General features: G+C 42.0%; 51 protein-coding genes and 1 tRNA gene (2 of these 52 only partly in view). 36 read left to right on the top strand and 16 right to left on the bottom strand.

Annotation, left to right across the window (positions count from 1 at the left end; all coding sequences use genetic code 11):
- The 4 genes in view from BF9343_RS10930 to BF9343_RS10915 are tightly spaced (at most 3 nt apart) and all read left to right on the top strand, a layout consistent with a single transcriptional unit that may run on beyond the window.
- On the top strand, window positions 1–93 hold the final stretch of the coding sequence (locus BF9343_RS10930; protein ID WP_224223157.1) for a phospholipase D-like domain-containing protein. It extends 399 nt beyond the left edge of the window; 93 of the gene's 492 nt are visible here — the last part of the coding sequence; its start codon lies beyond the left edge, outside the window; it ends in the stop codon at window positions 91–93.
- A 2-nt stretch (window positions 94–95) separates the two neighbouring features.
- On the top strand, window positions 96–383 hold the full coding sequence (locus tag BF9343_RS10925; protein ID WP_008768776.1) for a hypothetical protein: 288 nt from the start codon (window positions 96–98) through the stop codon (window positions 381–383).
- A gap of 3 nt (window positions 384–386) precedes the next feature.
- Window positions 387–992 (top strand): hypothetical protein, encoded by a 606-nt coding sequence (locus BF9343_RS10920; protein WP_010992964.1) that lies wholly within the window; start codon window positions 387–389, stop codon window positions 990–992.
- Entirely contained in the window at window positions 989–2710 is a 1722-nt protein-coding gene (locus BF9343_RS10915; RefSeq protein WP_010992963.1) for a hypothetical protein, read from the top strand. Before BF9343_RS10920 ends, BF9343_RS10915 begins: the two co-directional genes overlap by 4 nt.
- A 157-nt stretch (window positions 2711–2867) precedes the next feature.
- On the opposite strand, the gene BF9343_RS10910 is transcribed toward BF9343_RS10915, so the two are convergent.
- The 4 genes from BF9343_RS10910 to BF9343_RS10895 all read right to left on the bottom strand — a co-directional run bounded on the left by BF9343_RS10910 (window position 2868) and on the right by BF9343_RS10895 (window position 4735).
- On the bottom strand, window positions 2868–3074 hold the full coding sequence (locus tag BF9343_RS10910; protein WP_041926225.1) for a SymE family type I addiction module toxin: 207 nt from the start codon (window positions 3072–3074) through the stop codon (window positions 2868–2870).
- A gap of 4 nt (window positions 3075–3078) precedes the next feature.
- On the bottom strand, window positions 3079–3825 hold the full coding sequence (locus BF9343_RS10905; RefSeq protein ID WP_010992962.1) for an N-6 DNA methylase: 747 nt from the start codon (window positions 3823–3825) through the stop codon (window positions 3079–3081).
- Complete coding sequence (locus BF9343_RS10900) at window positions 3812–4162, bottom strand: hypothetical protein (protein WP_005795436.1); 351 nt, start codon at window positions 4160–4162, stop codon at window positions 3812–3814. Before BF9343_RS10900 ends, BF9343_RS10905 begins: the two co-directional genes overlap by 14 nt.
- 81 nt (window positions 4163–4243) lie before the next feature.
- On the bottom strand, window positions 4244–4735 hold the full coding sequence (locus BF9343_RS10895) for a hypothetical protein (RefSeq protein ID WP_010992961.1): 492 nt from the start codon (window positions 4733–4735) through the stop codon (window positions 4244–4246).
- A gap of 568 nt (window positions 4736–5303) precedes the next feature.
- Between BF9343_RS10895 and BF9343_RS10890 the strand changes: the two genes are divergently transcribed.
- The 9 genes from BF9343_RS10890 to BF9343_RS23690 all read left to right on the top strand — a co-directional run bounded on the left by BF9343_RS10890 (window position 5304) and on the right by BF9343_RS23690 (window position 10618).
- Complete coding sequence (locus tag BF9343_RS10890; RefSeq protein ID WP_005795440.1) at window positions 5304–5648, top strand: hypothetical protein; 345 nt, start codon at window positions 5304–5306, stop codon at window positions 5646–5648.
- Window positions 5645–6178: a hypothetical protein gene (locus BF9343_RS10885; protein ID WP_010992959.1), complete on the top strand. Its 534-nt coding sequence runs from the start codon at window positions 5645–5647 to the stop codon at window positions 6176–6178. The genes BF9343_RS10890 and BF9343_RS10885 overlap by 4 nt, the downstream gene beginning before the upstream one ends.
- A gap of 13 nt (window positions 6179–6191) precedes the next feature.
- Window positions 6192–6404, top strand: a complete 213-nt coding sequence (locus BF9343_RS10880; RefSeq protein WP_005795444.1) for a hypothetical protein — start codon at window positions 6192–6194, stop codon at window positions 6402–6404.
- Window positions 6404–7828 carry a hypothetical protein gene (locus tag BF9343_RS10875; protein WP_010992958.1) on the top strand — a complete coding sequence of 475 codons (1425 nt, stop codon included), beginning with the start codon at window positions 6404–6406 and terminating at the stop codon, window positions 7826–7828. Before BF9343_RS10880 ends, BF9343_RS10875 begins: the two co-directional genes overlap by 1 nt.
- On the top strand, window positions 7825–8763 hold the full coding sequence (locus BF9343_RS10870) for a DUF6712 family protein (RefSeq protein WP_010992957.1): 939 nt from the start codon (window positions 7825–7827) through the stop codon (window positions 8761–8763). The genes BF9343_RS10875 and BF9343_RS10870 overlap by 4 nt, the downstream gene beginning before the upstream one ends.
- 4 nt (window positions 8764–8767) lie before the next feature.
- Window positions 8768–9619: a hypothetical protein gene (locus tag BF9343_RS10865; protein WP_010992956.1), complete on the top strand. Its 852-nt coding sequence runs from the start codon at window positions 8768–8770 to the stop codon at window positions 9617–9619.
- 128 nt (window positions 9620–9747) lie between these two features.
- The gene (locus tag BF9343_RS23695) at window positions 9748–9885 is read left to right on the top strand and encodes a hypothetical protein (RefSeq protein ID WP_155726294.1); all 138 of its coding nucleotides are present in this window, start codon (window positions 9748–9750) and stop codon (window positions 9883–9885) included.
- Between the two features lie 84 nt (window positions 9886–9969).
- A complete protein-coding gene (locus BF9343_RS10860) occupies window positions 9970–10392 on the top strand; it encodes a DUF5053 domain-containing protein (RefSeq protein ID WP_010992954.1) in 423 nt (140 codons plus the stop codon).
- A 67-nt stretch (window positions 10393–10459) separates the two neighbouring features.
- The gene (locus BF9343_RS23690; RefSeq protein WP_155726293.1) at window positions 10460–10618 is read left to right on the top strand and encodes a hypothetical protein; all 159 of its coding nucleotides are present in this window, start codon (window positions 10460–10462) and stop codon (window positions 10616–10618) included.
- Between the two features lie 249 nt (window positions 10619–10867).
- Here BF9343_RS23690 and BF9343_RS10855 read toward each other — a convergent pair whose 3' ends face one another.
- Window positions 10868–11458: a hypothetical protein gene (locus BF9343_RS10855; RefSeq protein ID WP_010992953.1), complete on the bottom strand. Its 591-nt coding sequence runs from the start codon at window positions 11456–11458 to the stop codon at window positions 10868–10870.
- A gap of 129 nt (window positions 11459–11587) precedes the next feature.
- Between BF9343_RS10855 and BF9343_RS10850 the strand changes: the two genes are divergently transcribed.
- The 17 genes from BF9343_RS10850 (at window position 11588) to BF9343_RS10770 (ending at window position 31833) form a co-directional block, all read left to right on the top strand.
- On the top strand, window positions 11588–12088 hold the full coding sequence (locus BF9343_RS10850) for a hypothetical protein (protein WP_010992952.1): 501 nt from the start codon (window positions 11588–11590) through the stop codon (window positions 12086–12088).
- A gap of 203 nt (window positions 12089–12291) precedes the next feature.
- The gene (locus BF9343_RS10845; RefSeq protein WP_010992951.1) at window positions 12292–12858 is read left to right on the top strand and encodes a hypothetical protein; all 567 of its coding nucleotides are present in this window, start codon (window positions 12292–12294) and stop codon (window positions 12856–12858) included.
- A 263-nt stretch (window positions 12859–13121) separates the two neighbouring features.
- Entirely contained in the window at window positions 13122–13472 is a 351-nt protein-coding gene (locus BF9343_RS10840) for a hypothetical protein (RefSeq protein ID WP_010992950.1), read from the top strand.
- A 333-nt stretch (window positions 13473–13805) separates the two neighbouring features.
- Entirely contained in the window at window positions 13806–14060 is a 255-nt protein-coding gene (locus BF9343_RS10835) for a hypothetical protein (protein WP_041926223.1), read from the top strand.
- Between the two features lie 147 nt (window positions 14061–14207).
- Window positions 14208–14357, top strand: coding sequence for a hypothetical protein (locus tag BF9343_RS23685; RefSeq protein WP_155270126.1), 150 nt, complete (start codon window positions 14208–14210; stop codon window positions 14355–14357).
- Between the two features lie 206 nt (window positions 14358–14563).
- Window positions 14564–15049, top strand: a complete 486-nt coding sequence (locus BF9343_RS10825; RefSeq protein WP_010992948.1) for a hypothetical protein — start codon at window positions 14564–14566, stop codon at window positions 15047–15049.
- Between the two features lie 2 nt (window positions 15050–15051).
- Window positions 15052–15672, top strand: coding sequence for a hypothetical protein (locus BF9343_RS10820; RefSeq protein ID WP_010992947.1), 621 nt, complete (start codon window positions 15052–15054; stop codon window positions 15670–15672).
- A gap of 1 nt (window position 15673) precedes the next feature.
- Window positions 15674–19396: a phage tail tape measure protein gene (locus tag BF9343_RS10815; protein WP_010992946.1), complete on the top strand. Its 3723-nt coding sequence runs from the start codon at window positions 15674–15676 to the stop codon at window positions 19394–19396.
- A 3-nt stretch (window positions 19397–19399) separates the two neighbouring features.
- Entirely contained in the window at window positions 19400–21598 is a 2199-nt protein-coding gene (locus BF9343_RS10810; RefSeq protein ID WP_010992945.1) for a hypothetical protein, read from the top strand.
- 41 nt (window positions 21599–21639) lie between these two features.
- Window positions 21640–21864: a hypothetical protein gene (locus BF9343_RS10805; RefSeq protein WP_005795476.1), complete on the top strand. Its 225-nt coding sequence runs from the start codon at window positions 21640–21642 to the stop codon at window positions 21862–21864.
- Complete coding sequence (locus BF9343_RS10800) at window positions 21861–22991, top strand: hypothetical protein (protein ID WP_010992944.1); 1131 nt, start codon at window positions 21861–21863, stop codon at window positions 22989–22991. The genes BF9343_RS10805 and BF9343_RS10800 overlap by 4 nt, the downstream gene beginning before the upstream one ends.
- Before the next feature lies 1 nt (window position 22992).
- Window positions 22993–27996 (top strand): tail fiber domain-containing protein, encoded by a 5004-nt coding sequence (locus BF9343_RS23950; protein WP_010992943.1) that lies wholly within the window; start codon window positions 22993–22995, stop codon window positions 27994–27996.
- The gene (locus BF9343_RS10790; protein ID WP_010992942.1) at window positions 27996–29081 is read left to right on the top strand and encodes a hypothetical protein; all 1086 of its coding nucleotides are present in this window, start codon (window positions 27996–27998) and stop codon (window positions 29079–29081) included. The genes BF9343_RS23950 and BF9343_RS10790 overlap by 1 nt, the downstream gene beginning before the upstream one ends.
- A 133-nt stretch (window positions 29082–29214) precedes the next feature.
- A complete protein-coding gene (locus BF9343_RS10785; protein WP_224223219.1) occupies window positions 29215–30354 on the top strand; it encodes a hypothetical protein in 1140 nt (379 codons plus the stop codon).
- A gap of 9 nt (window positions 30355–30363) precedes the next feature.
- Entirely contained in the window at window positions 30364–30693 is a 330-nt protein-coding gene (locus tag BF9343_RS10780) for a hypothetical protein (RefSeq protein WP_010992940.1), read from the top strand.
- 16 nt (window positions 30694–30709) lie between these two features.
- Window positions 30710–31315 (top strand): hypothetical protein, encoded by a 606-nt coding sequence (locus tag BF9343_RS10775; RefSeq protein ID WP_010992939.1) that lies wholly within the window; start codon window positions 30710–30712, stop codon window positions 31313–31315.
- 116 nt (window positions 31316–31431) lie between these two features.
- On the top strand, window positions 31432–31833 hold the full coding sequence (locus BF9343_RS10770; RefSeq protein ID WP_010992938.1) for a hypothetical protein: 402 nt from the start codon (window positions 31432–31434) through the stop codon (window positions 31831–31833).
- A gap of 95 nt (window positions 31834–31928) precedes the next feature.
- Here the strand turns inward: BF9343_RS10770 and BF9343_RS10765 are convergent, their stop codons facing one another.
- From BF9343_RS10765 to BF9343_RS10745, 5 genes are all read right to left on the bottom strand, one after another.
- Window positions 31929–33092: a site-specific integrase gene (locus BF9343_RS10765; protein ID WP_010992937.1), complete on the bottom strand. Its 1164-nt coding sequence runs from the start codon at window positions 33090–33092 to the stop codon at window positions 31929–31931.
- 179 nt (window positions 33093–33271) lie between these two features.
- Window positions 33272–33345: transfer RNA gene (locus tag BF9343_RS10760), tRNA-Arg, on the bottom strand.
- Window positions 33346–33435: 90 nt separating this feature from the next.
- The gene (locus BF9343_RS10755) at window positions 33436–34890 is read right to left on the bottom strand and encodes an AbgT family transporter (RefSeq protein ID WP_077687758.1); all 1455 of its coding nucleotides are present in this window, start codon (window positions 34888–34890) and stop codon (window positions 33436–33438) included.
- Complete coding sequence (locus BF9343_RS10750; RefSeq protein ID WP_005787590.1) at window positions 34880–35608, bottom strand: DUF5932 domain-containing protein; 729 nt, start codon at window positions 35606–35608, stop codon at window positions 34880–34882. The genes BF9343_RS10755 and BF9343_RS10750 overlap by 11 nt, the downstream gene beginning before the upstream one ends.
- Before the next feature lie 28 nt (window positions 35609–35636).
- Window positions 35637–40112 carry a DUF5113 domain-containing protein gene (locus tag BF9343_RS10745; RefSeq protein WP_041926325.1) on the bottom strand — a complete coding sequence of 1492 codons (4476 nt, stop codon included), beginning with the start codon at window positions 40110–40112 and terminating at the stop codon, window positions 35637–35639.
- Window positions 40113–40242: 130 nt separating this feature from the next.
- Here BF9343_RS10745 and BF9343_RS10740 point away from each other — a divergent pair, with 130 nt between their 5' ends.
- Window positions 40243–41181, top strand: a complete 939-nt coding sequence (locus BF9343_RS10740) for a ribose-phosphate pyrophosphokinase (RefSeq protein WP_032561331.1) — start codon at window positions 40243–40245, stop codon at window positions 41179–41181.
- Between the two features lie 81 nt (window positions 41182–41262).
- On the opposite strand, the gene BF9343_RS10735 is transcribed toward BF9343_RS10740, so the two are convergent.
- From BF9343_RS10735 to BF9343_RS10715, 5 genes are all read right to left on the bottom strand, one after another.
- Entirely contained in the window at window positions 41263–42423 is a 1161-nt protein-coding gene (locus BF9343_RS10735) for an MORN repeat-containing protein (RefSeq protein WP_005787585.1), read from the bottom strand.
- 50 nt (window positions 42424–42473) lie between these two features.
- Window positions 42474–43760, bottom strand: coding sequence for a M16 family metallopeptidase (locus BF9343_RS10730; RefSeq protein WP_005794143.1), 1287 nt, complete (start codon window positions 43758–43760; stop codon window positions 42474–42476).
- A 62-nt stretch (window positions 43761–43822) separates the two neighbouring features.
- Window positions 43823–44191 carry a 2-amino-4-hydroxy-6-hydroxymethyldihydropteridine diphosphokinase gene (locus BF9343_RS10725; RefSeq protein WP_005787582.1) on the bottom strand — a complete coding sequence of 123 codons (369 nt, stop codon included), beginning with the start codon at window positions 44189–44191 and terminating at the stop codon, window positions 43823–43825.
- A gap of 13 nt (window positions 44192–44204) precedes the next feature.
- A complete protein-coding gene (locus BF9343_RS10720) occupies window positions 44205–46538 on the bottom strand; it encodes a transglycosylase domain-containing protein (protein ID WP_008660187.1) in 2334 nt (777 codons plus the stop codon).
- A 210-nt stretch (window positions 46539–46748) separates the two neighbouring features.
- A complete protein-coding gene (locus BF9343_RS10715) occupies window positions 46749–47216 on the bottom strand; it encodes an HU family DNA-binding protein (RefSeq protein WP_005787578.1) in 468 nt (155 codons plus the stop codon).
- 856 nt (window positions 47217–48072) lie between these two features.
- Here BF9343_RS10715 and kdsB point away from each other — a divergent pair.
- The 3 genes from kdsB to BF9343_RS10700 are packed head-to-tail and all read left to right on the top strand — an operon-like array spanning window position 48073 to window position 51444.
- On the top strand, window positions 48073–48903 hold the full coding sequence (gene kdsB / locus BF9343_RS10710; protein ID WP_005787574.1) for a 3-deoxy-manno-octulosonate cytidylyltransferase: 831 nt from the start codon (window positions 48073–48075) through the stop codon (window positions 48901–48903).
- Window positions 48900–50201, top strand: coding sequence for a histidine phosphatase family protein (locus tag BF9343_RS22600; protein WP_010992932.1), 1302 nt, complete (start codon window positions 48900–48902; stop codon window positions 50199–50201). The genes kdsB and BF9343_RS22600 overlap by 4 nt, the downstream gene beginning before the upstream one ends.
- On the top strand, window positions 50173–51444 hold the full coding sequence (locus tag BF9343_RS10700) for a sialidase family protein (protein WP_032529426.1): 1272 nt from the start codon (window positions 50173–50175) through the stop codon (window positions 51442–51444). Before BF9343_RS22600 ends, BF9343_RS10700 begins: the two co-directional genes overlap by 29 nt.
- Window positions 51445–51531: 87 nt before the next feature.
- Here BF9343_RS10700 and BF9343_RS10695 read toward each other — a convergent pair whose 3' ends face one another.
- Window positions 51532–52020, bottom strand: coding sequence for a PepSY-like domain-containing protein (locus tag BF9343_RS10695; RefSeq protein WP_005787568.1), 489 nt, complete (start codon window positions 52018–52020; stop codon window positions 51532–51534).
- Window positions 52021–52356: 336 nt separating this feature from the next.
- Here BF9343_RS10695 and BF9343_RS10690 point away from each other — a divergent pair, with 336 nt between their 5' ends.
- Window positions 52357–55626, top strand: coding sequence for a SusC/RagA family TonB-linked outer membrane protein (locus BF9343_RS10690; RefSeq protein WP_010992929.1), 3270 nt, complete (start codon window positions 52357–52359; stop codon window positions 55624–55626).
- Between the two features lie 16 nt (window positions 55627–55642).
- Window positions 55643–57671: the 5' portion of a RagB/SusD family nutrient uptake outer membrane protein gene (locus BF9343_RS10685; protein WP_010992928.1), read on the top strand. The gene runs 56 nt beyond the window's last position; 2029 of the gene's 2085 nt are visible here — the first part of the coding sequence; its start codon is at window positions 55643–55645; its stop codon lies beyond the right edge, outside the window.

Genomic DNA, 57671 nt, shown 5'->3' with positions numbered 1-57671 from the left:
TTCTATTTCACTTCCGGAAAGCATTTCAATTACTTCTCGGAAATGTTCGAGCAGGCATATAATCAAGCAATCAGTTACGAAATATTAGAATAGAAATGGAGTTATCAGATGAAACCTTGCAACAAATCAGAGAGATGGCCGCAGCTCTGCTGCCTCCGGCAGAAATCGCCATTCTAATTTCGCTGCCTGCCGGTGAACGCAGCTACTTCTGTGATATTTGCAAAAATCATCATCATTCTCCTATCTACGAAGCATACCATCAGGGACGCCTGCAAACAAAATTCGAACTCCGAAAAACTGTGATCAAGTTAGCCAAGGCCGGAAGTCCGGCGGCCGAGCCACTTGCTGATAAATACATGAAAGAACAAATCATCAACGACTAAATTATGCCGAAAAAAGACACAACCTACGACCGCATCGAACGCTCCCTGTTCAAAGATCGGGGTGAATCCGCTCTCCAGTTATCACCAAAGGAGATGGAAATTAAGAATCGGATGATGCTTTGTGTTAGTAAGAAAATGGAAAGCCCATTAATTGAAGACCAGGAGCTCGTTACTTTTCTCATGCACGGATGTGGAGGGCAAGCGGAACCTGTTTCCCAATCACAGGCCTATCGCGATATCGGTATGATCAACCGGCTGGTCGGTAACATCCAGTTAGCGGCCAAATCTTGGTATCGCTACATGATTGTAGAAGGAGGAAAGAAGGCATTTCAACTCGCTATCGACAACGGAGATGCTAAAGGAGCTGCCGCCGCTCTCGACAAGATAGGTAAATACACCCGTTCCGACAAAGACGATGACGCATTCGACTTCGGTCAGCTTATTCCCCCATCTTTTGAACCTTCTGACGATGTGACGACACTTGAGGGTATTGAAGTGATAGACAATCTGGAGCAACGCCGCCAGGAACTCCGCAGCTTATGCAAAGATATGTTGACCAAACAGGCGACAGATATTCAAACCATTGAAGAGGAGGATATTGAAGAATGACAGCCCAAGCCTCTCCCATACCATCGGCGTACGAACTCCGGATGAAACAGGCCAATGTGATACGGAAGTTCTTCAACAAAATGCAACGCCAGGCAATGGCTATTGCCGCACATGACGAATACATCGTTGCATCGCGTGGTACCGGTAAGTCAGAAGGTATCGACGCCCGCTTCATTCTCAGAAACGTCTGGGAAATGCCCGGTTCATTGGGTGGAATGATCTCTCCCAGCTATGCCAAGGCATGGGGAAATACCCTTCCGGCTATCTGTAAAGCACTCGCCGAATGGGGATACATTCAAAATATCCATTATGTCGTTGGCCATAAAGCACCACCTTCCATGGGCTTTGCCAAGCCTGTCCGTCCGGTACTCGGAGACGGATGGAGTAATGCTTTCCATTTCTGGAATGGCACGGTTATGGTTATTCTTTCCTTTAATCAAGGGATGTCCGCAAACTCCATGTCGCTTGACTGGGTGATAGGGCCGGAGGCAAAGTTCCTTTCCTATGACAAGATAAAGAACGAGGTCAATCCGGCCAACAGGGGAAACCGGCAATATTTCGGGCACTGTCCTCACCATCACAGCGTATGTTACTCAACGGACATGCCCGGATCATCCATGGGACGTTGGATTCTCGACAAACAGGAAGAGATGCAGCCCCCACATATCCAACTCATTCGCAACCTGTATAAAGAACTTCAGGATTACAAACGTAAACCGCTGACCGAACACACCATGCGGATGATCCGGGAACTTCAACGTGATCTTGACATAGCCCGGAAGTTTCAGCCTGCACTCAAACCGAATGATAAGAAAAAACGGGAATACACTGTATTTTATGGTGAATATGATGTCTTTGATAACCTTGAGGTCCTGGGAGAAGACTTCATTTGGCAGATGCAACGTGATTCTCCCCCGTTGGTATGGCGTACCGCCTTCCTGAACGAACGGCTGATGAAAGTTCCCAATGGCTTTTATAGTGCCCTGGACGACCGCATACATTTCTATCAGCCGGCTGATAACGGAAGGCTGAAGAATCTTGGAAGTAATTGGAAGCAACTGAGTTCCTGCGGCTGCCTGGGAGACGGTGACCTTGATTTTGACAAAGAACTGCATATTGCATTCGACTCCAATGCGTCAATCTCGACAGCGGTAGTGGCACAACTGGACGAGAATACGATGAAAATCATCAAATCGTTCTATGTCAAAACCCCATCCAAACTCGGAGACCTGGTACAACAGATAGCTGACTATTACCGTCCCAAGCTCAATCACGATGTAGTCGTCTACTATGATCATACTTTTACCTGGGAGTCGGGCTCCACAACAGAAACCTATGCGGATATCATTGAACGTGTATTCAAAGAGAACCGGTACACTCCTGCAATGGTATATGTCGGACAGGCACCCAAACATGAATGGAAACACCTCAATATCGATCTCGCATTGAAAGGTGATCCGCAATTCCTGTGGATTCGTTTCAATCTCTATCAAAACGAGTTCCTCAAGATCGCCATGGAGCAAACCGGTATTAAGCAGGGTAAAAACGGTTTTGAGAAGGACAAAGCTCCGGAAGGTACTGACGATACTCCGGACAATCCGGATCAATACAAAACCCATGTTACGGATGCCTTCGACACATTATGGCTCGGTATGAATTTCTACTTCACACGTCCGGGAACCGGCACCGGAGGAATATTTTTCCTCAATCGGAAATAAAATACCGCTTTTCGTAATTGCTAAAATTACGTCAAACAACCGCCATTTCAGGCGTTTAAAATCCCGCCCCCTCTGCCAAAAGAGTAATCGGCGGACTCCGCTTCACCCCGGCGCAGCCGGGCGACGCAAAAGCATTCTCCCCCTCTCTCAAGGTCTGTCAGAGTGCTTTTGCTGCCCGCTGTGCCACTTTTTCAATCATTCCAGCACATTTCTTAAATAAAACAATCTTATTTTTGCTGATTTCTACCTTTACTTTATCTCCTAACTGGAAACCGTATTTTTTTAAATACTCTCCTTTCAAATTAAACCCGATTGTGCCTTTACCATTTTGCGGAAGTCTGACACATTGCAAAACTTTCTCCATATTGCTAACATTTAGGGGTATAACGTACAAAATTGGCGGGAATCATGTTTTTTACCGGCTGTATGATCCCTGTCACCGGTAAAGGCTTTAAATCATCCGCACATGCAGGCGGTTGGTTTATTATTCCGGCTTCCACTTCATAAACGGTCGGTATCTTGGTTACACTATCAACGATAATCAACCAACGATGCCAATATTGATCCGTCAAGGCATTCATGTGCAATACTTCCCCGTTTAAGCTGTTCAGACACAAATTAATGATAGTCATGAGACAGCAGGTATATGAGATATCAATCCCGACAAAAGTCAATGCTCTATCCTTTTGGGCTGCTGATAAAAGGAGTCTTCCGCTACCGCATGCAGGGTCCAATACCCTCCGATCTCCCTGTTTAGGCTGATCACTTACTTTAGGAGCTGTTATCAATTGGTTCATTAATTCACATACCCCAAACGGTGTAAAAAACTGCCCGTTTTGGGCGTTGCTTAAAAACTCTTGAAAATAGTCTCCGAACGGGTCTACCAGTGGTTGCCTGTCCATCTGCATAACAAGTGCGGCAAAAGCCTGTGAAAACAAATCCAGTTCTGTTTTGTCATAGGGCTTTATCGTTTTGAAATAAAGTTCTTCCTTACGTCCCATTGAGAGACAACAAACGACTATTTGCAGAAAGTCATTAAATACCTTTTCCCGTCCGTGTTTTGGGGATAGCTTTTCCAAATACTCCCCATAAGTAGTTAAATCATTGTTTTTCATATACCTGCAAATTTGAGAATACAAAACAAATCGGATAGAAATTCATTGGGTCATTATCTTCTCCCTGTGCTTCTTCTACTTGGGTCGTCTCTACTTTCTTAGGTGCACCCCAAAGGCATAAGGCATGGGAACCTTTTTTAATACTCCTGCCCTCCTTATTCCACTGTTTCAGCGTTTTAAGTTCGGTATGACCAGACTGTGCGTATATCGCTTTCAGTCCATCGTTTACCGTAGGAATAGCAGCCTCTTTCACCAAAATTTGAAGCGGCTTTGATAAACCTTTTAATATTGTGCGTTTTTCTTGAATTGTTTTTGCAGAATCAAAAATATTTTCCATCTTTGCAGTACGTTAAAAATTAAACTTCGGTTTGATTTTGTTCCCCCTTCATCGGTGCAACGATGTAGGGGGGATTTTGTTTTAATTTAGCCGTTCCAATTCTGAACGAATTTCTTCTTCGGTTTTCGCCAAGTGATTATTTAAATCTAACATCCAATCAGATAGCAACTTACCAATTGCAACGGGATTACTTGTAGAAATGGAAAGCCCTTTTGCGTCTACCAAAGTAAGTTGGGCATTATTTTTATCATGTGAGATAGTAAAGCTTTCAAGCTGTTTCCGCTTTTCTCTCACTTCTTGATATTTCTGACGGAGCAGATAAACACGCTCCGCCTTATCGGTCAGTTCATCAATACTTAGACGCTTATTGGGTGCGGCTACTACGGAAGAACTCTCTTTCTTGGAAGTTTGAACGGGAGTTTCAACTTTGGCCGAAACCTGTTCTTTCGTTTCTTCTTCGGTTGGAAGGGATGGCAGCACAATTAGAGGGGCTGTTTCATTCTTCTTATTAGCTACATTACTTAACACTACGGCTTTAGCCTCTGCGCTTTTTGCGCTCGATACATTTTTCATTTTGTTTTACGTTAAAAATTAAACATTTAAGTGATAGGAGTGCAACCCTATCCCCTTTTGATTACATTACAAATATAACACTTTTTTTTCATACACGAAAACATAAATCCTTGTAAAACAGTGCATTAAATACATGCCACAAATAAATATCACACATCACATACAGACGTTTGCTCTCTTGTCTCAAAATTATTTTTCCGACATCCGAATCATTTTTTCAAAAATCAACCCGCATTGGGTTAACAAAGAGATACTTTTGGGAAGAAAAAGCGTAAACCTATAATTTATGTTAACGCAATTTTAAATCTCAGAAGATTCCCACGGCAAAAAAAATAAAATACTGATTCACAAAGAAAAAAGGGTCTTAAAGGGGAAAAATTTCCCCTTTATCCGTCGGAAGACCACGCACCGCCCTCGGAAAAAGTTTCGCCTCAAACTTTTTTTTCTCTCTTATATGCTGCCCCCTCCTCAAAAATCATCGCACATGCGATACCGCTCCGGCACATTGTGCCGTTTTTCTGTCCTTTACGTAAGCGCTTGTACACAATACATTTGCAATAAAAAAGCGATGAATGAGATTCTAAATTATATCATGGTCTTTCTCTTCGGTGGCGGTTTAGTCGGAACCGCCACAGCATTTGTCACTATCAAATACACCAAGAAACGTGCAGAAGCTGATGCAATGAAAGCGATGCAGGATGTCTACCAGGAAATGATCACCGATCAAAGAAGTTACATCAACTCACTCAAACAGGATAAAGAAGATAGTGAGGCACGCTGGGAAAATAAAGTTGAAACATTATCCAAACGTATTGAGACTATGGATTTGAAAATCAACGAAAACAATCGTTTGATAACAGAGCTAAAAACCATGAAATGTACCGATTTAATTTGCCAAAACCGTAAACAATGAAACATCATGTACACCTTATCATTTATTTTGCTTGCATTTCAGTTGGTATACTGCTGTGTGCTTGTCGTTCTTCTTCTCTACATTCTAATCAATTCAAAGAGAATGGAACTTTTCAGCATAATTACAATGAACTCAATACCGGTACCGAAACCATTGCCTCACAAGTCAAAACCACTAAAGACGAACACGGTTCATCCTGGAAGATCACGTACCATTTTGACACGGCACAAACACCCGATCCCACAACAGGCCTACCCCCGCTATCGGGTATCGAGATTGAAGGGAGCGAAAAACAGAGTAAAACCGCGCAGGAAAGTAATGACACTGTACACTCTTCGAACAGCTCTTCAAAGAGAGAGGTATCCGGTCAAACCATACAAAGGGAATCCGGGACAGAGACCAGGAAAGATAGCAAAGTAGCAACCGGTACGGATGATGGCATAAGAAACGGCCTCAGTATCGGGATACCTTTGCTTTTTATCATCATAGCACTATCGTATTATGCCAAGCGACAGAATATATCAAAGTAAAGTCTGGGAACTTATGGAGCAACGGAAAGAGGGTAAACCCATTGAGTTCTCCATTGAATTCTGCAAAAAAAGTACCGGTGAACTCATTACTTACGAGCGTGCGGTACTTAGTTCATTTCATAGTAGCGGAAGCACTGTCAACATACTTCAAATAGGTGAGTATGCTCCCAGGAAAATCCGGAGATGTCTGATTACACGATTTAATAACATCAAAGTTTATTTCTAATGAAGAAGAAACAACCTGAGCCCCAATTATTTCAAAAAGGATATGAAACTTATGCAGTCACCAAAGGCGGAAAAGGAATCATAAAGTTCAGTGATAATAGCGATATCACAACTGACCGGGAGACCTCTACCGTTGAAGTAGTCCCCAAAGGGAAAGCGGCTCCAATTAAGTTTGTTCCCAGAGGGCGGAACAACAACATGATGTATGACATTATGAAGAAGATCGGGGCAAACGTAACTGTCGGCAGCAATGTGGAATTTAAAAACAAGGTAGTATATGGAGATAGTGTCCTCGTATATCGTAAATACCGGGATAAGGAAACCCGAAAAATCATCAAAGAAGAAGTCTTGCCCGAAGAATATCCGGATATATTCGATTTTATAGAAAACAATGACATACCATTTATCCGGATGGAGATAGCGAATGATTTAGTGATCTTCTACGATGCATACGTCGAATATATTTTTAATCAGGACACTCAGCCCAGACTGGTACAAGTAAAGGCAAAGGAAGCAACCTGTTCACGTATTAGCGTAATCGATGAGAGGACCGGCAAGAGTGAATATCATGGTTACTCAGCCAAATGGCATGAAGGTATGCCGGATGATGTAATTGCGACGCCACTACTGGACCGCCAGGCACCTTTGCGGGATTTAAAGACACGAATGGGTTTGCTTCCCAATGAAAAGGGAACAAAAGAGATCGTCAAAGACCGCCGCTTCATCCATAACATTCGCATAGCGACTCCCGGACGATTCTATTACAGTAAACCATATTGGTGGAGTGTATTCGTTTCCGGATGGTACGACTTTGGGAATGCCATTCCTATCTTTAAGAAGGCTTTGATCAAGAATCAAATGGCATTGCGCTACATCGTCTACATCAAAGAGGATTTCTGGGGAAAATTATACGCGGATGAAAAGATTACGAACGAAGCAGACCAGGCTGTACGGCGGGAGACCTTCCTTCAGGACATGAATGACTTTCTTGCCGGAGAAGAGAATGCAGGTAAAGGCTTCGTGTCCCATTTTCGTTATGACCGAGTAAAAGGATTTGAGGATAAGGATATCATCATAAATACTTTAGATTCCTTCTTCAAGGGTGGCGAATACATTGAAGACAGCGAGGAAGTAAGCAACACCATCTGCTATGGCATGAATGTACATCCCTCCATCATTGGTGCCGCTCCCGGCAAAGGTAAGAGTATTAACGGTACTGAAGCCCGTGAGCTGTTCATCATCGAACAAGCCTTAATGAAAATGTTTCAGGAAGCCACGCTCACTCCCCTTTATTTTGCCAAAGCCGTAAACGGATGGCCGAAAGATATCTACTTTTCCGTCACCAACTGTCAGCTTACCACACTTGACAAAGGGACAGGAGCTACTAAAAATACAGGTTTAACCCCAGAAACAGAAGAAAAATGAATGCTATCATCCCTGACATCGACACACTCAAGAAAGTAGTCAAAATCAATGCTACACTGCCTGACGAAGCTATCAATCCGTATATTGATGATGCTATGGATATCTATCTGACGCCATACATCGGTATCAAAACCGTAGAAAAGGCACTGACCGGAACTGATAAAAGGCTGAATGATAAAATTCTCCGCACCCTGGGGCCTCTCACCCTGATGCTTGCCACTCCGGAACTTGGCATACGTATCGGAGACAGTGGAATTACGGTCGAAAACAAACAAGGTACCTACTCACCGGCCAATGAAGCAAAAATTGCCGCCGCTAAAGAAAGCTTCTACTTTCGTGGCATGCAGGCCCTTGATCGGCTACTCACTTTTCTGACCGATCATCCGGAAACTTACCCCGAATACGTCGAGCACTGCAAACAAGTCACAGATTCTTCTCCATGCTTCATCCGTGATGCCAGAGAATTTCAAGATACCGGTTTAGTCAATATCGAGTATTCTACCGTATCGTTCCGTATGATGCTACCTACTGTCCGGCAGTTGCAAGAACGCAATGTGCGTGAAATACTCAAAGAAGACCTATACCAACGTCTGCTTGATGCCCACACCGCAGGGAAAGAACTGACACCTAAAGAAAAGGTACTGCTGGGGCACATACTCCGTTACCTCGCTAACAAAACCGCTGAACTCTATACATCACAGACCTCACGTGAACAGCGTACCATCAACGACACACCGGAGTTTACTCCCATTATCCGGCCCATCTACCAGGATCAGGCAGCAACCGGTAATTTCTTCGCCGATCAAGCGACCTACTACGCCGGAAAGATACAAAATTTCATTTCCGAAAATGCTGAGGAGTTAGGAGTCACACCAACCGTTACCGCTATAAACTTTAACTCCAAAGAAAAGCGAATATTCACCTCTATATCATAACAATATGCACACCATTCAGATAAATGATGATTGTTACCGAGTTCCGGAAAGCTGGGATGAACTCACCGAAAAGCAACTGAGCTACCTGGTTAATCTTACACAAAGCGATATTCCCATTGAAGAACTGAAGGTACACATGATGCTATATTGTCTCAATGCACATGTTTACCGGTATCGGGATATCTATCGCCATCAAGTAAAGATCAGCATTGGGACTTCCGGCAATAAAGTGCCTTTCCGCACACACAAGAAGAAATATTTGCTTTTTCCTGAAGAAGTCAATCGGTTGGCCGAACTCTTCGACTTCCTGTTGATGTGCGAAAAGGATACCGAAATGAAATACCATGTACACCCGGAACTAACTGTCAATCCCTATCGGGCATTCTTTTGCCGGTTCCGTAAATTCCGTGGTCCGGAAGATGGGCTGCTCGATATTCGCTTCGAACAGTTCATGCACCTGCAACACTATCTTGACGCCATGAATCAGGACCCGGAACAAATTAACCATGCTCTGGCCTGTTTATGGCACACAAGCAAAACATTCAATATCAATCGTCTGGAGAAAGATGCTTCCATTCTCAGCCATCTTCCCCACAGAGTGAAAATGATTATGTACTGGTACATTATAGGGAGCCTGGCCTATCTTGCCAATGGCTTTCCCCGTATCTTTTCCGGAAACGGAAAGAGTAATGGTCGCGTCTTTGATTCGCAAATGCGTCTTTTAGACTCCCTCGCACAGTCAGACATGACCAAAAAGCCCGAAATAAAAAAAGGATTCCTGATCGATGCCCTGTATACGATGGATGAATCTCTGAGAAAACAACAAGAACTGAATGAAAATATGCAGAACAAATAAAAAAACACTCTCGCATAAAAAATAACGGTTTGTTTATTTGCACAATAAACAAATCGTTATTATATTTGCAGTGTGTTAATGACACAGAGATGTTTGATAAGGTTGAAGGTCTAAATGACCGTGAGGAAATGCTTGATCATTTGAGGTTCCTCATCCGATACGAAGAAGAAATTCTTGAAGATGGAATTCTTTATTCCGAATCGGAATTCTACGATGAACTCTACAGCACCATTACAATGATTGCCGAGAGCTTCAACGAAGAATGAAAAAGGTAGGGATTCATTATGAATCCCTACCATCAACCTTATCAACATCTTCTTTATTACAGATTACATTAATAATATTACATTATGGATAAGCAGACGGAAAATAAGATTAGAGGCCTTGTAGATCAATTCCACCTCTTACGTACCAAAGAAGGTGCTATCAAATTTGATAACATATGGAAAGAGCTGACTGCATCCATCCCACTTGAAGAACGTAGTGAAGCAGGAAGAATCCTCCGTGAAGAGATGAAAAGCCGGAGAGAGCGAATTAGACGTACTGATATTGATGTACGTAATCAGATCGGAGATTTAGGAGACGTTATTTCCTTATCATATATTGCTCAACACTATTTCCAAAAAGATAGGAGCTGGTTAGCTCAACGCATTAACGGAAACATCGTCAACGGAAAACCCAGTGCTTTTACCGATGATGAATTAGAACTATTCAAGTTTGCACTTAATGATATAAAAAATAAGCTATCGGAAACCATATTAAACATCAAATGACATTAACACAACCGAGAGAGGGAAGCCGATACTCCCTCTCTTTTTGTATTTCCAATACCGATAACGGATGGAACGGCTTGGATTAAAGAATAAACATTTGAGCAACTACACCGGAATTGACAAATGTACCGTTTCTTCCATCCTTTCCGGAGACAAGGAATTGACCAAATGGCACAAAGTGGCTCTATACTACTTTTTCAAGTATTATGAAGTAGCCGGCTTTTAATAAACAAGTAGGGGTATCAGCATTGATACCCCTACTCTCTTACATATTATTTAAAATATTTTTTCCGTTTAGCCCATATGTCGTATATGAACGGCAAAGCTACACACAATAACAAAAAGAAATCATCGTATTTCTGCACAATGCCTAATTTGAACAACCCCCTGATTACAAAGTAGACGATTGGTATTAAGCATATTTTGAGAATTAATATTTTTCTATCTTTCGTCATATCAAATTCCTTCTTAGACCTTAACTAACGTCCCATCTGTTGCTATCGTTCAAGCATATAACGGCAGCAGCTCCAGCGACATAACCAAACGCATACTTACGGAACATACTTGCAAGACCTGATCCCATTGCTACGTCTTCATTAAGAGTCAGGCGTTTCACACATGAAAACCATGATATATGCCTATATGTAACTCTGGTTTGTGGAGCGTTTAACGTATACGTTGTGTAGCGTTCGCTGTCTTCTTGCCCAACAACCACCGTCTCAGACTCGTTATTTTTCGAAGTAGCGGTAATTTCATTACCTTTCACAGTTACCGTCACATCAACGGTTCCGTCTTTGTCGATATCTATTCCATACGTATTGTCAGAATAGACCAGAAAATTAAAGTCATAGGATTTTCCAGATATAAAATCCTCAAAACTTACATTCTGTACCTCATTACAATTATAAGTACTGCGTGTATTTGCTGCATTTGTGACATTCATCTTTGTGATGTACGCTTGAGAATCAGGTAAACTCATACTTTCTTCATTCTCATTATTGCAAGATGATAACATAAAACAGGATAAGATTCCCCAAAGCGAAACGAGTAATAAATTCTTTTTCATAATCTAAAAGGTTTAATTAAAAAATAAAATAAAAAATCACTGTTTCGCAAAACTATTGCTTTCCCATAAAAAAAGAACATATTTCATTATTTTTTTTAAGATTCACATTAAAAATACCATAAACATGGTATGTATTCCATAGATTTCTCTTTCATATTTCAGATTATTTTGTACTTTAGCCCCTGCCAAAATAAACCAAAAGCTGTCAATTCCTTATGTCGTGCATCCGTAAAACCGGATGGCCGGGTGGTTCCGGTTGGCACACGACATAAGGAATTGATTATTTATAATATGACCATATCGCAAAAAGAGATAACTCAATCTTTACTATCCTACTTAAAATCAAAAAAATCTGTTAGTACTTTCACCGATGATTATTACTATCACCTCCAAAGTCTGGGGTATTCAGAGATCGAAATAGAACAAATAATCCCTATCCTAATTCAAGCAGGTTATATCTGTTATTTAGGAAATGATCAATATTGGATACAAATGACAGATAAAGGAGAGAAATTTTATACTACTAAAGGCCATTTAAAAAGATACACTACAAAAGAAAAATTAGAGATAGCAGGAGCCATTGCCGGCATTATAGGTACTTTAATCGCATTAGTATCAATCCTATGCTAATCAGTAATATAGAAATAATTAACAGCCACCACCTTATCTCAAGTGATTTTAAACGTCGTTGTATATCTTTTATTTCCTGTTCCTGATTCATATTCTTTCATTTTCATGCTAATATACAAAATTATTATTTTCTTTTGCCGCCTTTAAATTATTTTGTAATTTAGCAGAAACTAAATTAATTATAAATATGAATCTCTTTTCATATGATAGATAATAATATTTTCTCTTGTGGTCCTTTACCATCAAATGATGGATATACATGGACAATTGTTTCTCGTTTAGGCGATATGCTTAACGAAGCTGAAGCCCTATTTGGTGAACGAGATAAAAGATATACAATACTTGGTATTGAGTTAGCTAATATAAAACAACCACAAATATGGTATCCAAACGATTGTAATCATGTCATAATACAGGTCACCGAAGATTGCAGCAACAATATGGAAAGGGCAATATTTCAGGTAGCTCATGAAGCGATACATTGCTTATGTCCCAATCCAAAGAAAAAGACTACTATTTTAGAAGAAGGACTGGCTACCTATTTTTCTATGTATTATACACGTAAACGTAAAATTTATTACAATATTGATAATCTTCAGTATCAAAAGCCTTATGAATTTTGTTCTAAATTACTAAACTATGATTCTGAGTTGATTAAAAAAGCAAGAATAATAGAACCTGACATTTCTTTTATCAGCAAAGAGATATTACTAAATATATGTCCTAAGATAGACCATACTTTATTAGATGAACTAACTAAAAAATTTTAACGTAACTAAAAAATTTATACGTTCTTTACACTCATAATAGGTATCTTTAAATAGTCCATATCTTAAGGCTTGTTGGTATATATCCTGTTCAAGTGAAATCTATCATTATAAACTTACTGCAAAACGCTATTGAAATACTAAGAACAAACAATGAAATAGAATTTATTTCTATTTCATAACACCCAGTTGCTTATATGCAAAAAAAGCTTATCTTTGTTATCGTAACAAATTAAAATCATTTTAATACTTTAAATTATTTAATTATGGGCTTAGATATAGCAATTGCTTCAGCTGTAGTTGAGATTATTACACTGATTTTTTTCTTCGTTTTATGTCGAAATGTTTCCAGAATCAAAAAAGAGATTGTTACCAATGACAATTTACCTGGTATGTTTGCCATGTATATATCCTTGGGAGAAACGGACAAGGCAAAAAAAATATTGTATAAGGCGATTAGTAAAGAACCTGAATTTATCGCAGCATTCTGCTACAATGGGAATAATTCAGCACAGCAATCTACATTGAAAAGAAAATATAAACCATACTTGGAAACCCTTGGACTTGAGTTAGATTTTGAATTGGTAAATAAGTTCATCCAAGAAAGAGAAAAGTGAATAAATGCCGGACTGATAAGATAATATTTATATCATATTTTTGCACTTTCAAATATTATTCCCATCTTTGCAAAAGCTAAAAACCTATCGTGAGGTATCACGAACGAAGAGCAACGGATAATGCTCATAAATAGATGGGCTTTTTTTATGCCCATATTCATCATTTTATTGGTATCAGTAAAATGTCGTTTAAATATTGGCGGCTGCCTTTCCCATTACTTTAGTCTCTTCGGAGTGAACTACGGTAGGTTTTTAGCGAAACGGGAAAGTGCAGCCGTTTTTGCACTTCCGTTGGTTGGGCGGTTCTCAACTAAAATGCTAAAAACCTATCGTATGAAACAAAAAGATTCTGGCACCCTTTTCGTGCCTCAGTTCCGCACACCGGAACACACCACAATCCCCCATCAGTCCAACTCCGCAATTGATGATTTTATCCCATCCGATTGCAAAGTTAAAACCTCCTCTGACGCTTACTATGTCAGTGCCATTGCTTGCCTTTGTGCTACGTTCATCTTTCCTCCCTGCATTCTTGCAGCCATTTATTGTGTTATCAAAGCTAAGAAAGGAGGTACGAAATGGGACGAGTAAAGGAAGAAGCCTGGATCGAAAAGTGCACTGTACTTCATGAAGGAAAGAGTACACCAAATATCTATTATAACGTTTTTGCCGATGGTGAGCAGCTCTGCGAAATCTCCTATGACAGATTAATCGCTATACGTAATCTTATTAACCAAATTGAGAAAGAAAAGAAAGGAGAATGCCATGAATAAGGAGAAAGCATTAGCCCTCGTCGATATCCTATTATCCGAAGGCACATCACCGATAGAAAAAGAACGTGCAGCAATGCAGCTTCGTGAGTTAATTCGGATTTTATTACCCGAATAAGAGAAGAACTATGATAGACTTTTGTATTATTATAGGTTTTGTCACTGTCGAGACCGCTATTGTAAGAAGAAGTAGGAATGCAACTGGTAAAAGTATATCCATTATCGCCGGTATCATCCTCTTAACGCTCTGGTTCTCCTGACCTGTCCTTTATAGCCCGCTCTCCGCGGGCTATTTTTGTCTCCATAACCTAACCCCTGACTTTTATGGAGATATACAACCACTTTGAATATGGCAAAACACTTGCCATCCGCTTAAAGCCTATTGCCCACACACCCGAAAAGCCCAGATTCTTCACCGCTTTCGGACTTGAGGACTTATATAATTTTAATGATAAACTATCATCCGTATCCGGCATGATCCTGATTGCAGTTGATGGCTGTGAGTCTGAATCAAAACGAAACGAATCCGATGCGCTTAATAACAATGACATGTTCTCTTTCATTGTGGCACAGAACACTGTTTCTGATCGTCCGGAAACAATCAACCAGGCAGCAAAAGAATGCAAAACTGTTGCAAAACAAATTCGGAACTGTATCCTGCAAGACCCCGACATTTCAGAATTCATTGACGATACCATTCAATTTAATGGTATTGGACCGATTGGTGATAATTTCTATGGTGTAGTACTGACATTCTCTTTGGCTCAACCTGAAACCTATTTCATTGACCAAACATACTGGGAGGATTAACAATGGGACTCTATAAAAGATTAAGTACCTCCAGCGCTGAGATCAAACGTTATAATGCCTCCCAGCGTAGATCCGAACAGTTATCTGACAGCCCGACACCCAAACTCATCCGCCTTGAAACCGTCTCAGAAACCGAACGCTTTTCAATGGCTCAGGATGCTGATAGACTGACTGCATATAACAAGGCCGTCGAAAAGTGGCAAGATAGTGTGTTCCGACAATTACGAGCCGGAATAGCCGGCCGCAGTATGCGAATAGCCCGCGAACTTGAGCCACGGGCCTACACCGACAAATACGGTATTATCAACCGTCTTGGTTTCTCCTTCCCTCGACATGGAATCTACATTCACAAGGGTGCCGGTGAAGGTCAGGGAGGTTTCATCGGTTCTAAATGGAATTACCTCAAAAAAATTAATGGGGTCGAGATCGATACCGGTATTGTCCGTCATACAAATCTCAAATCACTCGGACGACAGAATGAAGGCAACCGCCGGGCCTACGAATGGTTTGATCCTGTAATTCGTAACCGGATCAATGAATTAGCCGATATCGTCACCGGTTATTTCGACACCATGCTGATTGATGCTACCCGAATATACATAGATAAACGAAACAGTCTCTAATATGGCAAACGACCTAAACCGCAGTATCAAACTTTATATTGATGGCTCAGAAGCCACTAATAAGATAGACCTGGTAAAAGAAAGTATTTCTCGTCTTGAAGACAAACTCAAGTCACTTACCGGAAGAGAAGCAGACTATGCAAAGCGTTCCCAAGACCTCAAGAAAGAACTGGATGCAAAAAACCGAACTCTTCAGAATTACGAAAAACAGTTAGCCGAAACAGAACGAGTTCTCAAAAACCTCTCCGGAGCAACTTATAACGAACTCCTTGCTGTCCAATCCCGTGTCCGAAAAGAGCTTCGTAATGCAGTGCCCGGAACGAAACAATATACTGCTGCTCTTGAGCAGAATCGGCGTGTCACTGAAGCCCTTTCCAGAGCACAAGCCGCCATGCGTGTCGAGGTAGGTGCACAAGGTAATGTCTGGTCACGTGCCTCCGGATTCATTAACAAATATATTGGTCTGATCGGTACTGTCATAGCAGCTATCACCGGAGTTTCTATGAAGCTCAACCAACTCCGAGAACAGCGAAACAAACGTGAAGAAGCAAAAGCCGATGTTGAAGCTCTTACCGGACTTTCCAAAGACGATATAAACTGGTTGGAACAGCAAGCTGTCCAGTTGTCAACGACAATGACCGAATCCGGCATTCGCATTCGACAGTCCGCAACGGAAATTCTTGATGCCTACAAATTGGTAGGCTCTGCCAAGCCCGAACTTCTTGATAACAAAGAAGCTTTGGCCGAGGTGACAAAACAGACCCTTATATTAGCTTCTGCATCAGGTATGACCCTGAAGGATGCAGTCGATGCCGTCACCCTTTCTCTTAACCAATATGGTGATGGTGCCGAACAAGCTTCACGCTATGCAAACGTCATGGCCGCCGGCTCTAAATATGGAGCAGCAGCCGTAGAGTCCGTCACCACAGCCGTTACCAAATCCGGGGTAGCTGCTGCCTCTGCCGAAATTCCTATCGAACAGCTTGTAGGTACTATTGAAACACTGGCCGAAAAAGGTATCAAAGACGAAATAGCCGGTACCGGCTTAAAGAAATTCTTCCTTACCCTACAAACCGGAGCAGATGATACAAATCCCAAAATCGTCGGTTTAGAGAAGGCTTTGGATAACCTTCAGAAAAAACAACTCTCAGCAGCCCAGATTAAGAAGCAATTTGGAGAAGAAGGATACAATGTGGCCTCCGTACTTATCAATGAAGCCGATAAGGTAAAATACTACACTCAAGTAGTTACGGGTACATCTGTAGCCATGGAACAGGCTGCCACAAAATCAGAAACAGCGGCAGCTAAACTATCGCAAGCTAAAAACCGCATGCAGGAACTTGGTATTGAATTATTAGAAAAACTCAATCCCGCCCTCATATCAGCAGCAAATGGTGCTGTCAGTTGGACTGGAAAACTCATTAAACTATTAAACTTCATCAATGAAAACAAAAGGGCCATTACATTATTGACCATTGCCCTTATAGCTTACACAGCTGCTAAGAACTCTGATGTAATAATCAGTAAAGTCGTTACATTTTGGAATAATAATATTGCAAAGTCTTTAAAAGCCATTAAGAAAGAGCTGATGACAAACCCCTATGGTATAATAGCCGTAGTCGCGGCCACAGCTATAGCCTACCTCATAAACTTAAAAAAGAAAAACGATGAATTAAAAGATTCTGTATCAGGAATAAAAAAAGTAAATGAAGAGACCAATAAATCATTTATTCAACAAGAATCGAAGATACGTGCTTTGACTGCTGTCATCAATGATAATGGAATTGCGCTTGATGTTCGTCGAAAGGCTTTAAATGATCTAAAAGAAATCATTCCAGACTACAATGCCCAACTAACCGATGAAGGAACATTAACGAAAAACAATACAGACGCAATCAAAGATTATTTGGTACAACTTGAAAAGCAAATCAAGTTAAAAGCAGCACAGCAAGAACTTGAAAATCTTTATGCCCAGAAACGTACACTGGAAAAAGATGAAGAAACCCAAAGTGATCAATATTGGAAGATTCGCCAAACCAATACCTTACAAGGATATAATCGGAATAGCCTTACAGCTAAAATTTCCAGACTTTTTGGCACAGAAAAAGAAGGAAAAGCTTTAGAAACTCTTAATGAAACGCGAAAAAATTTATCCTCAATTTCTGAGAAAATAGATGAAATAACCAAAGAGATAGGCGAATCAGCTTTAGCCATAGAGGAGGTCAACAAAGCGAATGAAGAAACTACAAATAACAAAATAACAACTCCCATAATTGATGAAGAGAAAGCCAAAGCCCTTCTTAAAAAGAGACTTGAAGAAGAAGCCAAGCTCTACTCCCAACACCAGTCGGAACTCAAAGAAGCCTATCTCAAACGCCAGGACGAAACTTTGCAAACCGAACAGCAGTTCAATAAGCGGATGGAAACCCTCGAATTAGAACATCAGCAACGTATCATTAATATAGCCGGTGCAAAAAGTAAAGAAGGTATTGATGCTCAAAATCGAATCAACGATATCAAAATTAAACAGCAAAAAGAGCAGATGAACCGACAGCTCGCTGAAGAAAAGACACTTTATGAAAACCAACAAAAGGACCTAAAACGTCTCTATGTTTCCGGTAAGGATGAAAATCTGAAAACAGAGAAAGAGTACAATGAAGCCATGGAGCATCTCACCATCATGCACCTGGAACGTGTTCTCAAAATTGCTAATCTCGACGCTGATCAACGGCGCACTATTGAACAACAACTACTCGACTTTAAAGTAAAATGTCTTCAAGATGAAGAGAAAGAGCGGAAGAAACTTGAAGATGCAGCTCAAAAGAAAAAAGACGAACTGGCCAGGAAGGAGAAACAAAGGCTCACCGAACAGGCACAACAGTACCGGCAATACGGTGAACAGATCGGCGATACCCTCGGACAAATGATATCAGGTCAAGAAAATACCCTGCAGAACTTTGCTGATACCATGCTCGATATCCTATTCGATGTACTGAGCCAGATGATTGATATTGAAATAGCCAAGGCCACGGGTGTAGCCGTCGGAGCTGTAGCCCGTTCCGCTGCCGAAGCCTATGCCATGCCTGACTCTGTTGCAACCTTTGGAGCAACCGGTGCAGCCCGTGCCGCAGTTCTCTCCGGACTGATCATGGGAGCATTGGCCGCTGCAAAATCAACGCTCAAAGGACTGATTAAAGGGGGGAGTTCTTCCGCAACCGATAACAATACCGACAGTACCAAAACTGCCCAGGTACAAGTCAAGCAATGGGCATCCGGCAGATACGATGTCATTGGTGAAGATGATGGCCGGACCTATCGGGGTGTTCCCTACATAGGTGATTCACCGACAGGAATCGTCCGCCGTACCTCATTGATATCCGAATCCGGAGCAGAGTTGATCATCAATGCCGAAGATCTTTCCCGTCTTCAGCACCACATTAATTACCCCATTGTCGTACAGGCCATTCAGGATGCCCGCAGTGGCCGACTTCCCCAGCGTGCTGAAGGCAATTACGATCCGATCCGTAACAGTACTTCCCGTATCTCTCAGACAACTTCTTCACCGACTGATAAGGAAGCAAACTTGGCTCAACTGATCAAAGAGTTACATGCACTGATTGAGAAACTTAAATACCTCAAAGCATACGTCGTGCTTCGCGAGCTCAACGAAGCACAAGAATTAGCAGATAAATCAAAGGAACCATTCACCCGCAAAAAACAATAACACATGTCACTCAAGATAAAAAATCAATTAGGAATATTCGATCTTCAAAACGATTTCAGCATCGAGATCGAAGACACCTCCCCTATTTACAACGAACGTGGTTCACAATCCGTACCTGCCACGCTTCCTGCCTCCCGAAACAACCTTTCACTGATCACCCATGTCCATCGTCCGGATAGTACCTACTCCCCTGCCCCGGATGCCCGTGTCACCGTCTCCGATGGTGTCTACAACCGAATAGGTAAGATGAACATCACACAGGCCTCCAAATCCGGAGGAATCGTATCCAATATAGGTTTTGACGAGTCTGAACTCTACTCGGAATGGAATGCTGTTTCACTCCGTTCCCTCTCTGCTCCGGTTATTCGTCCCGAAGGGGGAACGGCCGGAGTCATCAGCCTGCTCAATTCTATTATGAATGAAACAACCGTAGACGATGCTCTTTCCGTCTTTCCCATTTGTGTAGCCATGCCATCACATACAACAACCGTGAACGGTACGGAAACCAGCACTTACTACCCCGAATACATCAATAAAATAGCTAAATCAGAGACCGGTACCTACTCCCTTCAGGGAGCTGCCAGGCAAGAAACATTCCTTATCAATAATGAACCCGTCCTTACTTCCGTTCCCGAAGGTTATGCCATCAGCCCATTTTTAAAAGTATCTTGGATACTCAATTTTATATTCGTCCGGTACGGTTATACGGTCCTTGAAAGTCCATTCTCAACCCACCGTCAACTCTCCCGTCTGGTAGTTCTGAACAACATGGCCGACAGCATAGTCAAGGGCTTCATTGATTACTCTGACCTTCTACCCGATTGCACGATTAACGAGTTCCTGCAAGCCCTCTACTGTCGCTTTGGTATGGTGTATTTTGTTGATGGAAAAAATAAAACCGTTAATCTCAAATTTATCAAAGATATCATCTCAGCTACGGACTCACTGAATTGGTCCCTGCTCAAGTCGGCCCGTCCTGTTATCAACTATGCCGCTGCACAGCAACTCAAACTTTCCGCATCGACCAATATCTCCGGTCCTTATACCAATTTAGTAGCTGCTCCTACCAGAGACTCACTCGACAAATTTCTCAAACCCTTTGGCCATGTCTTGTCAAGTAACACAGCAAAAGGATATCTCACCTATTCTTTATGGGATGGTTTTTACTATGTCCGTAACAATCTGACCGGAGTTCGTGAAGCCCGCAGCTCCGACTTCTTCCCCTGGGATAAAGGAGCGAACATCAGTTATATGGAGATATCCTCTATTGATGAATGCCTGCCGATGAAAGGTTCTTACCCTGATGACCAACCGGTTTGTCCCGCCTATCTCCTGGGAAAAGTACACAAATATACCAATATTTCCAGCGCCAGCGTAGAACTGTCAGAGGAGCAAAACACCCAAACTCCTCTATGCTTTTGCTTTTCCATGCCCCGTGCATCCACTCCCTACCCCTATGGATCGCCAAGATGTTACACACCCGGCGGTGAAGCTATTGTCATCAACGGTCACACGTTCGATATCTCCATGACCTTTATTGGTGATAATGGCCTGTTCTCCCGTTTTTGGAAGGGATTTGACGCTATTCTCCGACATTCCAATCATACAGTTGAAGTGCCCGTACACTTGAATCCAATTCAATTACTCAATATTGATTTCAGTCAAACGATCAATATAGATGGCCAACGATTACTGCTTGATACAGTGCGCTATACATTACCTAAACTGCTTTCACGTCCGGCTACTGTCCGTTTTCGTACCCTTCGTCTCCTGATTCCTGTCGGGAAAACCGATTTAGATTTGGATGCAGAACAAGGAATACAAACGATTGAGCAACTCTACAAATGGGCGTTTCACAATAATCGTGAAAACATAGTAGAACTCAAGATACGGGCACAAGTCGAGGAGTGGAAGAAGGCTATTACCCCACCGGCGCAATGGCTCGGAGTGCTACGTAAAAACGAGGTAAGTGATCAGGTTTCGGATATTGAGATACCATTTACTGTACCGACTCAAGAAGATTATGAAGCCGGCAAAGAGTTCTTCATCAAAGAAATCAATTACAGTTTCGACCTTTACTATAAGGTCCGGGTTCCCAATGGTCAGACATCTCAAGGTGATATCATCTGGAAAGATAAAGAATACGGAGGCGTACACTATGCCATTACTTACGGGCTTTCCGTTAAAGCAGAACTGCTTTAGTTGTCCTTTGCCGCACATGATCAAAACATCATATTTGCAACATGAATGACGATAAGACCATCACAGCAGCAATTGAGACAAGCAATGTAACTGCATTGCTTGCCGCTTACCGGAAATTTACAAGTTCCTCCGGGGCTACAACCGATGAATTTTTCCGTTTCATCACCACCCCCACTCCGGAACGGGAAGAGTTCCTGGCATTGTATTGCTCTGCGACCTCTTCTGTGTCCGGTACCATTATACAAACTAATTACAATGCACTATGAGTTTAACAGCAAACATATATCCGTCTACAATCGCTTTAGCCGGAAATCCCATTAAGCTGACCATAAACTCCAGTTCAGTAGTCAGCTACACTATTCGTCAGGCCGACCGCACCATCTTTTCCGGAAGTGGTGAAGGTGAGTTCTCTGTTTTTCTTCAGGATATCCTTTCAGGTATTCTCAGTCCCAAACATCTGCTTAACGAATCCACTGATATATTACTGGCCGATTCTACTTCAGCTACAGATATTGCCATTAGTGTCCAAAACACCCAGGGAGAAACTAAAACTCTTTCTCTGAAAGCAGTTATCGGAGGTATCAGCAAGCGGCTATTACGCCGTCTGTTAGATGAAAATAGCAATATATTCACTTGGAAGCTGCTCAATTCATCGGTCAATTTCTTCAAAACCACCCGTACCAACGGGCGGATCATCACCATCCGAGAAACCGAACTCCTACCTATTCCTTTCCTTTATCCGGATGGTGCATTAAAAATAGTTGCAGCCGGCATTGAAACCTCTTTGTCCGGAACAGCCGGACAGCCGGTAGCCCTTAACCTATATCGGCTCCGGCAAAAACTGTTTCAAACTAATCAAAAGTTAGCTTCTGTTTTCGATATCTATTCCGGATCAATCAAAAGTTGTACTATTGTCATCACTCCCGGAACAGTATCCCGTGAACGTTATTTACTTGAATTTCTCAACTCCTATGGAGCCTATGAACGCATTGAAGTCACCGGTATCGGTAACATCGAGTCTGAAATTGAGTCCGACTCCACTTATCAGATTTACGATGAAAGCATTGATGACTATATCGAGGCCCGCGAGCGACAGTCTGCCCGTGACAAGCTTCAGGTAGAATCCGGATATCGCAATACCGAAGAGCTTGTGCATTTAATGGATATGCTTGCTTCCGATGACATAAAGATACTCGGACTTTCCGGACGAAACATCAGGGTAAATGCCGTAGCCGACAACCTCACCCATGCCATACGCTCCACTGTACCGGAAAGTATTAAAATGACTCTTCATTTCGTTGACTCCGATGTTCGTTACACCGGATCACTTTCAGAGGACGAAATAGGAAATCCCCGTATACATACCGAACAGTTCACACCTCAATTTAATTGATATGGCCGATCAGCAACAAGTTATAGATGAACTCATTGACTACATTGACAAAGCAGTACTCAAGCACAGTGTCTCTAACCGGCATGTGGCAGAAGTGCTATACTGGTTGAATGAAGGATTAAAGAAAGTTTCTACTGATGGTTTAAAAGATATCTTTATCAGTAAAAAGCAGATAGACGAAACCAATTTTTTACTTCGTCTTCTGGGAGGTGTCGAATTTAGCAGCGGGGATGATCCCTACAGAATCACGCAAAAAGGCGAAGCTTTCCTAAAAAAGTTAACTTTAAATGGTGGTCTGATAGAATATGACCCGACCGAAAGAGTTTGGAAACTGAACGGTAATATGCTGATCTCAGGTAACATTACTTTCGGTTGGGACAATGGCACATACACCGCACCAACTCTTCTCGATCTGCTCCCTTACGACCCGACTACCCTGTCAAAAGAGGGCGGCCGACTGTCTGTGATCAATGCCGGTTCTGACTTCGATGAATTGGCCATGTGGGGTGTCCTCGGTACAGAAGGTGTTCAGCAGATCGACAAGTCACATTTGTCCGGTGCTCTTACCGGCTATGCGACAGAGAAATTTGTCACAGATAAAGGCTATATCACTTCCTCCGCTCTTACCGGCTACGCTACGGAGACCTTCGTCAGAGAGAACTTTGTAACCCTTGCCGGTGCCCAGAAGATTACCGGTGAAAAAGATTTCACCGGCGGACTGAAAGTGAACGGTGGCCTGCTCGATTACGATCCGACCGAAAGAGTTTGGAAACTGAACGGTAATATGCTGATCTCAGGCAGCATCACTTTCGGCTGGGACAATGGAACATACACAGCTCCGACCCTTCTTGATCTGCTGCCTTATGATCCGGCTACCCTGTCAAAAGAGGGCGGCCGGCTGTCAGTAATCGGCAGTGCCGGTTCAAGCTTCGACGAATCCGCCATGTGGACCGCGCTCTTGAAAAGTGGTTCTCAACAGATCGACAAGTCACATCTGGGTACAGCTCTTGCCGGATATGCAACAGAGAACTTTGTAAATACGAACCTTAATGCCTTGAAAGGAGCCGGTCTCCCAACTACGGAAGGATATCGCAATGTTACAGAGATAGCCAATACCCTGCTTACCTTTCTCACCGGATCAGATACCGACTCGACAATCAACAAATGGAAGGAACTTGAAGCGTTCCTGGCCGGATTCTCCGAAACGGATACCCTTGCTACTGCTCTATCTGTCAAAGCGGATAAAACCCGTAGCATCATTGCCGGAATCGGTCTTTCCGGGGGTGGTGATTTGTCTGCGGATCGTACCTTGTCCCTTTCTCCTTCCGGAATAAAGGCCGGTACATACACCAAGCTCACCGTTGACGCTTATGGTCGTGCAACGTCCGCATCAGGGTTGATAGCCTCTGATATCCCCACTTTAGAGATTAGCAAAATCAATGGTTTACAGGATCGTTTGAATACCTTCGTCACCCTTGCCGGTGCTCAGGAGATTACCGGTGAAAAGAATTTCACCGGCGGACTGAAAGTAAACGGTGGCCTGCTCGATTACGATCCGACACATAAAGTCTGGAAACTGGATGGTAACCTGTTAATCACAGGTGGCACAACCTGGAATGCGGTGGGCGATTATACTGCTCCGACCCTTCTCGACCTGCTACCTTACGACCCGGCCACTCTGTCGAAAGAAGGTGGCAAACTTTCCGTTATCGGTGGCGGTGGAAGTAGCGGTGGTGGAAACATTATGTTGAACGGCACACTCTATGAAGCGGCTAACGGAGTCATTACATTGCCGGACCTGAAATCGGCTGAACCTACGTACTTCATGTTATCAGATAATTATGTAGGAGTTAGAACAACAGGAAGAACCGCTACCCAATACTATGAATTTTGGGATAATAATATAGGATGGGCGGATATTAGAGCTAAAAGTTTTATACCGTATGGCGGTACTTCTTCTGTATTCTTAAAAGGAGATGGTAGCCTTGACAGTACCAGGTATGCAAGAATGCATGGTGATGGCTCTGTAGACAGTAGAGTATGGTTGGCTGATAATATGTATATTACGGATAGAAGAAATGAAGTGGTATTGCCAAATACACTTGAATCTCAAAAGGCTACTGCATATTTTTCGATGCAAGGAACACCTACCGGTGATTGGTGGAGTATATTACATATGAGAGGATGGGACGGAAATTATACTGCCTGGCAACTTGCCGGTCCCTCTTCTACTGCCAACCAAGATTCACACCTTCATTATAGAGCCGGAATCGGAAGCAGCTGGCAAGTAGATTGGAAGCCTCTTGCATTTGTAGAAGATATTAACAGACTCGGAACTCCATATTTTGTTAATCAAGATATTTACCAGGATTATGGATATTGGGTAGTATTATTATGCAAATTATCACCCTCCACTACTGAAGCGTCTTGTAGTGGTGAAATGTTTTATAAAAGAAATAATGGCATTTATGCTAATGGTTCTGTAAGATTCAGTATACAGAAAGTTTACAATAGTACTAATGTTTACTTTGGTACGGAGTATCTTGGTTACAGTGTTTATGAAGCTGCACCAAGACCATGTACATTTACTTATAATGGTGTTAAATATGCTGGATTAAAATGGGCCTCTGCTGCAAGTCTGAATACTATTAAAACTGTTATTTATGAACAACATGGTAATAGTGAACCAATATATATCAGATATTTTAATACCCAGAATGGAACAGTTTACAATGCTGAAATTAATAATTCTATCGTAGAGAATGGCAGTGATATTATCAAGTTAGGAATAGGTAGTCATGGTACTTTTGAATCAAGTCAATCTCTTGGACTTAAAATTAAACCGAGAGATGGTAATTGGGCATATCTTGAATTTATTTCATCTAATACAACCTGGCATGTAGGCTCCTCCGGAGGAGCATCCGGACTCGCTGGTATTACAGGTAATTGGGAAATTAGATGTGGGGGAAGCAATAATGAAGGTTTCTTTGTAAGAGCAAATGGTACTTCACAAGGTAAAGTAGGAGTAGTTAATAGGAATGGGCAAGAATCCTCTATTGGATATTATACCTCCAACACAGGTGTTGGTGCCGGTAATGCCGTCTGGACAGTAGGTGCCGGAATAAGGAATCCCTATTCTTTTGACTGGTGGTATGCAGGCAATACTTACAAAATGACCCTTGATTCGGATGGCAAATTATTCGTTAACAGAAAGTTTGGTGACGCTCCTTCGTATAGTCTTTGTATTGGAGATCATGACACGGGATTTAATGAATCTGCTGATGGTACTATTGAGTTTATGTCTAATGCAAAGCAAGTAGGATATTTTGGTAATACTTCCGGCAGAATGATATCCTCTTACTTTAGAGAACCTACCGGCCATACCTATTCTACTACTTCGATGATGGTCAATGGCAATGGTTCCACAATCGGACCGGGAATTGGTTTTCACCAGCCAGGAATCACGGCAGCTGTATTATATCTTAATAATGCCGCCGAATTTAATTTCAGAAACATCAATAACAACGGGTATTGTAATGTATATGCAGGCAACCTTATTGCTGATGCGGGTTTCCTTTATTCCAGGTATAATGGCATTGAAATCAAAATAGGCTCTGAAAATGATTCATATGTACATTTCATTACTAAACCTGCGAGAAGTTTATATTTTGCTAATAGCTTGTTTGTGAATGGAAGTGTATTACCTTATAGTAGTTCTACCTATAGCTTGGGAGATGCCGGGCACTTATGGAACTATGTGTATGGTAACCATTTTATGGGTAATTCCGCATCTGCCACATTTATACTTCCGAACTATGTCGGCGGACAACAGGCGAATCCTCAAACCTATTTCAATAATAGTATGGGGGTCAAAGTAGCTATGACAGGCGTTAATCCTGATTCATATTGGGGCGATACTTTATGGATTAATGGATATGGGGGTACTGATGTCCCGGATATGTGTGCTTTGCATTTCTCAAGGGGCGGTGCTCCTCTTATTTATATAAGCAGTCAAAAATATCACGCTACGAGTTATGGCACAATGTACCATATATGGACCGGCTATAATTCAAACCATTCTTCTGCCGCCTGGACTTGCAGTACCTTAAATGCAAACGGAAGAATTAGCACTACCTCTGATATATATTCTGCCGGTTGGGTCAGGGCCGGCGGAAGTAACGGATTCTATTGTGAATCCTATGGCGGTGGTATCCACATGACAGATTCGACCTGGGTACGTGTCTATAACGGTAAGCAGTTCTATGTCAGCAGTACCTCTTCCGATGCCATCCATACCGCCGGAGGTATTAACGCAAGTGGCAGGATTTATGCCGGTGGTCACCTGAGTACTAATGGCGGTCTTGCTGTAAGTGGTATCTATGGCGGCTCAGGCGCATCAGGTTTTAATGTGTATGCTGTATTCCAGGGCAGGTCAGACCATGGAGGAATAGAAGTGAGGGCTTCTGACAATACCTTTGGTATCGGTGTACACTCCAATGATCACATGTACTGGTGGTGGGGAACATCAACCTCAACCAATTCCAGTTCCGGAAAATCCTATATCATGGACTATGGCGGCGGTAACTGGAGTTTCACCGGTAACCACTACGTCTCCGGCTATTCAACCTGGGGTTCCGACTCACGTTATAAAACCTATCTGGGTGAAGTAACCCTGCAATTGGATCAGATCGCAGACTCACCCACTATCTACTACCGCTGGAACAGCAAGAAGAGAGATCGTGACGGACTTCTCCATGTGGGTGGTTATGCTCAGTACACCGAGCAGATCCTTCCGGAACTGACCCATGAGACAAGCGATTTTAAAACGATGGACTATGCTGTATGCGCATATGTGTATGCAGTGCATGCAGCCCGGTTCCTCCGGAATCATCTCCTTTCAGACTATGAATGGAAGTCGGACACGGAGTTGAGAATGGATGCTTTGGAAAAGGAAAATATCAAATTGAGAAACAGAATTGAACAATTAGAAAGGAGGGCTGCTTAATGGCGGTATATAATCGAATCCCTGAGCGGTTTACTAACCTGGATATCCGCGATACCCTGAACGCTTATGGTGGAAGTGTGGGCGATAACTCGCTTAACTATTTCTCAGCTGCTGCACGCATTAACATGTGGAGCAAACGTAAACCGGTGAAAAGAAATATCATGTTTAATACGGAGGACCCGAACTGGTTCCGTGCCGATTCCGGAAACTACGGTATCAATGTCCCCTGTGCAGCGGATATTGCGCTACTGACCGGAACTTACACCTATGATATACCTGTTCAGGGATCGTACAACCTGCGTGTCGGTGATTTTGCCGGATACAATCCGGAAGCTACCGTACCATTCACTACCATGCTTCCCTCCGGACTTATCCTTGCCTCCGGCAGTGCCACTGTTGTGAAGTTGATGCTGAAATCACTTGATTCAACATACAATGTTGTCCCGGCCGATATATTCCCATCTAATTCATATTTGGGATGTGCTGTCACATACGGAGCCCGGACGCTTATTAAAACGCTTTCGGTTACAATCTTCAATGGAGGGGTAACTCTGAATATATCCGATTGCGAGCTCTTGAAATCAGATAAGACGGGAGTCAGGATAAAGGTATTCATCTGTACATCGCAGGTTCCATCCTGGCAGGGTGAAACGACACAATCCTATTACAGCTTGAACGCAGAGGACGGCTTTGATGAATCGACCATTGATATCGTCACCCCGCATGCCGATGTTTACTCGTTCGGCATCCTTGGACTCAGCATTATCGAAGCGAGAAAGATATCTTTAATCGGTACGGCGATTATCAACTCCGGAAGTCTCTTTCAAGAGGGCCGCTTAATAAGCAGACTGGACAATAATTACTATTTAAAGTCGGTAAAAGTCGTTGCGACCCGTGCAAGTGACGGTGTTACTGTTGCCGAGAAAGCACAAAGCATAACATCTTCCACTACACCGACACGCTTAGGAAACGACTGGATGGCAGGTGAGTCCGTCAACTTCAGAACACCGGTCTCTATGCCGGATGTTCCGGCCCTTCCTGCTAATGATTATTATCATTTTACATGCTATTTTAGATTTGAATGATATGGAAAGAGTAAAACTATTTATTGAAGGTAACCTTATTGTAAAATATGGTTACAAAATGGGGGGGGGGATAAAATCTCCTTACAACAAAAGAAAGAGGATTTTGAGTATGAAAAACTAATTGAAGGTGATTATGTCTATAACGGTGAAACTGGCGATATCGCTTTGTCTGGCAGTGTTACTTTCCTTCGGAAAGGAGGTGAGGATGGCTGTTTATAATGTTATTCCTGACCGTTTCACGAATCTTGATGTTCGTGATACCCTGAACGCAAACGGTGGTAGCGTCGGGGATAACTCAAGCGATTATTTTGGGGTTCGGGCGAATGTGAACATCTTCTCTTTGAAGAAGCCCGTTAAATTCAACAAACAGTTTGTAACGGATGCCGATGCCTGGTGGAAAGCTGATAATGGGAATTTCGGTATCATCCTTCCTCCGACCGGCTCTCTTCCGGCTGTGGGTTCCCCCATGTCTCCTTGGTCATGGGATTTTCCCGGCGGTAGCGGCAGTCCGTTGAGAATTTCAGATTATGCAGGCTATAATCCTAAAGCCCCACACCTGTTTTCGATGCATCCGGACCCCGGCCTGTATCCCAATTCGCAATTCAGATGCTCCATCCTGCTAAGGCAGAATGCTGAGATATCCATTAATAATATAGCTGATATCAGCAGGGCTTATATGGGTGTGGTGGTAAGGCACCAGGCAAACGGAGAACTTCGATTCCGTACACTGAACAGGTCCGTTATGGAGATGCAGCAACAAGAATATGCAGTGGTACTGGATGTTCCGAATTGGCCGGACGGTAAAGTGGATGTTTATATGGTTGCTTCCTACGCTGAAGCTTCAGAGCAGTCTTACAGTAGTATAAATGTGACTCTGTTTTCAATGAATCAGGGTCCTTTAGAGACAGCTTACATGGTCAAGACCCTTGCCAAGCCTGTACCGAACAGCTTTAAATTTGATTATAAGGTCGTTAATGACTTTGCGAATGAATATCATTTGGAATGTACATTCACGTCTATTAAAGGAGCATGGGAGAAAGCCCGATTCTCAGTATTCCTTGAGTCTGATCCGATTGGTGCTTTCCTCGGTGGTATGGGTGAGTCTTTATCTCCTGCCCCGATTGGAGAAATGCTGTCACAGGGAGAGTCGTATACATTCAACTCTCAATCATTTACTCGTGTACAGACTTCTCAAAATAACTATGTAAACTATACAGCGAGATACTTAGGAGACAATTATCAATCCGGCTCTATTTTCTTTAGAGCCAAATAAATTAGAATAATGGAAAATCAAGAAACAAAAATCAGTAATGTAACCACTTCAATGAAAGTGGAGAAAGAGATCAACGGATTTAAAGTATCCGGAACGGTCGAAGTCTATAACGACAGTAAACGGATCAAGCGCATTGACGCTTCCGTACAAAAAACAGATTCGAACGCCATGGCACCTTTCAAGTATTCCTTTACGGTTACCCGTGGACTGAACGATATGGTCAATCCATCTGAGGAGAATGAACCGGAACGGGACCGGGCTCTGACAGCCGGCATCGAATTTGAGAAAGCTGTCGAACAGGCCGTATCCGGTATGATATTTAACACTATCGTAGAATAACATTAAAACAGAATCAATGGAAAATCAAGAAACAAAAACAGAAAAGAAAATCGTGAAAGTGAAACTCAGTGATGCAATTAAGAAGGCATCTATCCTGAAAGCCGTTCTTCTTGCTTATAAAGATAAGGAACTGCCGGCAGAGCTCAAATCTAAAGTGATGATGACCCGTATTTATTACGGCAAATTTCGTAAACAGTTTGAAGAGGATGTAAAGGAAGCCCGTGAAGGGCTGAAGCCGGAAGGTTATGATAAACAACTTCAGGAAATCGACGAACTGGAAAACAAGGCCCGTGGGGATAAGGACATTCGTAACCTCACTCCTGAAATGCTAAAATCTGCCCTCACTGAAGAGGAATACGACAAGCATGAAGCTTTCATGCCAATTTTCAACAAGTATATGGAAGAGGTCACTAACTTCAAATCTGAGAAGTTGGATGAAGAGGTGGAGATGGAAGAAAAGAAATTTACTCAGAAAGAGTTCGATGAAATTCTGAATGTCAATACCGCTGAAAGCTATAATCTTGATCTGTGTATGCCCTATAACGGTAAGAATATGATCATTCCCGGATCAATGAAAAGCGCCGATTTTATGGAGGTACTGTATGAAGAGTTCATTGACTAAAAAATAAAACTGCACGGTTCTCACGAATCGTACAGTTTATAAGATGGTACTTCAATTGATATTTGGTTGACAAAGGCGCTGTAAATATATGATTAACATTTAGAAAAAACAAGAAAATGAGTAGAGGATTACGAAACAACAATCCCGGTAATATTAGACATGACCGGGATAAATGGCAAGGTGAGATTGTACCCAGCCAAGACGAAAGTTTTAAGCAATTTATTTCGATGGCATACGGCTATCGTGCTTTGATCAAGATACTGCAAAACTACCGGAAACTGCATAACCGACAGACTATTGCTGAGTTTATAAACAGATATGCACCACCCTGTGAAAACAATACATCAGGATATATTACCCGTGTATGCAGTGAAATGCAGGTACCATCTACTTATATTCCAGACATCGACGACAAAGCTACAATGTGTGCCTTTGCCTCGGCCATCAGCCAAGTAGAAAACGGAGTTCCCGCAGTCATGGCAGATATTGAAGCCGGATGGGATTTGTTAATGAAGTAAAAATAGTGCGGGCGTTGTACTGAGTTGTACAAATATTGTGCGCCCGCATCTTTTTATTTATCAGAAGGATAACTCTTAACCGCACAAAAGTACAATTAAATAGCGAAGCTGTTGAAGCATTGCATTCCTTCCTGCTTGCTTTCATCAAGTACATGTGCATAGATCATTGTTTCTTTCAAATTACTATGTCCTAATAACTTTTGCAATGTCGCTACATCCTTTGTTTTTTTCAGAAATATAGTAGCGAAAGTATGCCTACCTGTTTTGGCTGACACTTTTTTCTTTATCTCTAATATGGATGCGATCTCTTTAATTTGCCTATTAACAACCTGATCACATTGCAATGAAGTAAAGAGGTGTCCTTCTTTTCTTTTTCCTTGGAGTTCCTCTATGATCTTGAACGCCGGAATTGAAAGTGGTATTTTTATTGCTTCCGGTTTGCAATTTCTATTTTTAATCCGATAATAAGTAAGTATTCCATTATTAATTTGTTCAAGACAGACATGTCGAGCATCAGAAATATGCAAACTGGTGAAACACATAAATAAAAAGAAACCTAATGTTCGTTCTAAACGTTCAGGTAATCTTCTATCATAGTATAAACTAATGAACTTTATCAATTCCTCTTCGGTGAGATAGTCAATATTACTTTTTATTCTCTTTACACCAAAATCCTTAAAAGGATCATTTTCCATATACCCCTTTTTTATAGCCGCAGATACATATATTTTTATGGTTGATAAATTACGTTGGGCCGTTGAATCTGCGTTGCATAGAGTTTTTTTCATATAAATTAGATAGTCTCTGAGGAAATCTTCTGTTAGTTCATGAAACTGTAAGCCTTCACAATACTCTTTAAACTTTCTCATACAACTTTTGTGATGTCGAAATGTTCCTATTTCTAATCTCCTACTGTAAGTCTTCATATAAGATGCTACAAAGTCATGAAAGGATTTAAAATCTGAAGGGTTGTTATATTCCCTCATGAAAGCTTCTTTATTCAGTGTGAGATTTTTGAGCCTATGCTTAACGAGAATATCATTAACTTTTGCTTTCAACCGTTCTATGATGAGATTAATATCTTTTGCTTCCTTATTAGTACCTCTGAGCATTCCTGTTTTAGAATCAAATTTAGTTGTAGGCACAGATAACTTACAAGGTATAACAACTTTTTCCTTTCCTAAATAAAAGGATATATATAGGGGAGCATTACCCTCTTTATTGATTCTCTGTATATTTTGGACTATTCTTATGATCATTTTTGTTTTCTAAATTCTTTCTACCATACCTTAATTAGGGCATGTTTTCTATTTGTTTTCTACCTTTTTGAAGAAATTTGCACGATTTTGACCTGAAATGATGTGGTACTAAGTGTTTGATAACCAGCAAAATGACGAAAGGCAAGCAGTCTTTTTATAGACTACTTGCCTTTACGTTGTGATTCCGAAGCGATTCGAACGCTTGACCCACGCCTTAGAAGGGCGTTGCTCTATCCAGCTGAGCTACGGAACCATCCTTCATTGCGAGTGCAAAGGTAGTGCTTTTTCTGAAATCTCCAAAAAAATCTGTGTCTTTTTTTACTTACATTTTCACATATATATTCTATAATCCTAAAGGTAAGCCAGTTAAGTACCAAATAAAAAGTAACATTGTCCAGCCTATCAGTATATATACCGAATATCGCCAAGTGTATTTTAAGAGTGAACCATAAGTGGCTTGCTTATCATACTGTTGCATGTAGGTCAACACTAAAGGCATATAGAACATGAATGGAGTGATAGCATTAGTTGCGCTGTCACCTATCCGGAAAGCACATTGTGTCATATCCGGTTCAATCCCCATTCGTGCAAATACCGGTACGAAGATAAATGCCATAAATGCCCACTTAGCAGTAGCAGAAACCATAATCAGATTAATGGTTGCGGTGAACAATATAAATAAAATCAAAGTCCATAAAGGATCTGCCTGCACAGAAGACAGTAAATTGGCACCTATGATAGCCACACATTTATCTAAATGTGAATATTCCAAGCAAGCAAACATCTGGGCTGCAAAAAAGGCAATAACGAGATAGCCACCTAATAATTTCATGGGTTGTGCCAATCCTTCTATCACATCGTTATCCGAACGGTAGCGTCCGGAACTAAACCCATAGACCATTCCCATAATAGCAGCTCCCAGAGACAATAAGAACAAAATCCCCATAATGAATGGTGAACGTATCAGCCCTCCATTTACTCCACGCAAGATACCCCAGGAAGAAAAAGTGGCCCATAAAATGATTGCAGCATAAAGCATTCCCATAACGATTGCCATTGTCATGGCCCGGCGTTCTTTGCGTGACAATTGTTTATAGCCTTCAAATATCTGTTTCCCCTCATATTGTCCCAGAGAAGGAATCAGTCGTTTGCAGGTTATCCTGTAAATTATGGCTCCGATGACGAATGTAGAGACAGACATAAAATAATAATTGCACAATGGTCCCGTATTTCCCTGATATACTCCGGAATCAATGGCTGCTTCCTGTGTCGTACGGGCAATTAATGGGTCCATGGTGCTCAGCACTACATTGGCACTGTAGCCACAGGAAACCGAAACATATGCGGTAATAATTCCCGCTACCGGATTTAATCCTACCGAATAAAACAAAGTGGCTGCTATCGGAAGCAATATTATATAACCTGCATCTCCTACTATATTCGATAGCAATCCAAGAATAATCACCCACAGGATGATCCTCTTGGTATTTTTTCGATTTTTCACCCCTTGCCGGACACAAGCATCAATAAAACCGGAATGTTGAGCTACCCCGATACCAAACATTGCTATTAGCACCATTCCCAATGGTGCAAATCCTGTGAAATTAGTAATTGCATTTCGCAACATCCAGCGAATACCCTCCGGACTCAGCAGACTTTGTACACGAATCTCTGCTCCTGTCTGTGGTAGTTGCACCCTTAATCCATAAATATCGAATATCCAGGATAGAAAGATGACTGCCAGCGTAAACAGGAAGAACATCGTTGCCGGATGTGGCATACGCCATTTACTCTTCATCTGCTTCCAGATTGTCCAAATCAATTATACGAAGTTCTAATGCACGGACCACCAGTCTGGTTGCATTTACTCCTACCCGTTCACCCTGTGGAAACAACCTTCCGATCAGATCATTCTGCCGCTTCTCTAACGATTTCACTCCGAAAGGCATACCCTTTAGGTTAGCTATCATTTCTTTGGTATACCCCAACGCCAGATGGCGGAGGAAACGTTCATCATATTCATCAATATCATAACTGATGACAGCCTCTTGACGCTTAGCGTCGTTAGCCACCGATTTTTTAAACCGCTCCACTATTTTCTCCAGAATCGGATAATTGAATACCAACTTCTTCCCATCCATTACGGCCTGTACATCCGTCTTGGTAAGTAATTCACCTGTTTTCAAGATAATTCCGTCTGCTCCGGCGTTCAGCACATCTACCCATAGCTTCTCATTTAAAATTTCTCCGGTGAATATCAAGACTCTCACTCCCGGATAACGTTTAAAGATATTCCGGCATATATCGACACCGATTGTTGTAGAGCCTCCCAATCCCAAATCCAGTAACACCATATCAGGTAATTGTGTTTCCATCAAAGGCCAGAATTCATTTTCAGTCATTGCCGTACCTATTACCTCAGCATTGGGTATTTCATGGCGAAATATTTCTTCTGTTCCTTTCAGTTCCAGTTTTACATCTTCTACAATAATTACTTTAAATTTCTTATCTTCCATACTATTTTATCTATGTATATTTAGTTTTTTATCTTTTGGGTACTGTAAAATAGACCGTGAATCCTCCTCCCTGTGCCGGCTCTGCATTAATGCGACAACCACGCCTTCCGGCAAATTCATCATGGTCACGAATAATTTGTTTGCAGATCAGATATTCAGTTCCTCGTAGTTCACCTTTCTCTCCTGAAGTCATACGTGCCAGATTCGGATAAAATAATTGATTCAGTTCCTCTACTTGCTTTTCACGCCTTTTGTCTGTGAACAAAAAACGAACATATTCTCCATCCATAATGGCTTTTAAAACCAATTCTCCATCCTGATGGAAAGAAAGGGCTTCATCAATGAGGTTCTCTATAAGAAAACGCAACTGATTGATATCTCCAATGACTTTGGCTTCAAGGGGCTCTATAGTCAATGTTATCTTATAGTCAACCCCTCTACTTATTCTTTTGAAGTATTTGCCGGCATATGCCATTATATCCGTAACCGGTATTGTAGCCCTTCGGAACGTTACTTCTTCCAGTTGTCGGGAAGCACAAGAACTCAATATCCTGAAGATTCCTTTATAATATTCTATCAATTCACTGATAGTCTCCACACACTCCTTTTCCTCTTCTCCTGATAGGGAGTGGGTATTCAGCCTGCCGATGATCTGTTTGATTTTGTTTGGATAATAAATTGTTTCATGCTTAATGGTCGAGAGACAGTTGTCCAACACCATATTCTGTACATGCAACATACTGTCTTCCCACGAAGCTCTCCTGGTCTCCTCGTGTGCCGCTTCGATGTCACGGTATTTTGTGGCAAGTCTGACAACCGCATTGAACACCACAATGCCTACATATCTGGAGATTAACTGAAACAACAAACGATCCGCTTCTTGCATACTATCCTCCTGTCTTTCCAGATATAATACACCGACACACTGATGTTTCCCTCCTGCATCAACCAGCAAAGGTAATGCTTGCATATCTCCGTCCGAAAGATAAGTCTGATTATCAAAACACTGCTGTATGATTTCCGGAGGTGTATCCATACGGGGAGTGGAAGCAAATTCAAGCCGATGTCCCATTTCATTATAAACAGCAATCCCCAAACATTCTATAGTCAACAGCTCATTCATCGAGTCGAATGATTCGTTTACGATTCGTTGCGGTATCTCTTTCAATGTATCTTCTTCGCGTTGTAAAGCTTCCGCCGACTCCTGTGTGCGCACTAATGAAGAAGCGAATACCTTTTTATTGATTTCCAAGACCTGTTCCAGATTTAATCGGTTCAAGAGCCTTTTACGAACATACAAAAGATAGTAGCCACAGAGAGATGCCACCAATAAGAGGATACATAAGATAATTCCTACCGTTTTATTGGTTGTTGAGCGTTCCAATTGCCGGCAATAGCCTTCTAATGACTGATCTTCCCCTGTCAATTTATACAATGCCGTATAGGCAACATTATTATAAGTATAAGCATCCAACTTTTTAAGTCCCAAAAAAGCGACAGATGCTTCATTACGTACATCAAGTATCACATGAAAATCCGTATTATAAGGTTCTACCCACCATTCCAGTTCGGCCGGAATCCCACTTCCCACCAATTTCATAAATCGTTGGGGATGACGGGCATATTTTTTATAATGTGCATTGAGCCGGTTTAATGCTGAATCGGCATACTGCAACGCAAGTTCAAAGTTTTCTATAACATTGCAATAATAAACTGTATCAGCAAATCTGGATGCTTCGTCCAACAGACGTTCATATTCAGCTTCAGCTGCTAAGGTTACGGAATCTACCGGAATATCTTTCAGTTTTTCAGGCATCGGTTCGCCTTGACAGGAGAAGAAGCCGAACAATCCGACCAGACATAAACAAATCCCGATTATTTTACGGACTCCGGGAGGTAGTCGGAAGTAAAAACGGCTGCCTTTGCCCGGTGTACTTTCTATGTTAAATGTACATATTCGGAACAGATCATTGGTCTTTTTATATTTTTCAATGATTCCCTTGCAGTTCATCAATCCGAAGCCACTGCCCTTACTCCGCTTCAATTCTTCTTTATCCGGATTGTCTTTCATCCCTATCGATTGGGAATCATAAACCTTCTCACCGATAATCTTCGTTATATCTTCAGTCGAAAGTCCGCGTCCGTTATCCTCTACGGAAATCTCAACATATTCATCAGTCCTCTTAGCATATATCTTCACTATACCCCCTTCCGGAGTATATTTTCGGGCATTCTCGGCTAATGTATTAATCATAAACAAAGTCAACGCTTTATCAGCCTTCACCAATGCCTTTGTAGGTTCTATTTCAAGCCTTTGTTTCTTCATTTCAAAGGCTTTACGTCCTTTACTTATCAATTCAAAGAGTTCGTTCAATTCAAAATTCTCTATATTCAGACTAAGCGAACCTTGTTTCATCTTAATCCACAAAGCCAATATATCATTATATTCATTGATTGTAGTTACCAACTCGTCGATGTATTGATACTTTTCTTTCTTTATCCGATCGTTGTTTATAAAGCCCTTTTCCGTCAATTTATGAACTTCATTGATAATTCGGTCTATATACGGATTGATTCCATCCACAATGGCCAGACATGATTTTTTTATCAGGTTCTGCCGTTTGTTCCCGGCAATATGCTGTTCGTAGACGTACCTTTGTTTTTCCAACTTATTCCGTTCATCCCCCAATGAAATAAATGTCATTCCATTGTCCAATGCCCAGGCAATATAGGGAGTGATAACTTTCACCAATGCCTGCTCATCCTTATTCAGGCGATGACGGGTAAATAGTTTCAGAATCCCGATCGATTCCGTTTTATCAGGTACATACAGATTAAATACTGACCCGATACCAACCTCTCCGATCGACTTGGGTTCATCTGTCTGTTCACTCTCACATTCTTCATTAAATTCGATATCTCCCGTTTCTTCATTTCTTATCCCGATACGGATTTCTGTAGCACCGAACAATTGCTCCATATCCGGTTGAATAGATTCCGAGATAGCGTATACGATTTCACTTTCATCTGTTACATCCACCGGTATGGAAGCTGTGATTTTCTGGCAAACATCCAAAGTCTGCCGTAGACGTGCAATATGTATCCGGTTCCGTACTTTTGATCTCTTATTGAATAGCCAAAACATGGCAGTCACCAGTATAAGTCCTATAATCACGAAAAACAATACCACGTTCAATTGTCTGGACTCTTGTTCTAATGAAAGATAGCGGCTTTCCAATTCTTTATCCTGACGGGTATACCGCAAAATATCCAAATAAACATTTCTGTTATAATCCGACGCCGGTTTCATTCCCAGGCAAGCATACGATACACTCAACTGTTCGCGTATTCTGGAAATCCATTCCGGCACGGTTTTCACCTTTTCTTTTCCAAGCCAGGTTACTTCTGTATATGCCACATCTTTATTAGGAACAAACACCTGTAACTTGTCGAGCGTATCCGCCACAGAATGATAGTATGACATATGATGTTGGTTCACACAGTCCAAAGCTTTTGCCAATGTATCCAATGCTTCTGTATACCGTCCGTGGGCATTCAAATATTTACCGATCGACACATACGCACCCGCTATCTGATAAAGATCGTTATATTTGCGAAAACGTTCCAGTGCCATCTGCCCCAAACGCAACGGTAACAATGAATCCACTGGTATGCCGAACCTTGTCAGAGCGTGTGAACGCCTGTTCAGAAATAGTTCATAACTCTCCTGAGATGCCATTAAATTGGTGAGTCCTTGCAAACCATTTCCTTCAAAATACAAATATCCTTGCTCCGACGCCATTTTCCAGGTTGTATATAACTCATCGAATTCTTCAAGTTTTCGTTCATCCGGTGTTTTACCCTCACACAGTCCGGCCGAACCTTTTATATAATGGAAATAAAGAATTTGATTTGTATCAGTCGCCAAGTCTTCATTTAATTGTATTTCATTCAGCGAAGCCATAGCCTCGGTACGTTGTTGCAGATAATAGTAATAAACTGCCGAAACGATAAAAAACTCTGTAAAGGCATAATCCAATCGGGCACTCTCGTGACGGTCGACAAACAGATTATTTTCTTCATCAATCCGCTTCATCCTCCTGATTGCACTGTTCCGGTAGTCATAAAACTCCTTGTTCATGGCCGTCCGCTGATAAATTTTCATCAATCCGATGTCGGCAATCAAAAGTTCCAATTCATTTTTCGTCAGGTCATATACCCCTTTATGCAGGCGTTCAGCTGTATCAAAATCCATCCGCATAAAAGCGCAAAAAGCAAGATTATTGGATGCTTCCGCTTTCCCCTGACTGTACATGCTAACTTCTTTGTACGCTTGCGATGCAGCCTTGCAGGAAGAATCCAGATCTCTATACCGGTACATATAAGCCCGTGAATTTAGCGAATCAATGTGCTGTACCTCCTTAGTCGGAGCTGTATCGACACAAGAGAAAAATGTCGTCAACAACAACATACAGAAGAGTGGTATAAGCAAACGCGGATTCATTTCTTTCAGATACAATTAGTGTTTAGGTAGCAAAACTACAATTTTTTCTACAATAAGTCTTTTAAAATGCCTAGATAATTCATACCTTTGCGCGCAAATTATAACCAATAGGTAACAACTATTACACACAATGAGCGAAAAAGCACCCTTTATGGTATTCTCGGGAACTAATTCGAGATACCTGGCAGAAAAAATCTGCGCAAGCCTCAATTGTCCTCTGGGAAACATGAACATCACCCACTTTGCTGATGGTGAGTTTGCCGTTTCTTATGAAGAGTCAATTCGTGGCGCACATGTATTCCTGGTTCAGTCCACTTTCCCTAATTCCGACAATCTGATGGAACTCCTTCTGATGATTGATGCAGCTAAGAGAGCTTCTGCAAAGAGCGTTGTTGCAGTTATCCCTTACTTCGGATGGGCACGTCAGGACAGAAAAGATAAACCACGTGTTTCTATCGGCGCCAAGCTGGTAGCAGACCTGCTTTCAGTAGCAGGCATCGACCGTCTGATCACAATGGATTTGCACGCAGACCAGATTCAGGGCTTCTTCAATATTCCGGTGGATCACTTATATGCTTCGGCTGTGTTCCTCCCCTATATTCAGTCATTGAAGCTGGATGAACTCGTGATTGCAACTCCTGACGTTGGTGGTTCAAAGAGAGCAAGTACATTCTCCAAATATCTGGGTGTACCTCTGGTACTTTGTAACAAATCACGTGAAAAAGCAAATGAAGTCGCTTCTATGCAGATCATTGGTGATGTAAAAGGCAAGAATGTAGTATTGATAGACGACATTGTCGATACAGCCGGAACCATTACCAAAGCTGCCAACATCATGCTTGAAGCCGGCGCCAACTCTGTACGTGCCATTGCCAGTCACTGTGTAATGTCCGATCCGGCTTCATTCCGTGTTCAGGAATCAGGACTGACCGAGATGGTATTTACCGACAGTATTCCTTACTCTAAGAAATGTGCCAAAGTAAAACAGTTGAGCATTGCCGATATGTTTGCCGAAACAATCAAACGTGTGATGAACAATGAATCCATCAGCTCACAATACATTATCTAAAAGATAGAAGAATCAAAGACAATAAAAAAAACGTAGAACTGAAAAGTTCTACGTTTTTTTATTTATTAATTTCTATTTTAATTATTCCAGTCGTCCGAATTTATAGGTGCCTTTACGAATCACTTTTCCGTTTTTATCTGTTTCTACAAACGGGCCATTCTTTTTACCTTGTTTGAAAAAGCCCTCATAGCGATTCCCGTTTTTATCTTCCTCCACACCATTACCTTCCTGCATTCCATTTACAAAACCACCTTTATATTTGGTTCCGTTCGTCAAAGTAAGAGTGCCTTTGCCGTTTGGCTGGTTATTCTTCCATTCTCCTTCGTACACGTCTCCATTACTCCATTTGTAAATCCCGTGTCCGTTACGTTTATTATCTTTCCATTCACCTTCATATACAGCACCGTTAGCCCAGGTAAATGTACCTTCACCGTCCTGCATACCGTCTTTAAAGTTCCCTACATATTTATCTCCATTGGCATGATAATAGATACCCGGACCGGTTCGTTCTCCTTGTAGATATGAACCTTCATAGCGGTCACCCCCTAAAAAGAAAATACCTTTTCCGTGTTGCAGATCATCTTTCCAGTCTCCTACGTATTTTTCACCGTTGGTATATTCAAAGGTCCCTTTGCCCTCACGAACGTCGTTCTTCCAGTCGCCATCATATTTACACCCATCGTTCCATACCAATACGCCTTTACCATCTTTCTTATCATTTTTCCAGTCACCGACGTATTTGGAACCGTCTCTCCAGGTATAGGTACCTTTACCTTCACGTTTATCGTTCACCCAATCCCCCACATAGATATCTCCATTGTGGTAATACATCGTACCCGGACCATGCTGATAATCTTGAAACCACATACCGTCGTAACGGTTATTATTCATAAAATAGTAGATTCCGTTACCATGCTGCTGGTCTTGATACCATTGTCCTTCATATCGTTCGCCATCCGGAAAGGTGTAAACTCCGAATCCTTCTCTTTTACCTTTCACGTATTCCCCTTCGTAAACGTCGCCATTCTTAAAAACGGTTTTTCCTTTACCATTTGGCTTACGCCCTTTCATTTCTCCGGTATATACGGAACCATCTTTAAACGTGTAATTTCCTATCTTGATTTCTGTTGAGAAGGTGTCCCGCACTTTGCTGAAGAATCCACCTTTATTTTGTGCGACAGCATTCCCTTGCGAAAGAGCCGCTAAAATGAGTGCTGTATAGATGTATCTTGTTGTTTTCATTTGGCAAATATACAATTTATACACTAAAGCTACTTTCTTTTGACAGATTTTTATGCTAACTTTTTACCTGCAATGACCTCTTTTAAACTCTCTTTACACAAATAGCGGCCTGCCAACTCCCGTATTTCTTCCGGGGTAACCTCTTTCACAGCTTGTAGCGAACGGGCAAAATAATCATCGTCCAGACCTGATGTCAGAATAAACATCCAGGCATCTGCCAGTGAGAAAGGCGACTCATAATTACGGCACATTTCTCCAAGCATATAGTTGCGCACCATGGCCAGTTCTTCCGGAGTTACTTTGTCATTCTGCAACTTATCAATCTCTTTGTAGACTTCCTGTATCAGAGGTTCTACATATTCATTAGCTGTTTCTGTACTGATACCCAGCAAACCGCTGCCCGGATAAAACATGATTCCGGCCGAAATCCCATACGTGTACCCTTTCTCTTCCCGGATATTAGACATCAGTCTGCTTCCAAAATATCCTCCGAACAGAGTGATCAGTACCCGGAGTTTCAGATAGTCCGGATGTGTCCTCATAATAGTAGTTGTACCCAGCTTTACTGCACTCTGCATCGCATCTTCTCTCTCTATGAAAAGGCGTTTCTCGGGTATGCTAACAAATGTAAAATCTTTCTTGACCGCCACTTGCTGATGATTTCCAAAATGTGTCGTACCGAAAGCGGCTTCTATACGGTGGGTAATCTCGTCCGTCACTTTACCGGAAAGGTAAACATAGCAATTTCCCGAATGATAATATGTATCATAAAACTCGCGTAATAAAGCCGGAGTGATATGATGATAGTCCATTTCTTCCACATAGCGTCCACACGGATGCTCCTCTCCGTAAAGTGCTCTCAATAAACTTCTATGTGCCAGAAAATCTACTTTTGATGCATTTACCTGATATTGCTGAATATTGGCATCTATTACCGTACCCAGTTCTTTTTCCGGGAAGAGAGGTTCTTTTATGATCGATTCGAGTACATCGAGCGTTTCGGCAAAATACTTATTTAACGAATACAGTGTGATATATGCATATTCCGCCGAACTGGACAATTCAAGCCATGCTCCATAATAATCCAACTTTTCGGCTATCTCCGCCGCTGTATATTTTCGGGATCCTTCACGTAACATGCGATTGGCAAATAATGCCTGCAGTTTTTGTGATTGTTGCCATCGTCCGCCTCCAAACAAAATATCGACACGTACCACATCCTGTTCACCTGCGTTGATAATTGTCAACGGCACTCCATTCGGCATGACAGTACGCACCGGAGGAAGAATATTAAATTGGACCAGTTCCTGAATTTCGGGTTGTAGTGTCCGGTTCATAATAAACTATTTTTCTGTAAAAAACTCATATATTCTTATATTTAGTTGTGAGCCCGAGAGGGCTACTTCAATTCTTCAAGTCCTTTGCGAACATATTCTCTTTGCAGATCTTCCGGCCTCAAGATCCGGTCATCAAAAACAAGCAGATCAATATCCAGGCATACCTTTTCTTTCTTTTTATCTTCCTGCTCCCTGCCGGCCTCTCTTTCGATTGTTTTCAACTCCTTCACTACCCGTTCAGCATCTGCATCGGTATAGAAACGGGCCATTTGGTTAGAGAATAGTGCCGGGTTACGAAAGAATAACGGCCTTGTCTCCTGCTCACCCGTAAAACGGATAGAGGGGAACAGAGCCGTCAGTCTCCTACGAGCCAGAAGGAGATTCTCCTTCCGGTTATAATTGCTTCCTATACAAATCAGACAGGAGTGCATCGCTCACATTACATTAATTAAACAAATCGTCCAACCCTGATTCCGGTTCATCTATAATGCTATCTCCCGAAATACTGAAGTCTTTGCACGGGTCAAATCCGTCAGGCAATTTAAAAGTCTCTTTCGGATCATATCCCAATGTCTGGTCGGCATACACCTTATGCATATATTTTGTCCAGATAGGCAATGCCAGAGAAGCCCCCTGACCATAAGTCATTGTATCGAAATGGATATCACGTTCTTCACCGCCTACCCAGCATCCGGATACCAGTGAAGGGGTGAATCCCATGAACCATCCGTCCGAGTTGCGGTTAGTCGTTCCGGTCTTACCACCCATATCGGCAGTTATTCCATACCTGCGGACACGTCCTCCTGTACCTTCATTGATTACGGCACGCAACATTACCAACATCTTATAAGCACTCGATGCACTGATCACCTCTTCCATCTGTGGCGAGAAGGTAGCCAATACATTGCCTTCGCTATCCTCTATTTTAGTCACAAACAATGGAGCCACCCGGATTCCCTTATTGGCAAATGCCGTATATGCACTTACCATCTCTCCCACCGAAATCTCACACGGACCGAGGCAGAGAGAGACTGTAGGTTGAATTTCTTTATTGCGTACGCCGAAAGAGTGAATCAAACGTGCCAAAGCATACGGATTCAGTTTACTCATCAAGTATGCCGAAATCCAGTTATTTGAGTTTGCAAGTCCCCATTTCAAAGTCACCATTTCACCATAATGTCCTTTTGAAGTGTTTTTGGGTGACCAAGGTTTTCCATTTTCATCAATTAGAGTGATTTCTACATTACGTGTCTCGTCACAAGGTGAGAATCCGTTTTCCATAGCCAATGCATACAGATACGGTTTAATGGTAGATCCCACTTGACGACGTCCCACCATTGCCATGTCATATTGAAAATAAGTGTAGTTCGGACCACCTACATATGCCTTTACTTGCCCGTTTATGGGGTCCATCGACATAAATCCTGCACGCAGGAAGTGCTTATAATATCGGATAGAGTCCATTGGGGACATTATAGTGTCTTTCACACCATGCCAAGTGAACACCGACATAGATTCCGGCTTATTGAATGCTTTTTTGATTTCCGCTTCCGAAATGCCGGCTTCCTTCATCGTTTGATAACGGGAAGTCTGTTTCACAGCCCTGTCCAGGATGCGGTCAATTTCCTCTTGAGTCAGCTGATTACTGTATGGTGCCTTTTTGCGTCCTTTCTTCTCTTTGAAAAACAAAGGTTGCAAGTACTCCCCAACATGTTCTTCCACTGCTTCCTCGGCATAGCGCTGCATGTGTGAGTTGATAGTTGTATAAATTTTCAGTCCATCCGTATAAATGTTATAGTTTGAACCGTCCTTTTTCTTATTCTTCTCACACCAACCATACAATGGATTCATTTCCCAGTCGATCGAATCTTCATAAAATTTCTGCATTTGCCAGCCACGATAATTGCTGCGGACCGGTTTAGGAGCAGTCATCACACCACGTAGATATTCGCGGAAATAAGTTGCCAATCCTTCTTTGTGATCCACCCGGTGATATACCAATTCCAACGGCAGATTCTGCAACGAATCACACTCTTCCGCTGTGATATATCCGGCCTTTCTCATTTGATCTAGCACTGTATTCCGTCGTCCGCGCGAACGCTCGTTGAAGCGCACCGGATTGTAAAGCGAAGGGTTTTTACACATACCGATCAGCGTAGCAGCCTGTTCTATTTTCAGATCTTTGGGTTCGCATCCGAAATAGGTATATGAAGCCGTTTTAATTCCTACTGCATTATTCAGGAAGTCAAATTTATTGAGATACATACTCAAAATTTCTTCCTTTGTATAATAACGTTCCAGTTTTACGGCAATCACCCACTCTATCGGCTTCTGAAACAGGCGCTGCAACGTATTTCTGGCAACTTCGTCCGTAAACAATTGCTTGGCGAGCTGTTGTGAAAGCGTACTACCTCCACCTGCATTTTTCTGCATCAGCAATCCACGCTTTACCACAGCACGTATCAGCGCTTTGGCGTCGATACCCGAATGTTCGGTAAAGCGAACGTCCTCCGTGGCGATCAACGCATTGACAATGTTAGGTGAAAGTTCATTATAAGAGGTGTATACACGATTTTCCTTACTAAGCGACCACGTACCCAAAACCTTGCCATCCTCCGAAAGAATTTCGGTGGCAAATTTGTAATTCGGGTTTTCCAGTTCTTCTACAGGAGGCATATATCCAATCCATCCGTAAGCGATAGAGGCAAACACTGCAATTCCTGCCAGCACCATCAGTGCAAAGAAAACCCAAAGGCCTTTTACTATCTTTTTAATCATTTTATTCCGTAGTTTTATTCGAAGTTGCAAAGATAATCATTCCCGTCCATCTGACAAGCGTTCTTTTCCATGTTTGCACACAAAAAAGTCTAAGCGAAGCAAAAAAGGCTTCCGGTCGTTCCCGTTTATTGAGGAACCAACCGGAAGCCATACACTCATGCCCTTTATCCGTCCGTTGGCTGCGGCGCCACAGCCAGCCTATCGATTGATTTAGGCTGTGGGGTCATCCACGATATCTCCGTTTCCTCCATCGGCCGCCCCTTTCAGATAATCATCCAGACTGATCAGGTCCAGCTTCTCACCTGCACGGGTAGCTGTTTTAGTAATTTTCAGTTCTTTATTAGCCTGAAAATAGATACGCACACTATCCACGCTTTTAGCAGTGATGTCCTCTTGTTTTTCGGAGCCTTTCGATTTGGCAGCCAACATAAATACACCCAATCCCTCGATATTTACCGCTTTGCCTTCCAGCAACTGCTCTTTCAGTTTCTCTACAAAATTCTGAATCGTACTCTTAATATCACCTACCGAAAGTGACGAACGGTCCTGAATCTTTTGTGCAATAAACTTTAAGTCAACCGACCTTCCCAGTGTGATAAGTTGCGGATAATACCTTTTGGGAGAATTCTCAACGCGCGGATCTGACGGGCGCTTTACTGTTTTAAAAATTACACTCATACTACGTTTCTTTTTTTAAGATTTAAATTTCATTTTTTTACTCTCGTTTTGTTGATCAACAATGCAAATGTCCGCTTTTACGCAGAGACTGCCAAACAAAAAGGGCCTTCCGGAGCATGTTTTTCCAGAAAAATCATAAATGACTGATCATGAGGAATATACAGAATGTGTGTTTCGAAACACTCCTGTTTCCCACAAACTGATACAAACTAGACAAACATCTTGCTACGGGAAAGTTCTGTAAAGGGAGCACAAGATCTATTCCTATGATCTTAATATTTGTATGGTATGTGAGCTTAACTATATATCTTGTATGGGTGTAGCTATCCGGAGCAAAGGGTGTAACCCTAATGACCGGATAGCTATACCTAAGTAATGGTAGGGCTACACCCCTCTCGGATACAAGCTTTCGGAAGAGTCATTAAGAGTAGAACGTAGTATCCGGGAAGATACATTATTATATTAAAGAAATAAGTTCTTATCTGAAGTCATAGAGATTCTGCCGGGTCTGTTCAAAATCGTTTTGCCGGAATCAGTGCCACAAGGCCTGTCCTCTATTTCTAAAAGAATCCACAATTCAGCCTATCGATCCTCCATGCCGGAAATTTGGCTTCCAACCAACAGATGTGTTTAAATATAGGACGAAAAGAATGTTTTTGCTCACGTTCTTTGTCATCTGAAAGATTTTCCATAACTTGCAACTTTTATCGGTTAAGCTTGTACGATGTCCCATTATGTTAATCTTTCAATAGCATTGAGCTATCATACTTAATGCATAGAAAAAGAGGGAATATTGTCAACTGATAAACACTTTTGTTAAATCAAAATAGTTTTTAATATCATAAACAATTATAGTATGAAGAAAAATAAGATTTTAATTATTATACCTTCAAGGTTTGCGTCAACCCGTTTGCCGGAGAAGCCCTTAGTGAAAATAGCAGGAAAAGAAATGGTTTTGCGCGTTGCAGAGATTGCCAACTATGTTTGTAATAAGGTAGAAGGATGCAATTACATCGTCGCAACAGACCACGAAAAAATCGTTAATTTCTGCAAGGAGAATAATATAGCTGTAATGATGACTTCCGAGAACTGCAAAAGTGGAACAGAAAGATGCTGGGATGTCACAACCAAAATTGCTGAGAAACCGGATTTTATAGTCAATCTGCAAGGAGACAATCCGTTATGCCCACCCTGGTTTATAGAACAGTTGATTGAAGCTTGGAAAAATGATAAGGAAGGACAGGTCTTCACTCCCAGCCTTCATTTATCTTGGGAAGAGTATGACCGGATGAAAGAATCAAAGAAAATCACACCATATAGCGGGACAACGGTTGAAGTCGATAAATTTGGATACGCGCTTGCATTCAGTAAAGCTATGATTCCCGTGATAAGAAATGAAGAAAAGGTCAGAAAAATTCTTGATAAATCTCCTGTCAGACGTCATATCGGACTTTATTCGTATACTTACGACGCGCTCAAAAAATATTTTGAAGTAGAAGCTTCTCCTTATGAGCTTCCTGAAGGATTAGAGCAAATGAGATTTTTACATAACAGGATACCTGTAAAAATGATAGATGTAGACTATAGAAACCGTAAATCCATGTCCGGAGTTGATTCACCGGAAGATATCGAAAGAGCTGAAAAAATAATCGCCGAATTTGGAGAATTCAATCTTTCACCGGAATGAAAATGGAAGATATAGCGATCAGCATAACCGGTTATTCTTACAGTAATATAAAAGAGACGATACCTGACGGAGTTGATAAGGAGGAAATTGCTGCCGTGTACGAGGAAATCATTGATGAATATTTGCAAAAAGGAATTCCCCGGGAAATACCAGCTTTAATAAATGTCAGTGGAGTTCCGGGGGCAGGCAAATCGACTTTTTGCAAAAAACTGCTTGCTATGCCTGAAAATTCAAGTGCAATCTATATTGGATTTGATGCAATCATGGAAAACGAGCGTTTACCCTATATTAGAGAAGAGGTCAACCATGCGGAAGAAGCATTCAAAAGATGGGAGCTTTCTGCAAGGATCGCCGGTTATGAATTACTTAAGAGAGCTATAGAAAATAAGTATTTGATTATATTCGATCATTCGTCTGCGCTCTCCCAACACATTGATTTATTTAATCTGTTATTGTCTGAGGGATACGAAGTTCACTTTAATTTTATTTTTATCCCGGAAGAAGAAGCCAGGAGGCGAGCGAAAAACAGGAAACGTTATATACCTCCATATTATATTGAGGAAAGAAGCAAAACCCTTCAATATTTATTGCCTGAATATAAACGAATTTGTACCACTTTTAAACAAATAGAACCAATGAGAACCAGACTTATCATAGCCCGTCATGGGAATACGTTTCGCCCGGAAGAAACTCCGACAAGAGTCGGAGCAAAAACCGATCTACCATTAGTCGAAGAATTTAAGGGAAGAAGTATTGGAAGATATTTAAAAGAACATGATATGATCCCTGACGTAATCTATGCGGCTCCACTTTTGCGTACCATGCAGACAGCCCGGTTAGCTGTTCAGACCATCGGTCTGGATTCAGATATTTCTCCATTAAACGCTTTTGTCGAGATCGACTATGGTGTTGACGAAAATAAAACGGAAGAAGAAGTGAGGTTACGTTTAGGAAATGGAAATATCGAAAAAGGGAAAAAAATAATTGAAGATTGGGATAAAAATGCAGTTGTACCTGATGGATGGAAAGTAGATCCGGACCAAATCATTCATACTTGGCTGGATTTCGCAGAGAAGACTGTGATACCTCATCAGACAACTTTACTTGTCACTTCTAATGGGATTATACGCTTTGCTCCCTATTTGACGGGAGATTTTGAGAAGTTCGCCCAAGAGCATAAAATAAAAGTGGCTCCGGGAGGACTTTGTATTTTTGATAAAAACGATGGTGATTCATTCTGGACTTGCTCTGCCTGGAATGTCAAGCCTTATGAACTATATGCAGATAGCCACTACTGAAAATACGATTTACACCTCTCCTGACGCATCAAAGATTTTTTGTTATACGCCTTCCATTATTGTCACACCAACGGGACGTTTAATAGTTTCTTTCGATTTAGGAGGAGAAGGTGTAAAAAGTATAGAGGGCCATAAGTCATCCAGAGCTGGTGGAAGCAGATTTGGACAAGGGAAAATATTCATTTCTGATGATAATGGACAGAAATGGACTTTCGTTCAAAATTTCCCGTTTTGGCATGCACGTCTGTTCACAATAGGTAACAGCATCTACCTGATCGGGCATGCCGGGGATATTTGTATCATGAAATCGGAAGATAATGGTGAAAGCTGGTCTGACACCTATTTCCTCACCCACGGAGAAAAGTGGCATTCTTCAGCCTGCAATGTCCTTTTTTCCAATGGGAATGTATATTTAGCCATGGAGCAACGTTGCCGATTGAACGAAGTGACAGGATGGGACGTAGCCGGATTATCCCCTACGCTGTTTCGGGCTTGTGTCGAGGACAATCTTTGCCTTGCATCTTCATGGAGCAGATCTGAAAAATTTATTTATAAGGAAGTGTTTGATGGAGCCAAATTGGATTTTTTCGGCATTCCGTTTTATGATTGTGAAACCAATAAGCCCAAGGAAATAGCGACAGGTATCAACAATGCTCCCCTAGGCTGGCTTGAAGCAAATGTAGTTAAATTTGTAGATAAAGACCATATTTGGCATACTGATTTGAAAGAAGTTTTTCATCTTTTTCTAAGAGCCCATACAGGAGGTGTCAATTATGCACACCTCTTTAAAATAGAAATACAAGACGACCAAAGTATGATTCCCTCATTGGAGCACACCCCTTCCGGACAAAAGATTTCATATATCCCATTTCCCGGCGGACATCTGAAATTCTTTATCATATATGATGAACTGACAAGATTTTATTGGTTAGTGTCCAATCAGGCCACAGACTCTATGAGACGTGTCAGCTCTTTATCAAATATAAAGAGATATGGATTACCTAATAATGAACGACACCGGTTGCAACTTCATTTTTCAAGGAATTGCGTAGACTGGTGTTTTGCCGGAATGGTGGCTTGCTCTACAAATGAATTATATTCAAGAAATTATCCTTCAGCGGTAATCAAAGGAGATGATTTGCATATTGTCTGCCGATCAGCCGATGAACATGCACTCAACCCTCAATATAATAACATGATAACTCATCATATCGTGAGTAACTTTCGTCAGCTTATATATTGATTCATGACTGATTAACCGATATTGTTACGGATCATATCTAAAAATCGACAGAGGCATAATACCCGACATCATCTCCACAAACTTTGCCTAAAACAATCCCGGGTAAATCTCTCCTCCGGTATCGCTCACGTTAAGGGTCTGCAACAGTTTGCCGTCCGGAGCATAAAACAACTGAAACTCAGTGTCTGTATTATACTCTTCCACTTCTATCACAATTACCGCCGGCTGCTTAGGGAAAGTGATGATTCTTACATCTTCCAGCTGCATAGATGCCATCGTACTTTGCATAAAGGCCTTTGCCACAGCGGCAGGAACAGCCTCCAGAGTTTCGACATCTACCTCCGTCATCAACCATTTGCCCTTATCACTAAACCAGACGTTTAATTCCCGTCCGTCCACCCTGATATCGGCAATGTGATAGTCTCCCTTTCGTTGCCAATCAACTGTAGTAACTTTGGGATACATTTTCTGAAAGGTCTCCTGTACTTTATCGGGAGGTGGAAAGCCGGCTGCAAAAACAGAGACGGAAATCAGCAACAGCAATCCTGTCAACAAATTAAATTTAAGCTTTTTCATAATGAGGTTCTTTTTAATTTCAAGTTTGATAAGTAACAATAAGAGGAGTATTTTGTTTGTGGAATTATTCCACAAACATGTGGCAAATTCCACATGCTTATCCCCAAATTATACTTCATTAGCGGCTCATACGATTCTTTCACAGCTGGCATAATCTTTGTCTATTTCATCCATTAGTTTCTTTTCAGAGAAACCCAATAATTGTATCACCTAAAAGAAAAATTATGAAAAAGTAGAAGAAGTAAAAACTAACTAGACTCCGATTCGGAAGCAAGAATGGAGTAGTAAAAGAAGTAGAAAACTGAAAAACATGTTTAACTCAAACCTATTTTATTTATGACGAAAAAAAGTAACCTATCCTTAAGGTTTACAAGAGTATGGGAAAAACACTGCCTGAAAACAGCAGCCGCAACTTTATTACTGTGCTGCGTGCTGCCCGTACAAGCAAAAGCCGATACTTACAAAACACAAGAGACTGCAAGTATACAACAGCAAACAGTGAAGACCACCGGTGTTATCATCGACAACACGGGTGAGCCTCTTATTGGAGTTTCCGTAAAAGTGCAGGGCACCAATACCGGAACCATCACTGACCTGGATGGAAAATTCTCAATTGACACTCCCCCAAAAGCTCTCCTTGAGTTTTCATTTATCGGTTATAAAACCATTATCATGGAAGTGACCGGAAAGGAACTCCATATCACTATGCAGGAAGATTCAAAACAATTGGACGAAGTGGTAGTAGTGGGTTACGGCTCACAAAAGAAAGTAAACGTTACCGGATCTGTAAGCATGGTCAATGCAGACGTTCTGGAATCACGTCCCGTACAAAATGTGTCACAAGCATTACAAGGGGTTATTCCCGGACTAAATATGTCTGTAGGAAGTAGCGGTGGCACGTTGGATGGCAAACTAAACGTGAATATCCGTGGAGCGGGTACGATAAGTGACGGATCGAGTAGCAGTCCGCTGGTATTGATCGACGGAATCGAAGGAGACATGAACACTGTTAACCCAAACGATATTGAATCGGTATCTGTACTGAAAGACGCAGCCTCTTCATCAATCTATGGTGCACGTGCGGCATTCGGAGTCATCCTGATTACTACGAAGAGTGGCAAGAGTGGTAAAACCCGTGTAAACTATTCGGGTAATGTGCGTTTCTCAGATGCTATTCAGTTGCCCGATATGGTGGATTCTTACACTTTTGCACAATACTTTAACCGGGCTTCGACCAATGGTGGAGAATCTCCTACCTTTGATGAAAAAGCATTGCAAAATATCCTGGACTTCCAAAACGGAAAATTTACCGACCCTTCTACTCCCGAATATTATGGAGTGGAGGCCGGACCGGACGGCAAATGGAAAAGCTATGCAGGATCTTTTGCCAATACAGACTGGTTCAAAGAGTTCTATAAGAGCTGGACGCCTTCTACGGAACACAACCTGAGTATCAGTGGAGGAACTGAGAAACTGACCTATATGATCAGTGGCAGCTTCCTGAATCAGAACGGCCTTATCAGGCATGGCGAAGATAACTTCAACCGCTATACGATGAACGCCAAAATTTCGGCAAAACCTGCGGAATGGGTCACATTGAACTATACAAGCAAATGGACCCGTGAGGATTATGACCGTCCCACCTACATGACAGGTGCGTTTTTTCATAACATTGCCCGTCGCTGGCCCACTTGCGCTCCAATGGATCCAAACGGCCATTATATGCCCAACATGGAAATCATCCAATTGGAAGAGGGAGGCGTACAAACCAGTCAAAGAAATTGGTATACCAATCAGCTGCAAGCCATCTTCGAGCCCGTTAAAGACTGGCGAATCGTAGTAGAAGGAAGCATGCGTACGTATACGCGAAAACAACACTGGGCTGTATTACCGATCTATGGATATGACGTAAACAATAAACCTTATTTATTGTCATGGAACGGTGGAGCAGCAGGGTATTCGGAGGTTCAGGACGAACGTGAAGATGAAGATTATTTCTCCGGAAACATTTATAGTGACTATGCAAAAACAATCGGTAATCATTATTTTAAAGTGATGGGCGGTTTCAATGCCGAACTCTTCCGGCCAAGCGGAATGACCGGGTTTGGAACCGACCTGATCAGCTCGAATGTCCCTTCTTTAGGATTGACACAGGACAATCAGAAAGCAAATGCATGGGCACGTGAAAGAGCAATTGCCGGTTTCTTCGGGCGTGTGAACTACAACTATAAAGAACGGTATATGTTAGAAGCCAATCTGCGTTATGACGGTTCTTCACGATTTGTTGGCGATAAGCGCTGGGGGTTGTTTCCGTCATTCTCCGCCGGATGGAATATTGCACGCGAAGACTTCTTCCGTCCATTGGCCGGTGTTATCGGCACTTTGAAGTTAAGAGGTTCTTGGGGGCAGCTTGGTAACAACAACACGGATAAGGCCAATGCCTGGTATCCGTTTTACCAGAATATGATTACGGGATCTGCCAATTCGGGATGGTTGATCGACAGTAAAAAGCAAAACACTGCCCAACTTCCGGGTATCGTCAATTCACTGATGACCTGGGAAACCATTGAATCATGGGACATTGGTTTGGATTTCGGTTTACTCGATAACCGTCTGACAGGATCGGTCGGCTATTATAACCGTTATACATACGATATGATCGGTCCGGCTCCTATATTACCTCCCGTGTTAGGGGCCCTACCTCCCCAAGTGAACAACTGTGATATGAAGTCATACGGTTGGGAGTTGGAACTTTCATGGAGAGATCGCATCAGTGAATTTGATTATAGTGCACGATTTGTTTTATCTGACGGGAAGCGTAAAATATTGAGATATCCGAATCCTACGAACTCACTCTCTTCGGATGTATACTATAATGGACAAATATTGGGTGACATCTGGGGATACAAAACGGTCGGTATTGCACAAACCCAGGAAGAAATGAATGCACACTTGGCCAATGGAGGTACCCCAAACTGGGGGACGAACTGGGGAGCCGGTGACGTTATGTATGCCAATCTTGATGGAAAAGAAGGTGTCAACAATGGTTCGAATACTTTGGAAGATCATGGTGACCTGACAATAATCGGTAACAACACCCCAAGATATAATTTCGGTTTGACGTTGACCGGGGCATGGAAAGGATTCGACTTTTCGGTGTTCCTGCAAGGGGTAATGAAAAGGGATTATTGGTTGGACGGGCCATACTTCTGGGGGGCCAATGGAGGATTGTGGCAATCGACTGCATTCAAAGAACATATGGATTATTGGCGTCCTGAAGGCGATCCACTCGGTGCAAACACCAATGCTTATTACCCCAAACCCTATTTTAATACGGATAAAAACCAGAAAGTACAAAGCGGATATCTTCAGAATGCTGCATATTGCCGCCTGAAGAATGCTCAGATAGGTTATACTCTGCCTAAAACATGGACTCGAAAAGCGGCAATGGAATCGGTGCGTGTTTATGTGTCCGGAGACAATCTGGTTACCTTTTCGGGAATCAGCGGAGTATTTGATCCGGAATTATTGGGTAGCGACTGGGGAGACGGTAAGCTCTATCCCTTGCAAAGAACGATTTCTATCGGCTTAAATGTTAACTTCTAATTTTACCAGACAAATTATGAAAATAAAACTGAAACATATTTATTTCTGCTCATTAATCGGAATGGGCGGATTGGCACTGACTTCGTGTAATGATTTTCTGGATCGTTCGCCCATCAGTGACATCACTCCGGAAGATTACTTCAACACTGTAGATCAAGTGGGAAGCTATGTTATCAATTATTACGATGACTACCTTGAAAACTCAAATACGACTAAAATGTATCACCAAAGAGCATGGAACTCCGGAGTGGTACGAAATGATGCGAACACTGACAATTTATTGAGTGATGACGGAAACCTGGATTATTTTGCGGGAAATAAGCAAGTACCCGAAGGGAAGAATATTCAGGAACCTCTGAATCGTATTCGGGTATGGAATTATCTTTTTGAGAAAGTATTACCTAAAGAAAAAGAAGGTACAATCCCCGGAGATGCAGAACTGTTAAAGCAATACATCGGAGAAGCCTATTTTTTCCGTGCGTTGGCATATTATAACGCATTGGTACGTTTCGGTGATTATCCCATCATTACCGAAGTATTGCCGGATGATTCGGAAACACTGATCAAAAAAAGTCAGCGTGCCCCGCGCAATGAAGTGGCACGTTTCATCCTAAAAGATCTTGACGAAGCTGTCAGTCGACTGAAGGAACGTGGTTTTCAGAATAACCAACGCATCAACAAACAGGCTGCATTAGTGCTGAAATCAAGAGTTGCACTGTTTGAAGCAACTTTTGAAAAATATCATCAGGGAACGGGACGCGTACCCGGCGATCCCACATGGCCCGGAGCCGCCATGAGTTATAACAGTGGAAAAACATTCGATATTGCTGGCGAAATAAACTTCTTCCTGACCGAGGCAATGCAGGCAGCGGTAGCTGTTGCAGACCATGTTCAATTGGCAGAGAACTCGCATGTAATGAATCCTCCATACAATACACTTTATGGATGGAATCCTTATTTTGAAATGTTCAGTCAACCGGATCTTTCGAATGTGGAAGAAGTACTGTTGTGGAAACAGTATAACCTGTCACTTACCGTGTCGCATTGTGTGGGGGCCCGCCTTAAAAACGGAGATCGTACCGGACTGACACGTTCGTTGATCAAAACATTCCTGATGAAAGACGGTCTGCCTATTTATGCAAGTAATAGTACTATTGATGACAGAACGGTGTCTGACGAAAAGAAAGACCGCGACGAGCGCTTGCAATTGTTTGTATGGGGAGAAAAAGATGCCTGGATGACAGATGAAAGAGCGGATACAGTGAAAAATTACAATAAGGATCAGGCGGGAAACACTGTGACAACTCCGGTACCGGTACCTTGGGTAAAATCTACTGTAATCAGTGATCAGGAACAGACACGTGATATCACCGGTTATCGTTCCCGTAAGTTCTATCCGTATGATGACGAACAAAGTAAGTCGGACGAACTGCTGGGGACCAATGCCTGTCCTATTTTCCGTGCTTCCGAAGCATATCTTAACTACATAGAGGCTTGTTATGAGAAGAATGGTACGCTGGACAGCAAGGCACAGGAATATTGGAAAGCCATACGCAGACGTGCCGGTGTCGATGAAGACTATCAGAAGACAATCGCCCGCACGGATCTGGGGCGCGAAGACGATCTGGGAGTTTACTCAGGAGACCGGATGGTGGACGCTACACTTTACAACATACGTCGCGAACGTCGCTGCGAATTTATTGCCGAAGGCATGCGCTGGGATGACCTGAAAAGATGGCGCTCTTGGGACCGGCTATTTACGGAGCCATATATTGTGGAGGGCATTAACTTTTGGGATGAAGCCTATAAACTTTACACAACCGTAGATAAAGACGGCAATGAAAAATCCGCGGTGGTAGCTGATGGCAGCACGTCTGCCAACATGTCGCCAAAATCGGACGGGAAATACGTACGGCCATTGCGTAGGACACAAACCAATAATCAGCTTTATGACGGATATACCTGGAAAAAAGCTTATTATCTGGAACCACTCGGCTTACAGGACTTGCAATTGTCGGCCACCAATCCGGAGGATATCAATACAT

It is taken from the genome of Bacteroides fragilis NCTC 9343 (assembly GCF_000025985.1).
GTDB classification, from domain to species: Bacteria; Bacteroidota; Bacteroidia; order Bacteroidales; family Bacteroidaceae; genus Bacteroides; species Bacteroides fragilis.
This window is presented reverse-complemented; position numbering and strand designations above follow the sequence as displayed.

Excerpts from the sequence above, each read along its gene's own strand:
- BF9343_RS10765 (WP_010992937.1), bottom strand. The coding sequence starts at position 33,092 with ATGATCATAAGAATAGTCCAAAATATACAGAGAATCAATAAAGAGGGT.
- BF9343_RS10860 (WP_010992954.1), top strand. The coding sequence starts at position 9,970 with ATGGATAAGCAGACGGAAAATAAGATTAGAGGCCTTGTAGATCAATTC.
- BF9343_RS10915 (WP_010992963.1), top strand. The coding sequence starts at position 989 with ATGACAGCCCAAGCCTCTCCCATACCATCGGCGTACGAACTCCGGATG.
- kdsB (WP_005787574.1), top strand. The coding sequence starts at position 48,073 with ATGAAGAAAAATAAGATTTTAATTATTATACCTTCAAGGTTTGCGTCA.
- BF9343_RS10875 (WP_010992958.1), top strand. The coding sequence starts at position 6,404 with ATGAAGAAGAAACAACCTGAGCCCCAATTATTTCAAAAAGGATATGAA.
- BF9343_RS10790 (WP_010992942.1), top strand. The coding sequence starts at position 27,996 with ATGGCGGTATATAATCGAATCCCTGAGCGGTTTACTAACCTGGATATC.
- BF9343_RS10735 (WP_005787585.1), bottom strand. The coding sequence starts at position 42,423 with ATGAAAACAACAAGATACATCTATACAGCACTCATTTTAGCGGCTCTT.
- BF9343_RS10850 (WP_010992952.1), top strand. The coding sequence starts at position 11,588 with ATGTATTCCATAGATTTCTCTTTCATATTTCAGATTATTTTGTACTTT.
- BF9343_RS23950 (WP_010992943.1), top strand. The coding sequence starts at position 22,993 with ATGGCCGATCAGCAACAAGTTATAGATGAACTCATTGACTACATTGAC.
- BF9343_RS10855 (WP_010992953.1), bottom strand. The coding sequence starts at position 11,458 with ATGAAAAAGAATTTATTACTCGTTTCGCTTTGGGGAATCTTATCCTGT.
- BF9343_RS10800 (WP_010992944.1), top strand. The coding sequence starts at position 21,861 with ATGAGTTTAACAGCAAACATATATCCGTCTACAATCGCTTTAGCCGGA.
- BF9343_RS10920 (WP_010992964.1), top strand. The coding sequence starts at position 387 with ATGCCGAAAAAAGACACAACCTACGACCGCATCGAACGCTCCCTGTTC.
- BF9343_RS10890 (WP_005795440.1), top strand. The coding sequence starts at position 5,304 with ATGAATGAGATTCTAAATTATATCATGGTCTTTCTCTTCGGTGGCGGT.
- BF9343_RS10720 (WP_008660187.1), bottom strand. The coding sequence starts at position 46,538 with ATGATTAAAAAGATAGTAAAAGGCCTTTGGGTTTTCTTTGCACTGATG.
- BF9343_RS10725 (WP_005787582.1), bottom strand. The coding sequence starts at position 44,191 with ATGCACTCCTGTCTGATTTGTATAGGAAGCAATTATAACCGGAAGGAG.
- BF9343_RS10895 (WP_010992961.1), bottom strand. The coding sequence starts at position 4,735 with ATGAAAAATGTATCGAGCGCAAAAAGCGCAGAGGCTAAAGCCGTAGTG.
- BF9343_RS10885 (WP_010992959.1), top strand. The coding sequence starts at position 5,645 with ATGAAACATCATGTACACCTTATCATTTATTTTGCTTGCATTTCAGTT.
- BF9343_RS10905 (WP_010992962.1), bottom strand. The coding sequence starts at position 3,825 with ATGAAAAACAATGATTTAACTACTTATGGGGAGTATTTGGAAAAGCTA.
- BF9343_RS22600 (WP_010992932.1), top strand. The coding sequence starts at position 48,900 with ATGAAAATGGAAGATATAGCGATCAGCATAACCGGTTATTCTTACAGT.
- BF9343_RS10815 (WP_010992946.1), top strand. The coding sequence starts at position 15,674 with ATGGCAAACGACCTAAACCGCAGTATCAAACTTTATATTGATGGCTCA.
- BF9343_RS10715 (WP_005787578.1), bottom strand. The coding sequence starts at position 47,216 with ATGAGTGTAATTTTTAAAACAGTAAAGCGCCCGTCAGATCCGCGCGTT.
- BF9343_RS10700 (WP_032529426.1), top strand. The coding sequence starts at position 50,173 with ATGAACTATATGCAGATAGCCACTACTGAAAATACGATTTACACCTCT.
- BF9343_RS10740 (WP_032561331.1), top strand. The coding sequence starts at position 40,243 with ATGAGCGAAAAAGCACCCTTTATGGTATTCTCGGGAACTAATTCGAGA.
- BF9343_RS23690 (WP_155726293.1), top strand. The coding sequence starts at position 10,460 with ATGGAACGGCTTGGATTAAAGAATAAACATTTGAGCAACTACACCGGA.
- BF9343_RS10925 (WP_008768776.1), top strand. The coding sequence starts at position 96 with ATGGAGTTATCAGATGAAACCTTGCAACAAATCAGAGAGATGGCCGCA.
- BF9343_RS10775 (WP_010992939.1), top strand. The coding sequence starts at position 30,710 with ATGGAAAATCAAGAAACAAAAACAGAAAAGAAAATCGTGAAAGTGAAA.
- BF9343_RS10845 (WP_010992951.1), top strand. The coding sequence starts at position 12,292 with ATGATAGATAATAATATTTTCTCTTGTGGTCCTTTACCATCAAATGAT.
- BF9343_RS10745 (WP_041926325.1), bottom strand. The coding sequence starts at position 40,112 with ATGAATCCGCGTTTGCTTATACCACTCTTCTGTATGTTGTTGTTGACG.
- BF9343_RS10810 (WP_010992945.1), top strand. The coding sequence starts at position 19,400 with ATGTCACTCAAGATAAAAAATCAATTAGGAATATTCGATCTTCAAAAC.
- BF9343_RS23695 (WP_155726294.1), top strand. The coding sequence starts at position 9,748 with ATGCTTGATCATTTGAGGTTCCTCATCCGATACGAAGAAGAAATTCTT.
- BF9343_RS10870 (WP_010992957.1), top strand. The coding sequence starts at position 7,825 with ATGAATGCTATCATCCCTGACATCGACACACTCAAGAAAGTAGTCAAA.
- BF9343_RS10910 (WP_041926225.1), bottom strand. The coding sequence starts at position 3,074 with ATGGAGAAAGTTTTGCAATGTGTCAGACTTCCGCAAAATGGTAAAGGC.
- BF9343_RS10755 (WP_077687758.1), bottom strand. The coding sequence starts at position 34,890 with ATGAAGAGTAAATGGCGTATGCCACATCCGGCAACGATGTTCTTCCTG.
- BF9343_RS10695 (WP_005787568.1), bottom strand. The coding sequence starts at position 52,020 with ATGAAAAAGCTTAAATTTAATTTGTTGACAGGATTGCTGTTGCTGATT.
- BF9343_RS10840 (WP_010992950.1), top strand. The coding sequence starts at position 13,122 with ATGGGCTTAGATATAGCAATTGCTTCAGCTGTAGTTGAGATTATTACA.
- BF9343_RS10780 (WP_010992940.1), top strand. The coding sequence starts at position 30,364 with ATGGAAAATCAAGAAACAAAAATCAGTAATGTAACCACTTCAATGAAA.
- BF9343_RS10880 (WP_005795444.1), top strand. The coding sequence starts at position 6,192 with ATGGAGCAACGGAAAGAGGGTAAACCCATTGAGTTCTCCATTGAATTC.
- BF9343_RS10690 (WP_010992929.1), top strand. The coding sequence starts at position 52,357 with ATGACGAAAAAAAGTAACCTATCCTTAAGGTTTACAAGAGTATGGGAA.
- BF9343_RS10835 (WP_041926223.1), top strand. The coding sequence starts at position 13,806 with ATGAAACAAAAAGATTCTGGCACCCTTTTCGTGCCTCAGTTCCGCACA.
- BF9343_RS10825 (WP_010992948.1), top strand. The coding sequence starts at position 14,564 with ATGGAGATATACAACCACTTTGAATATGGCAAAACACTTGCCATCCGC.
- BF9343_RS10865 (WP_010992956.1), top strand. The coding sequence starts at position 8,768 with ATGCACACCATTCAGATAAATGATGATTGTTACCGAGTTCCGGAAAGC.
- BF9343_RS10730 (WP_005794143.1), bottom strand. The coding sequence starts at position 43,760 with ATGAACCGGACACTACAACCCGAAATTCAGGAACTGGTCCAATTTAAT.
- BF9343_RS10785 (WP_224223219.1), top strand. The coding sequence starts at position 29,215 with ATGTCTATAACGGTGAAACTGGCGATATCGCTTTGTCTGGCAGTGTTA.
- BF9343_RS10900 (WP_005795436.1), bottom strand. The coding sequence starts at position 4,162 with ATGGAAAATATTTTTGATTCTGCAAAAACAATTCAAGAAAAACGCACA.
- BF9343_RS10820 (WP_010992947.1), top strand. The coding sequence starts at position 15,052 with ATGGGACTCTATAAAAGATTAAGTACCTCCAGCGCTGAGATCAAACGT.
- BF9343_RS10805 (WP_005795476.1), top strand. The coding sequence starts at position 21,640 with ATGAATGACGATAAGACCATCACAGCAGCAATTGAGACAAGCAATGTA.
- BF9343_RS10770 (WP_010992938.1), top strand. The coding sequence starts at position 31,432 with ATGAGTAGAGGATTACGAAACAACAATCCCGGTAATATTAGACATGAC.
- BF9343_RS10750 (WP_005787590.1), bottom strand. The coding sequence starts at position 35,608 with ATGGAAGATAAGAAATTTAAAGTAATTATTGTAGAAGATGTAAAACTG.